Origin of the sequence: Massilia sp. X63, from assembly GCF_041023745.1 — a bacterium.
In the GTDB taxonomy this organism is placed as follows: domain Bacteria; phylum Pseudomonadota; class Gammaproteobacteria; order Burkholderiales; family Burkholderiaceae_D; genus Telluria.
In genome coordinates, this window is record NZ_JBFTEF010000007.1 from 168,875 (window position 1) to 223,992 (window position 55,118).

A 55,118-nucleotide genomic window follows, 5' to 3' on the forward strand; every position below is an offset into this window, starting at 1 on the left:
GTCTTTTTTAGCGCGCGATGGTGTTGGTGCGCTTGATCTTGTTCTGCAGCTGCATGATGCCGTACAGCAGGGCTTCCGCAGTCGGCGGGCAACCCGGCACGTAGACATCGACCGGCACGATGCGGTCGCAACCGCGCACCACCGAGTACGAGTAGTGGTAGTAGCCGCCGCCGTTGGCGCAGGAGCCCATCGAGATCACCCAGCGCGGTTCGGCCATCTGGTCGTACACCTTGCGCAGGGCGGGAGCCATCTTGTTGCACAGCGTGCCGGCGACGATCATCACGTCGGACTGGCGCGGCGAGGGGCGGAACACAATGCCAAAACGGTCGAGATCGTAGCGGGCAGCGCCCACATGCATCATCTCGACCGCGCAGCATGCCAGACCGAACGTCATCGGGAACATCGATCCCGTGCGCGCCCAGTTGATCAGCTTATCGGCTGTGGTGGTAATGAAACCTTCGTTTAATACGCCTTCAATTGCCATGGCTTATTCCCAATCAAGGGCACCTTTCTTCCAGATGTACCAGAAGCCCACGATGAATTCGGCGATGAACACCATCATCGTGATGAAACCGGTCCAGCCCAGTTCGCGCATCGAGACGCCCCATGGGAAGAAGAATGCCGTTTCCAGATCAAACAAAATAAACAGGATCGCCACCAGGTAGTAGCGAACGTCGAACTTCATGCGCGCGTCTTCGAAGGCTTCGAAGCCGCATTCATACGGGGACAGCTTGGCTGCGTCGGGACGGTGTGGACCGAGGAGGCGGCCGAGCACCTGGGGAGCGACGCCGACGCCGACGCCAATCAGGATAAAGAGAAGAACGGGGAAGTAATTTTCGAGGTTCACGATGAAGCCTATTTGAACGATCGGTTAATGAAACACTGCAGAGCTGCAGCGCCGACCCACCCGCCCCTGGCTGAGGACCTTCCACCAGGACCGCATGAGCCGTAAAAAAGCCAGCGCAGGCATGAGAGCGTATGCTCGTTGCGCCCTTGCTGGCTTCTTTGTATCTTGGTGCCGACGGCGAGACTCGAACTCGCACAGCTTGCGCCACTACCCCCTCAAGATAGCGTGTCTACCAATTTCACCACGTCGGCTGGAGACCAGTATTTTAACCTGCTTTAGCACTACTTTTCAATGCACAAATTGCGCTATCACAAGGAATTTTCGCAATTACTCAACATTTCTATTGAGACCAGCCAATCCTGCTCGCAGGCCTGTCTGCATCGAACGGGCTTTTACCCTTTTACCACCGGCGGCGCGTCCAGATGGCGTGCCGCATTCTACTCCTAATCCGGAACGGGCGTACGGCCCGCCCCGGATTTCGGCAGGAATTACTTGGTCGGAGCCGGTGCAGGAGCAGCCGGCGCCGCCGGCGCTGCGGTCGACGGCGCCGGGTTCGAGACGCCCGGGGTCTGCGGGACGTCGTTGACGGGCACTGCCGGGGCCGTTGCCGGGCCGGCGTTCGGGCCGGCGCCCGGCACGTCGTTCGGGATGCCCGTGGCCGGCGCCTTCGACGACGGCACGGTCACGCGCTCCATCACGCCGCCGTCGGCGCCCGGGGTGGCGCGGCTGTTGCCGAACCAGGCCAGCGCCAGGGTCGAAGCAAAGAACACGGCGGCCGCGACGGCGGTCGACTTCGACAGGAAGTTCGACGAGCCGGAGGCGCCGAACAGGCTGCCCGAGGCGCCGGAGCCGAAGGCCGCGCCCATGTCGGCGCCCTTGCCGTGCTGGACCAGCACCAGGCCGATGATGGCCAGGGCCGAAATAACCTGCACAACAATAATCAGATTGAACACGGTGTTCATTGCAATTCCATTCCCAAGTTGACGACGTTTTTAGATGCTTTAATACGCTGAGTACTACTGAAGCCTTGCTGCTGACGCTTTACTGCTGAAACTGTAAATCTCTCAATTCGCTGCGCGAATGATTCCGAGGAAGTCCGCCGCCTTCAGCGCCGCACCGCCGATCAGGCCGCCGTCGATGTCCGGCTGCGCCATCAGGTCCGCCGCATTATCCGGCTTCATGCTGCCGCCGTACAGCACCAGCGTGCGCTGCGCCGCTTCGGCGTTGCAGGCGCGCAGCTTTTCGCGCAGGGCGGCGTGCACTTCCTGGGCCATGGCCGGGGTCGCGGTCTTGCCGGTGCCGATCGCCCACACCGGCTCGTAGGCCAGCACGATCTTGTCCACGGCCTCGACGCCGACCGCTTCCAGCACGGCGTCGAGCTGGGCGCCCACCACTTCCATGGTCTGGCCCGCTTCGCGCTGCTCCAGGGTTTCGCCGACGCAGACGATCGGGGTCAGGCCGGCGTCCAGCGCCGCCTTCGCCTTCTTCGCCACCAGTTCGCTGCTCTCGCCATGGTAGGCGCGGCGCTCGGAGTGGCCGACGATCACGTAGCGGCAGCCGAAATCCTGCAGCATCGACATGCACACCTCACCGGTGTAGGCGCCGACCGGATGGCAGGAAACGTCCTGCGCGCCCCATGCGACCGGGGAGCCCTTCAGAAGTTCTTCGCACTGGAACAGGTAAGGTGCCGGCACGCACACGGCGACCTCGGCCTTGGCATTGTTCAAACCTTCCAGGATGCCGGTCAGGAGCGTGGCGTTGGCCGCGCGGCTGCCGTTCATTTTCCAGTTACCTACGACGAGTTTGGGACGCATAGAACCCCATCTTTAAATTAACCCGCTATTCTAGCGGCCGAATATGTGGCGGTCAAACAATGAAGAAGGCAGCGTTCGCCCGCCACTTCCCTTTTGATTCAATCTGTTAGCGCGTTACGCCGCGACTTCCAGCACGATCTTGCCGACATGGGTACTGGACTCCATCAGCGCATGCGCCTGCGCCGCCTCGGCCAGCGGGAAGCTGCGGTAGATGACCGGCTTGAGCTTGCCCTGTTCGAACAGCGGCCACACGCGCTCGCGCAAGCTGCGCGCGATCGCCGCCTTGAAGGCGACCGGGCGCGGGCGCAGCGTGGAACCGCTGATGTGCAGGCGGCGGCGCAGCACCTGGCCCAGGTCGATCTCGGCTTTTGCCCCGCCGAGCAGCGCGATCAGGGCGATGCGGCCGTCGTCGGCCAGGCAGTCGATCTCGCGCGGGATGTAGTCGCCGGCAACCATGTCGAGGATCACGTCGACGCCCTTCCCGCCCGTCAGTTCCTTGACCACGGCGGCAAAGTCCTCGCTGCGGTAGTTGATGCCGCGCTCGGCGCCGAGCTGCTCGCAGGCGCGGCATTTCTCGTCCGAACCGGCGGTGGCGAACACGCGGTGGCCCAGCGCCGTGGCGAGCTGGATCGCGGTCACGCCGATGCCCGAGCTGCCGCCCTGCACCAGCAGGGTTTCGCCCGGCGCCAGTTGCGCGCGGTCGAAAATATTTGACCAAACGGTAAAAAAAGTCTCGGGCAGCGAGGCTGCCTCCAGGGCGCTCAAGCCCTTGGGCAGCGGCAGGCACTGCTCGGCCGGCGCGGTGCAGTATTCGGCATAGCCGCCGCCCTGCACCAGTGCGCAGACCAGGTCGCCCTTGTCGAAGCCGGCTGCGGCGTAGTCGCCGTCGACGATCTCGCCGGCCACTTCCAGGCCCGGCAGATCGGAGGCGCCGGGCGGCACCGGATACTTGCCGAGGCGCTGCAGCACGTCGGGGCGGTTGATGCCTGCCGCGTGCACCTTGATCAAGACCTCGCCGGCCTTCGGCACCGGCACCGGCCGTTCGCACAACTGCAGGACGTCCGGCTTGCCCGGCTGCGTGATTTCGATGGCGCGCATGGAAGCTCCCGTGTTGAAAAAACCACAATTGTAAGGGAGAGCCGGAAAACTTGCGCGCCCCGCGTCACCGGAAACGCCGGTCAGGAGCGGATGTTGCGGTCGACCGTTTGTGTGGCGCTGACGCCCAGCAGGGTATCGCGGCGCAGGCGCAGCCGCGTATGCGGGGTGCGGATGCCGGCCGACATGCCCCAGGCCGCGGCCCAGCGCAGGGCCCGGTCCGTTTCCGGACCGAAGGGCCGCGCTGCCGAGGCCCGGTTCAGCGCGGCCGACATACGCTGCATTGCGTAAAGCTTCTTCATCGAAACGATCTTGGCCATGGGTCCAAGATACGGTTTCCGGGCGCGCCTGACCGTGCCCTGCTTAACGCAAAGACAACGCAGGGACCACTCAGGAAGCGAGCGCCTCGCGCGGGCTGAACAGCGGCGTGAGGCCGGCGTCCACGGCCTGCAAGGCCTGCTTGGCCATCGCATATGCGCCCTCGTAGGTCTTGGCGGCGGCGATGAAGCGGCCGTTGTGGCAGAACTTGGCGTCCGGCACCCCGGTGACGGCCGCCAGGTCGGCGTCGCGCAGGCCGGCCCAGCTCTCCGGCAGGTCGGCGCGCGCATCGAAGGTATCGACCGTGGCCGGCACCGTGTGCAGCATGTAGCGGTCTTCCGACAGGCTGTGGCTGAGCACGAACAGCACTTTCGGCATTTCCTTGCGCACCACCGAACTCCAGGGCAGCGCCGCGTTCTTCAGGAACAGCAGGCGGCCGTTTTCCAGCACGCTGGCCTGGCGCACCTGGGCCAGCGCCAGGATCGCGCCGACGCGGTACTTGACCGCGTTGACGATCACCTCGGTGAGGAAGGCCATCGCCTTGCGGAACTGCGCCAGGCGATAGGCTTCCGCCTCCAGCCCGTAGCCGAGGCGCTGCTCGTCCAGCCAGTTCGGGTTGAAGCCCGAGACCACGGCCGACATGCCGTAGCCGCCCGGCGCGTTCTTGGCCGCGCCCACGTCCGACAGGTCGAGGTACTGGACGATGTCGGCGTCGATCGCATAGGCCATCTGCTGGGCCGTATCGTCTTCCAGCCGGTGCCCGGTATGCGCCAGGGCCAGCGCGGCGACGCAGCGCGCGCCGTATTCGCGCCAGACCAGGCCGGCGCTGGCGTAGGGCACGCCGCTGGCGCGCGCGCCTTCGAAGCCTTTCTGGTGGTGGTCGAAGCGGCCGGCGGCCGGGTCCCAGATGCCGCCGACGTCGACCGCGAAGTCGGCGGCCTCGATGATGGCGGGTTCGCGCGTCCTGACGATCTCGGCGTCAGGGAAGAGGATGTGCAGGACGGCGACCGCCCATGCGTCGTCCGCATGGAACTTGCCGTTGTGGGTCACGATGACCATGAATGCTCCAGAATCTCGAAAATCAGGAGCGCATCATACCGGCTCTACTGCGCTCGTGGCGCAAGCCGCTGCGCATGGGTGTAGAGAACGTGGCGCCCTCCCCGCACGAAACCGGCCAGGGTCAGGCCGGCCTGCTGCGCCACCCGCACCGCCAGCGCGGTCGGCGCCGAGATCGCGGCCAGCATCGGGAAGCCCGCGCGCGCCGCCTTCTGCACCATCTCGTAGCTGGCGCGGCTGGTCACCACGGCAAAGCCGTCCGTCCTGTCCACCCCGGCGCGCGCCACGGCGCCGACCAGCTTGTCGAGCGCATTGTGGCGCCCGATATCCTCGCGCACGCACAGCAGTTCGCCGTCGCGGCCGGCCCAGCCGGCCGCGTGCACGGCCCCGGTCGCATGGTGCAGGTCCTGGCGCGCCGCCATCGCCGCCATCGCGCGGTGCAGGGCTTCGGGAGCGAAGCGCGCATCGGCCTGCGCCTGCACATCGGGAGCGAACGCATCCTCGTCGAAGCAGGCCAGGCTCTCGACTCCGCACAGGCCGCAGCCGGTCTTGCCCAGGCGCGCGCGGCGCGTCTCCTTCAGGCGCAGCATGGCGCCGCCGGCGATGCGCATGCCGACCGCGATGCCGTTCGGCGCCTGCTCGACCTCGATGTCGTAGATCTCGCGCGCCTCGAGCACGATGCGCTCGCCCAGCGAGAAGCCGAGCGCGAAGTCTTCCAGGTCCTGGGGCGAGGCGAGCATCACGGCATGGCTGATGCCGTTGTAAACCAGCGCCACCGGCACCTCGTCCGCCACCAGCTCGGTGGCGCTTTCCAGCCCGCCGTCGCGCCAGCGTCCGGCCGGCAGGCGGCAGGCGCCGGCCGGGGCGAAAAAATCCTGGCCCGCGTTCATACCCGGCTCCCGCGTTCGAGGATCACGTCGATCGCCTTGGCCGCCGGCACCTTGCTTTCCTTGGCGTGGTGCCACAGCGGGATCAGGGGATTCAGTTCCGGGAAGTAGCCGGCGATGCAGCCTTCCGGCACGTCGTAGGGCACCACGGCCAATCCGCCGACGCGGCGCTCGACGCCATCCTCGGCAGCGCAGCGCAAGGCCACCAGGTCGCCCTGCGCCAGCGCGTGTTTCGCCATGTCGGCACGCGCCATGAACAGCACCATGCGGCTGCCGTAGACGCCGCGGAAGCGGTCGTCGTGGCTGTAGATCGTGGTGTTGAACTGGCCGTCGCTGCGCACCGTGAACAGGCGCAGCGTCGCCGCCCCTCCCGGCATGTCGGGGTCGGCGTCGAGCGCCTCCGGCGCCGTGAAATTGGCCTTGCCGCTGTGGGTCTTCCAGACCCGGTGCGCCGCGCCCAGCGGCTTGCGAAAGCCGCCCGGTGTCCACATGCGCGCGTTGAAGTCGTGGAAGATCTCGGGATAGGTCGCGGCGATCGCGTCGCGGATGCTCGCATAGTCGGCCACCCAGCGGTCCCAGTCGACGCGCGGATTCGGGTCCAGCGTGGCCTTGGCGATGCCGGCCACGATGGCCGGTTCAGACAGCAGCGTGCCGGCCACCGGCTCGGCCATGCCGCGCGAGCCGTGCATGCAGGCGGTGCTGTCCTCGATGGTGACGGCCTGCGCGCCGCTGCGCTGGCGGTCGATCTCGATCCGCCCCAGGCAAGGCAGGATGTACGAGGCCTTGCCGTGCACGAGATGGTTGCGATTGAGCTTGGTCGACACCTGCACGGTCAAGGGAATCTCGCGCCAGGCCGCCTCCATCAGCGCGCGCTCGGGCACCGCGCGCACGAAGTTGCCGCCCAGGCCGATGAAGGCCTGCACCCGCCGCGCCAGGATGCCTTCGCAGGCCTCGACGGTGTTCATGCCCTTCTCGCGCGGCGGCGCGAAGCCGTACTGTTCCTGCAGCTTGTCGAGCGGCGCCAGCTCGGGCTTCTCGGTGATGCCGACCGTGCGCTGGCCCTGCACGTTGGAGTGGCCGCGCACCGGACACACGCCGGCCCCCGGCTTGCCGACGTTCCCGCGCAGGAGCAGCAGGTTGACCACCATGGCCACGTTCTGCACGCCGTTACGGTGCTGGGTCAGGCCCATGCCGTAGACCGCCATCACGGCGCTGGAGGCGCAATACACGGCCGCCGCGCTTTCCAGCGCACTGCGGCGCAAGCCGGATTCGCGCTCGATGTCGGCCCAGTCGCAGGCGCGCACCGCCGCTTCGAATTCCGCCAGGCCGTGGGTGTGCTCCTGCAGGAAGGCGGTGTCGAGCACCCGCTGCGCGCCCGCGCCGCGGGCCGCATCGTCGTGCGCGAAGATGGCCTTGCACAGGCCCATGATGGCGGCCGTGTCGCCGCCCGGTTTCACCTGGTGGTACTGGGTGCTGATCGCGGTTTCGGATCCGCTCAGCATCTCGGCCGGCGACTGCGGATTGGTGAAGCTGACCAACCCGCGCTCGCGCAAAGGATTGAAGGTGATGATCGGCACCCCGCGCCGGCGCGCTTCCTGCAGCTGGTGCAGCATGCGCGGGCTGTTCACGCCCACGTTCTGGCCGAAGAAGAAGATGCAGTCGGTTTGCTCGAAGTCCTCCAGCGCCACGGTCCCGACCGGCACGCCCAGCGTCTTCTGCAGGCCGACCGAGGTGCTTTCGTGGCACATGTTCGAGCTGTCCGGCAGGTTGTTGTTGCCGTACATGCGCGCGAGCAAGGAATACATATAGGAGGTCTCGAGCGAGGCGCGCCCGGAGCTGTAGAACACGACCTGCTGCGGGTCGAAGCCGCGCAGCGCCGCGCCGATCTCGGCGAACGCGTTGCCCCAGGCGATCTCGCGGTACTTGTCGGTGGCCGGATCGTAGCGCAGCGGCACCGTCAGGCGGCCCTGGTCTTCCAGGCGGTGGTCGTCCCAGGCCGCCAGTTCGGTGACGGTGTGGCGTTCGAAGAAATCGGCGCCGATCGCCTTGCTGGTGGTTTCCCAGGCGGTGGCCTTGGCGCCGCTTTCGCAGAATTCGAAAGGATGCGGATTGGCCGGCTTGGCCCAGGCGCAGCTGACGCAGGCAAAGCCGTCCGGCTTGTTCTGGTTCAGCAGCAGCCGGCTGTCCTTCAAGGGCACCCGCTGGTGCAGCAGGATGGTGGTCACTTCCTGTACCGACCCCCAGCCGCCGGCCGGCATGGTCGGGTTCTCGATCCGTAGGTCGCCTGAATGCTTGCTCATCGCCGCTCCTCGTCTGTGGAAGGGTCACGCTAGTCGTGTTCCGGATTCCACTCGGTGCGCCTGCGAACCGTCGACGCCAAGCAACGGGTCAATCGTCGGACAACATTTCTCTGACAAACACAGAAAATTCTTGCAGGAATATTAATCTTTTCAAGCTTCGACTTCGCGCAAGATCGGTGAGTGTTGCCTTCTTGTTCACACTCCCGTGGATCGCTACATTGTTCAGACGAGCTCATGCCTATCGCGTGGCCATTACCTCGAGGAGCAAACGATGAAACGCTTCCTTCCCCTCCTGCTCGATGCCGCCCGCCGCCTCAAGGACGGTTTCGCCTTCCCAGCCAACATGAATCCGCCGCGCCGGCGCCTGCTGCTGGGCAGCGCCATGCTGGCCGCCGTGATCGCGCTGCCGAGCCATCCGGCCGGCGCCCAGCCCTGGACCACGGAAAGCTGGACCGCCACCTGGGGCACGGCGCCGGCCGGTCCGCCCCCCGCCGCCAGCCTGCAGACCTTCACCGACCAGACGGTGCGCCTGATCGTCCACACCAGCATCGGCGGCAACCGCGTGCGCATTCGCCTGTCGAACGAGCTCGGCAGCACCCCGCTGACGATCGGCGCGGCGCGCATCGGCCTGCGTGCGGGCGGCTCCGACGTCGCTGCCGGCACCGACCGCGCCCTCAGCTTCGGCGGGCGCGCTTTCGTGACCATCGCGCCCGGCGCGCCGGCCGTGTCCGACCCGGTGGAGCTGAACGTGCCGCCGCTGTCCGACCTGGCCGTCAGCCTCTACCTGCCGGGCACGGTGCAGGCCACCACCGTGCACCAGCTGGCCCTGCAGACCAACTATGTCTCGCTGCCCGGTAACTTCACTGCCGCCGCGACCCTGCCGGTGCAGCGCACCATCCAGGTCTGGCCCTTCCTGACCGAGGTCGACGTGGACAGCGCCGGCCCGGCCATCGTCACGCTGGGCGACTCGATCACCGACGGCACCCGCAGCACGCCCGACACCAACAACCGCTGGCCCGACTGGCTGGCGCGCCGCCTGCAGACCGAGCGCGACCCGGTGCTGGGCCTGAACGCGCGCTTCGGCGTGGTCAACCGCGGCATCAGCGGCAACCGGCTGCTGAGCGATGCGCCGAATACGCTGGCCGGGCGCAGCGCCTCGGCGCGTTTCGACCGCGACGTGCTGGCCACCGCCGGCGTGCGCTACCTGGTGGTCATGATCGGCATCAACGACATCGGCAACAGCTCGCCCGCCAGTCCGGTCACGAGCGAAGACCTGATCGCCGCCTACCGCCAGCTGATCCTGCGCGCGCATGCCAAGGGCATCAGCGTGATCGGCGCCACCCTGACGCCGTTCGAGGGCGCGGCGTATTACTCGCCCGAGAAGGAAGTGGTGCGGCAGGCGCTCAACAACTGGATTCGCAACAACGACGAGTTCGACGGCGTGATCGACTTCGACCGCGCCACCCGCGATCCGGCCCACCCGCCCCGCTTCCTGCCCGCCTACGACAGCGGCGACCACCTGCACCCGAACGACCTGGGCTACGAGGCGATGGGCAATGCGGTGCCGCTGGCGCTGTTCCGCACCGCGGCCAGGGCGGCAGCGGCGGCGCCGGCCAAGTGACGTGCAAATGAAAAACCGCCGGTCGCGGCCGGCGGTTGTGTATCAGGAATTGGTCCCGGTCCGGGACGTGGTCGGCAGCGGCCGCCCCGGCTTCCACAAGCGCGACAGCGACTGCGCCTCCTCGATCTGCTCCTGCGTCATCTGGCGCGAGATCGCGGCGCGCTGGTCGACCGCATTGTGGTTGCCGCTGGCCGCGGCCAGGTTCCACAGCATGTAGGCCAGCACCAGGTCCTGCGGCATGCCGGCCTGGTGGTAGCGGTACATCAGGCCGAGGGCGTGCTGGGCCTCGGCATGGCCCTGCTCGGCCGCCTTGCGGAACCAGGTCACCGCATGGCGCTGGTCCTGCGGCACGGCGTTGCCGGTGTAGTACATGGCGCCCACCACGTATTGCGCATCGGCCTTGCCCTGCTGGGCCGCCTTGATGTGCCAGGCGAAGGCCTGCTTGTAGTCGCGCGTGACGCCGCGGCCCATGTAATACATCAGGCCCAGCAAATGCTGGGCATCCGCATGGCCGGCCTTGGCGAGCGGGACGATCTCTTTCAGTGCTGCCGCGTAGTTGCGCGCGTTGTAGGCGCTGGCCCCTTCCGCGAAGCCCGCATGGGCGCCCGCCTGCAGGCCGAGCGCACATACGATCGCTACGAATAGTTTTTTCATGTCTCGTACATGGAATCAGGATCTCTGCGTATCCCTGGTCCTCGTTATGGGCTCGTGTTGTTCTTGTTGGCGTTGCCTGTTCTTCTGGTCCTGCCGCCTGCTTATTTCCAGTTCACCTTGCCCAGGCCGTCGACGCTGGCCTTGCGGTTCTGGGGCTTGCCGTGCACCGTCACCGAGCCCAGGCCCGACAGGGTCAGGTTGGCGCTTTCCTTGGCGGTCACGGTGGCATTGCCCAGGCCGGACAGCTCGAGGGTGACGTTCTCGGCCGAGAATGCCTGCGCATCGAGCCCGCCCAGCCCGCCGAGTTCCGCCTTGAGCTGGCGGCTGCGGCCCGACAGGGTCACGTAGCCGGCGCCGCTCAGGTTCAGTTCCACGCTGTCGCTGTTAATGCCATGCACTTTCATGCTGCCGACGCCGCCCAGGTTCGCGCTCAGCACCCTGTAATTACATGATACATTCATCGAGCCGGCCCCATCGAGGTTGAGCTCGAGTTCGTCGCCGGAGAACCCGGTCACCGAGGTGCCGCCCACGCTTTCGGACGTCACTTCGCGCAGGTTCGGCAGGGTCAGCTCGGCGTGCAGGCCCATGCTGCGGCCGAGGTTGATGCTGACGCCCTTGGTCTCGGTGCCGATGCTCAGCGTGTCGCCGCTTTGCAGCGTGGTGGTCTTGGCGAGCAGGCGCGGATCGCCGGTCAGCACCAGCAGCGGGGTGTTGCCCTGGCGGATCTTCAGGTCCACCACGCCGTCGACCTTCACGCGCACCACGCGCGCATCGACCTGGCGGGTCTCGGTGGCCACCTCGGCCGCAGTCGCGCCGGTCACGGCAAGCAGCGTGCCGAACAGCGTGGCGCACAGGGCCACGAAAGCCAGGCCGAGCTTGGAAAGGTGTTTCATCAAATTCTCCGAATCATGTTCTTGGTTGTCCGTTGCCGCCAGCCTCGTGGGTTGGTTCTACCGCAACATTACCAGCAAGTAAGGTCCGCCGGTGAGCATCCTTACTCTGCCGTATTAGCATGTTGCAACTATATCGCTGCGCCGCCCCTGCGCCTACGGGTCTGCGATGAACTGCAAAAAACACGGCCCAGAGCGGAAAATCGGGGGATGGGCGAGCCTTGTGCGGCTTCGACATGGCGCCCATTTACCCCGAAAAAAAGATTACTTATTGGCATGCCATTGCGCTAAGATGCAGCGCATGACGGCCCCTGGCTGTCAGTACAGGCATTTCAAAACTCACCTTCCCGAGTTCATTTTTGAGGTCACCCATGCGCATGCGCCAATTACCTGTTTTGCTGGCCGGGCTCACGTTCTCGTTGTCGGCGTTCGCCGCCTCCGCGGACCAGTGGACCCTGCCGGTCGCTGTGAAGAAGCTCGACAACGGCCTGACGGTCATCGTCACCGAAGACCATAGTTCGCCGACCGTCGGCGTGTCGGTCGTCTACCACGTGGGCATGCGCCTGGAGCCGAAGAACCGTACCGGCTTCGCCCACCTGTTCGAACACCTGATGTTCCAGGGCACCCCGAACGCCAGGAAGGGCGTGTTCGACACCACCATCACCGCCGGCGGCGGCCGCAACAACGGCTCGACCCGCCCCGACTTCACCAACTACATCGAGACCGCACCCAGGTCGGCGCTCGAGCCGATCCTGTGGCTGGAGGCGGACCGCATGAAGACCCTGGACTTCAACCCGGCCACGCTGAAGAACCAGCAGGACGTGGTGAAGGAAGAGATCCGCGTGAACGTGAAGAACCAGCCCTACGGCGGCTTCTACTGGATCGACATCAGCCAGCACGCCTTCCAGAAATGGGAGAACAACCATGACGGCTACGGCAGCTTCGAAGACCTCGAGAACGCCAGCCTGGACGACGTGCGCGCCTTCCACCGCGACTACTACGGTCCCAACAATGCCGTGATCGCGATCGCCGGCGACGTCACCCCGGCCCAGGGCTTCGCGCTGGCCCAGAAATACTTCGGCGGCATCCCGGCCCGCCCGACCCCGAAGCCGACCGACTTCAGCGAAGGCCTGAACACGCAGGAGAAGCGCGTGGTGCAGAGCGACGCCCTGGCCCAGGTGCCGGCCATCGCCGCCGCCTGGAAGGTGCCGCCGCGCGGCCACCGCGACCAGGCCGCCATGGCCGTGCTGGGCGAACTGCTGGCCGGCGGCGACGCCTCGCTGTTCTACCAGGGCCTGGTGAAGGGCCGCGAGATCGCGCTCAACGTCGACACCCTGTTCGGCCTGACCGGCCCGTTCGAATACGACGGCCCGACCCTGATGACCGTGTTCGCGCTGTACAAGCCGAACAGCAACGCCGACGCCATGCTCAAGGCCATGGACGAGGAGATCGCCAAGGTCGCCCAGAACGGCGTCGACGCCGCCACGCTCAAGCGCGTCAAGACCCGCATGCTGGCCGATTGGAACAACAAGCTGGAAAGCTTCATCAACCGCGCCGACACCGTGGCCAAGATGCAGGTGCTGTGGGGCGACGCCAACGTGGTCAACAAGATCCCGGGCTGGATCGAAGCCGTGAGCTCGGAAGACATCCAGCGCGCCGTGCGCACCTACATGGTGCCGTCCAACCGTACCGTGATCGACCGCAAGCCGGCCGCGATGCTCGCGGCGCCTGCGGCCCCCGCTGCCACCCCTGCCGCCGCACCGGCCGGCGCCACCAAATAAGGAGCGCATCGATGAAAAAACTGATGCTCGCAATGGCCGTGAGCCTGGCGTTCGCGCCGGCAGCCTACGCCGCCCCCGCCGCCGTCAAGGACCTGCCGATGCCGGCCTACGGCAAGGACAAGCCGATCCCGGTGCCGAAGATCGCCAAGAAGACCCTGTCCAACGGCCTGACCGTCTGGGTCGTGCCGCGCCAGGGCCTGCCGCGCGTGGACTACGTGCTGGCGGTGCGCGGCGCCGGCTTCGCGGCCGACTCGCCGCAAACCCCGGCCTTTGCCAACATGCTGGCCGGCCTGCTCAACGAAGGCAGCGCCAAGCGCGATTCGCGCGCGATCGCCGAAGCGGCCCAGGGCATGGGCGGCGAAGTCGCCGCCGGCGCCTCGTCGGACGGCATCGTGGTCTCGGCCAACGCACTGGCCTCGCAGGCCGGCCCGATGATGCAGCTGCTGGCCGAAGTGGCCCGCACCCCATCCTTCCCGGAAAGCGAAGTGGCGCTGGCCAAGGCCAACGCGCTGCAGTCGCTGCGCGTGTCCGAGACCCAGCCGGGCTTCCGCGCCGAGCGCGCGATCAGCCGCGCGATCTACGGCAACCATCCTTATGCCCGCACCACCCCGACCGTCGAAGCGATCAACGCCGTGACCCAGGACATGCTGCGCGGCGAGCACGCCAAGCGCATGCGCCCGGACCGCGCCCTGCTGGTGATCACCGGCCCGGTCAAGGAAGCCGAGGCCATCAAGCTGGCCGAAGCGGCCTTCGGCGACTGGAAGGCCAGCGGCCCGGCCCTGCCCGACACCCCGGCGGCGGCAGGCGACGCCAAACCGTCGCGCATCCTGCTGCAGCGCGGCGGCAGCGTGCAGTCGGCCGTGCGCCTGGGCGGCCCGGGCATCGCCGCCAGCGCCGACGACCAGATCCCGCTGCGCCTGGCCAGCACCATCCTGGGCGGGGGCTTCTCGAGCCGCGTGAACATCAAGCTGCGCGAGGAAAAGGGCTATACCTACGGCGCCTCGGCCGGCGCGCGCATGAACCGCGCGGGCGGCGCGATCGTCGGCGGCGCCGACGTGCGCAATGAAGTGACCGGCGCGGCGCTGGACGAGTTCTTCTCCGAGTACAAGCGCATCGGCAGCGAGCTGGTGCCGGCCAAGGAAATGGAGATGAACAAGCGCTACGTCGCGGGCGGCTACATGATCAGCAACCAGCTGCAGCGCTCGGTCGCCTCGACCCTGGCGCAGAACTGGCTGGTCGGCCTGCCGGCCGAGTTCCTGGGCGAGTACGTGCCGCGCATCCAGAAGGTCACGCCGGAACAGGTGCGCGTGGTGGCCAAGAAGTACTTCGCGCCGGAGAACCAGTCGATCGTGGTGGTGGGCGACCCGAAGGCGGTGGGCGAGCAGCTCAAGGCGTTCGGGGAGTTTACGGTCACGGACAAGTGATCGTGTTTGCCTGATGTGGAAAGCCCCGCGGTTGCGGGGCTTTTTTCAAGGGCGGGCGGCGTATCTGGCTGCCGCCACCGGCATGCTAGGCGCCCTTGAGCGCGTTCTCCAGGTCCGGCAGCTCGGCCGGCTTGACCAGGTGGGCGTCGAAACCGGCGTCCATGGCGCGCTTGCGGTCTTCCGGCGAGCCGTAGCCGGTATGGGCCACCAGGCGGATCCCGGCCAGCGCCGGATTCTTCTTGATGCGGCGCGCCACCTCGTAGCCGTCGATGCCCGGCAGGCCGATGTCGAGCACGATGACCTGAGGGCGGTGGCGCAGCGCCAGTTCCTCGATCTGCGCGGCGTCGGAGGTGGTGCAGGTCTCGTAGCCCATCTCGGCCAGCAGGAAGCCCATCATCTCCATCGCGTCGACGTTGTCGTCCACCAGCAGCACGCGCATGCCGCTGCCGCCCGAGTCCGGCGTCTCGGCGTGTTCCGGGCTGGCATCCGCCGCGCTCACGCGCAGCAGCGGCAGCTCGACCGTGAAGGTGCTGCCCAGGCCGACGCCCGGGCTCTCGGCCGACAGGCGCCCGCCATGCAGCTCGAGCAGGTGCGACACCAGCGACAGGCCGATGCCCAGGCCTTCGGGAGCGCGGTCGGGCGGCGCGTCCACCTGCGCGAACATGGTGAAGATGCGCGCCAGGTTGTCCTCGGCGATGCCGATGCCGTTGTCGCGCACCGCGATTTGCACCCGCTCGTTCGCGGCCACGCTTACGCTCAGCTCGATCCGTCCGCCCTTGGGCGTGAACTTGGCCGCGTTGTGCAGCAGGTTTCCGACCGACTGCGCCAGCCGCACCGGATCGCCCATCACCCACACCTGCTGCTCGGGCAGCCGCACGTCCAGGTGGTGCTCGCGCGCCGCGATCAGGGGCGCGGCGGTCTCGATGGCCTGGGACACCACCGCGCCCAGGTCCACCTCTTCGGTGCGCAGCACGATCTTGCCCTCGGAGATGCGGGCGACGTCGAGCAGGTCGTCCACCAGGTGCGCCAGGTGGTCCACCTGGCGCGTGATGACTTCGCGCGCGCGCGCCTGGCGCTCGGCGCCGCTGCCCGCCGCGGGATCGCTCGCGCCCAGCAGCGCGGCCGCGTTGCGGATCGGGCTGAGCGGATTGCGCAGCTCGTGCGCCAGCGTGGCCAGGAACTGGTTCTTGTTGCGGTCGGCCGCGCGCAGCAGCGCTTCCATCTCCTTGCGTGCGGTGATGTCGCTGGTGACGCGCGCCACGCGGTACACCTCGCCGCGCGGATTGCGCACCGCGAACAGGCGGTCGCGCACCCAGCGCGTGCCGCCGTCCGCTGCCTGGATGCGGAACTCGTCGTCGTAGTGCGGCGCATTTGCCAGCTGGCGCCAGCGCCGGCCGATCCGCTCGCGGTCGTCGGGATGCACGGCGTCCAGCCAGGCGTCGGGCCGCTGGCGCAAGGCGTCGGGGCTGGCGCCCCAGATCTCGGCATAGGCCGGGCTGACGTAGACCAGGTCGCCCTCCGGTACGCCGAACATCCAGAACACGTCGTCTATGTTGTCGGTGATCTGGCGAAAGCGCTCCTCGCTGTCGCGCAGCTCGACCTGGGTCTGGCGCATGCGCAGCAGCGCGTTCACGTTGGCGATCAGCTCGTCGGCCTCGATCGGCGCCGCCAGGTAGTTGTCGGCGCCCCCTTCCAGGCCGCGGATCTTGTCGGCGCGGCCGGTCAGCGCGGCCGAGGTCTGCAGGACCAGCACCATGCTGCTGTCGGGATTGGCCTTGATCCGGCGGCACACCTCGATGCCGTTGATGTCCGGGAGCTTCACGTCCAGCAGCACCAGCGCGGGACTCAGGCGCTTGACCATCTCCAGCGCGTCGGTGCCATTGGTCGCTTCCACCACCTCGTAGCCCGCCCCTTGCAGGATACGGTTCTTGGCGTAGCGGGCGCCGTCGTTGTCGTCAACGTTGAGGATCAGGGTCGGATTGGATGTCATGGTTCGGTTCCGTCTTGGCTGGGCTGCCGGAGTTCCTGCGGCATGTTCCGCGGCAGGGTCAGCGTGAAGGTCGAACCTTCTCCGACCGTGCTGGTGACGTCGACGCTCCCGTGCAGCAGGTCGGCCAGCTTGCGGCACAGCGGCAGGCCCAGGCCGGTGCCCTTGCTGCGCCGCTGTAGCGGGTGCTCGATCTGGCTGAACTCTTCGAAAATCAGTTGCAGGTTGTCCCGGCTGATGCCGATCCCGGTGTCGGCGACCGCAAACGCAATCGTATCCTGCTGCGCGTCGTAAGTGGCGCTCACCCGCACGGCGCCGCGCTCGGTGAACTTGAGCGCATTGGAAATGAAATTGCGCAGGATCTGCGAGATCTTGCCCTCGTCGGAATCGAAAAATTCCGGTACCTCGCCGGACTCGAACACCAGTTCCACGCGGCCTTCGTCCACCAGCGGACGCATCATGCCCTTGAGCGCGCGGAACAGGTTGTCGACCACCACCGGCGCCAGGTGCACCTCGACCTTGCCGGCCTCGATCTTGGCCAGGTCGAGCAGGTCGTTGACCAGCTCCGACAGGTCGTTGGCGGCCTTGGCGATGAACTGCACCTGGCGCTCCTGCTCGACCGTCAGGTCGCCGTCCATGCGGTCCAGCAGCAGCTGGGCCAGGGCGCGGATCGAGGACAGCGGCGTACGCAGTTCGTGGCTGGTATTGGACAGGAAGCGCGACTTCATCTCGTCGGCGCGGCGCAGGCGCTCGGCCTTGTCCTCGATCTCGGCGTACAGGGCGACGATGCCGCGGTTGGTGTCTTCCAGCTCGCGCGTCAGCGACAACAGGTCTTCCTGGCGCTCGCGCAGCTCGGCCAGGGTCGACAGCAGCTCGTGGTTCTGCTGCTCCAGCTCCTGCAGGGTGTTCGAGACCGGGCTGCCGGCCAGGCGGGTGCTGATGTCGGCCAGGCGCGCGCTGTCGACCAGCACGTGCGGGGGGAGCGCCTTGCGCATGGTGACCGCCGTGACCATGCCCTGCTCCGGTTCGACCTCGCAGGAATCCATCAGGCGGTGCGCGCTGATCAGGGCCAGCTCCGGGAGCGTGCGGCTGATGCCCTCGTCCGGTCCGGCGCCCCTGGACGACAGGCGCTGCCCGCTGCCCGGATTGATCGCGACTTCCAGGTGCTGGCGCCCCAGGTTCCGTCCCAGCAGGAAGGCCGCGCGGCCGCCCGAACCCTGGTGGCAGGCGGCCCGGGCGATCTCGGACACGGCGGTGGCCACGCGCACCTGGTCCTGCGGCGAAAAGCCGAGCAGTTCGGAAATCTGGCGGGCGCGCTGGCGCACCACGACCACGTCCTGGTCGCTGTCCAGGGCTACGTTGAGGATACGGTGCAGGCTCATGTCAGCTTTCGAAACGGCGCACGACCAGCACCATGGCGTCGTCGCGGCGGCGGATGAAATCGCGCATCAGGACGGCGGCGACCAGCATCGGGCTGCGTCCCGCCAGGCCCGGATACTTGTCCAGGTCCCACTGCGTCTGGATGCCGTCGGAGTGCATGATGCACAGCGCGCCCGGCAGGAAGGGCACGGCGAACTCCTGCACCTTGCGCATGTTGTGGCCAACGATGCCGTTGTGCGACACCAGCGCCCGGCGGCCGCCGTCGATCACGCAGCCGGAGATGTTGCCCACGCCGGCGTAACGCAGCTCGTCGGCGGCAAAGTCGATCCGCGCCGTGGCCAGCGCCGCGCCGCGGGTCGGCCGCAGCGCGTCGTGGGCGGCGTGCATCAGTTCGCCCGCCCCCACGCCCTTGAGCGTCTCCAGGGCGCGCACCCCGGCGGCGGCGGCGCGCGCCGCTTCCGGTCCGTGGCCGAGCCCATCGGCCGCCAGCAGCGTGGCGCCGGCGCCGTCGCAGCGCACCGCCCAGCCGTCGCCGCATGCTTCCTCGCCGGCCATCGGCATCCACAGGGCGCCGATCTCGACGCCGCTGGCTCGTGGCGCCGGCAGGTCGCGCCACAGCCGCATGAAGAAGGCGGCGCCGGCGCCGCGCTGGGTATAGACGTCGAATTCGTCGGCCAGGCGCCTCAGCGCGCCCAGGCCGGTGCCCGCGGTGCCGGCGGTGGAGACGCCGTCGACCAGGCTGGCGGCCAGGTCGGCAATGCCGGGGCCGGCATCGACCGCCAGCACGTCGATGCCCACGCCGGCGCCTGACTGCGCCGGGCCGACGTGGATCTCGCCTTCGCCGGCGTGCTTGAGGATGTTGGTGGCGGCCTCGGTGATGATCAGCGCCAGCTGGCCGGCGCGGGTCTCGTTGAAACCAAGCGCGTCGGCCAGCTTCTGGCCGCCGCGCCGCACCGCCGCCACGTCGCTCGCATGGTTGATCGCGAACACCTCTTGCCGCGTGAGTGAACTGATCAGCGCTTCCATTTCACCACCAGCACGGCAGTGCCCTCTCCGGGACGGCTATCGATGTCGAACTCGTCGGCCAGGCGCTTCGAGCCTCCCAGGCCGAGGCCGAGGCCCCCGCCGGTGGTGAAGCCGTCGCGCAGTGCGCTGTCGATGTCCGGAATGCCGGGGCCGGCATCGACGAACAGCAGGCTGACGCCCTGGCGCAGCCCATCGGACAGGCTGTCGAGGTGGACCTCGCCGCCGCCGCCGTACTTGATCGTGTTACGTCCCAGTTCGCTCGCGGCCGTGACCAGCTTGGTCTGGTCGACCAGGGAAAGCGCGATGGCCACCGCCCGCTCGCGCACCTGCTTGCGCAGGCCTACAACATCCTCGTCCGACTGCAGGCGCAGGGTCACGCGTGCGGTGCGGTGCTGGCGGTGGCGGTCCAGCAGCGCGGTGTCGAACAGGACTGCATCGGTATGCGCGCCGTTCATCACTTATAGCTCTTTCCCAACAGGGCCATGCCCTTTTCGACGTTGAGTGCGGTTTTCACGCCGTGCAGCGTCAGGCCCAGCTCGACCAGGGTGATCGCAACCGCCGGCTGCATGCCGACCACCACGGTACGGGCATCGAGCACGCGCGCCATGGCGGCGGTGTTGCTGATCATGCGGCCGATGAAGGAATCGACCAGGTCGAGCGCCGAGATGTCGATCAGGACGCCCTTGGCGCCGTCGCTCACGATGCGCTCGGTCAGATCGTCCTGCAGTTGCATGGCAAGGCGGTCGTGCATGTCGACCTGGATCGTCACGAGAAGCAGGTCGCCCATGCGCAGGATAGGAATGCGTTCCATGGATTCTTTCGCTTAGGCCTTAGCCACGACCGCAGTGCCGGTGCGCTCGAGCGCAACCAGGAAGGCGTCGGCCAGGGTGGCCTTGGTGATCACGTCTTCCAGGTTCACGCCGAGGTGCACGATGGTCTGGGCGATCTGCGGGCGGATGCCGCTGATGATGCAGTCGGCGCCCATCAGGCGCGCGGCGGCGATGGTCTTCATCAGGTGCTGGGCCACCAGGGTGTCCACGGTGGGCACGCCGGTGATGTCGATGATGGCGATGATGGCGCCGGTGTCGACGATCTTCTGCAGGATGTTTTCCATCACCACCTGGGTGCGGGCCGAGTCCAGGGTGCCGATCAGCGGCAGCGCCAGGATGCCGTTCCACAGCTTGACGACCGGAGTCGACAGCTCGAGCAGCTCCTGCTGCTGGCGCACGATGATCTGGTCCTTGGTCTTCTGGAACACTTCGATGGTGTACAGGCCGAGCTTGTCGAGCAGGGTGCTGATGGTCCAGGACGCCGCCGCGATCGCTTCGGGGTCGCCCTCGAAGCCCTTTTGCAGCTGGACGAACAGCGGCTGCTTCAGCGAGAAGACGAAGGTGGCGGTTTCGCTCGGCGTCGAGCCCGAGCGGGCGCGGGTCGAGGATATCTCGGCCAGCAGGTCGCGCAGCTCGTCCCACGAACGGTGGTCAATGTTGTCCAGCTCGCCGCTGCGGGTGGCGCCGGCGAAGGTCGCCAGGAATTGCTGGCAATGATTGCGCAGCTGCTCCTTCGAGCTCGAGGTTCCGCGCACGACCAGCGCTTCCAGCTGTGCAATCCACTCCGCGCCGATTTCGGCCTGGTGTTCCTGGATGAGCTGGCTGATACGGGCGGCGTAATCCTTCGTGGTCATCTGTTTTTTCCCTGGTTTGGAAGGTTGAATTCGCGGGTCTTCACGCGGAACACTGGCGTGCGATCCCAGCCTTACGAAAATAAACAACTATAACACTTATTGCATTATGTTCACGACACAGTTGTGACGTGTGCGTCGTTTCTTGCACTACGTAAACGGGCATGCCGCACGAAGGTAACCCCCCTTCATGCACCCTGGGAGAATGCAACATTTATTACTGCTGGGTATCGCGTGGGCCCGCCATGCCCATCTCGGCTAAGATGCCGCCGCCCGGCAGCCCACAGCGCACTCCTGCCCCATTTCGTCGGGCGCAGCATCGTCGAATGAAGGTTGGTAGCGTGGCAGCACATGCAGTTGAAGAAATGTCCCCGGCGCCCCCGGGAAACCAGAAGCAGTTCGTCCTGATTAACCTGTCCAAAGGCCTCGCGGCACAGCTGATCGTGCTGCACCACCTGGCCTTCTACGGCCCCATGGCCGACCACGCGCGCGACATCCTGCCGTCCCTGATCGACTGGCTCGGCGACCATGCACGGATTGCCGTGCAGGTCTTCCTGGTGATCGGCGGCTTCCTCGCCGCCAAGTCGCTGGCGCCCGATGGCAATCCCCGTACCGGCAATCCCCTGCAGCGCATCTGGCGGCGCTACCTGAAGCTGGCGCCCCCCTTCGTGGTCGCGATGCTGCTGGCCGTGATCGCCTCCGGCTGGGCGGCCGGCTGGATGACGCACGCATCGATCTCGGCCCCGCCGACGGCGCTGCAACTGGGCGCCCATGCGCTGCTGCTGCATGACGTGCTCGGCTTCGAATCCCTGTCCGCCGGCGCCTGGTACGTGGCGATCGATTTCCAGTTGTATGCCGCGCTGACGCTGCTGGCTTGGCTGTCCGCCCGGCCCGGCGGCGGGCGTGCGCGCGGCTGGCTGCTGCCCGGCCTGGTCGCGGCCGGCATCGGCGCCTCGCTGCTGCACTTCAACCTGGATGGGGACTGGGACGCATGGGCGCCCTACTTCTTCGGCAGCTACGGACTGGGCGCGCTCGCCTGGTGGGCCAGCGATCCACAACGTCGGCCCGGCGCCGTGGCGCTGCTGCTGGCCGCGATGCTGCTGCTGCCCTTCCTGGCCCTGGTCCTGGAATTTCGCAGCCGCATTGCGCTGGCCCTGGTGATGGCCTGCGTCCTGTTCCTGTGCGGCCGCATCCGGCCGGTCTCCGGCGCCGGCGCCACGCTGGCGACGATCGAGTACGCGGGCAAGATCTCGTTCTCGGTCTTCCTGGTGCACTTTCCGGTCTGCCTGCTGGTGAACGCCGCCTTTGCGCGCTTCGCCGCGGAGCAGGCGCACGTGCAGGCTTTCGGCATGCTGGTCGCGTGGATCGCCAGCCTGCTGGCGGGGGCGGCATTCTGCCGCTGGGTGGAGACGCCGCTGGGCCAGGCGCTGGCGCACCCGCACCGCAGCGCTTCAAGCTACCGGCCGTTCAGCGCAGCGGCCGCAGCGCAACCTCGATTACCCGGCCGCTGATCCGGTCGATCCGGAACACCAGCAACTGCTCCCTGGCCGCGCCGCCCCCGCTCGCCGCCTGCGCGACCAGGTAGGCCGGGTCCTCGAAGTCGGCATAGTCGTTGGGCTCGCCCAGCCACAGCTTCAGCTCGACCACCGACATTCCCTGCGGCGGATGCTTGTCGAGGAAGGACGTCATCATGCAGCCGCGCCCGACGCGGTCCGCCTGCGCCCAGCGCTCGCGGTCGAAGTCGCAGGAGCCCCATTCGAAGAACAGGGCGACCGATGTGTTGCCGCCGCAGGCGTGCAGGCACAGGGACAGGCAGATGACGGAGAGGATGGAACGCATGCTTTGCCGCTGAAAGCTAGCCCTAAGCTGCGATTCTCGGACCTTGCTTTCCGGACTCATTGTGCTGCATCAAACCGGCATGCGTTTTCGTTCGAACGCCCCTTCCCCGCGCGCTACCGGGCAACACCCGGGCCGGCAATCGCCGCCCGCCTTGTTGGTCCACAACGATCACCGCATCCTCCTTCGCTACAGTGCTCCGATACCTCAGCGGCGTCATCGATCCGTTCATCAAGGACACATATGCAGCGTTACTACATTACGCTCGGCGCCCCCACCACGGCGGGCGGCAAGGTGATCTCGGCCACTCATTGCGACACGATCGACGGCCTGCCCATGGTGCTCGAAGGCGACACGTGCTGGTGCCCCGCCTGCGACGCCGAGGGGATCATCGTGCTGGACGGCCCGCGCCTGAGCGAAACCTTCGACGGCCGCGAGTTCGCGCTCAGCGACGACCTGTGCCTGTGCAAGTGCAATCCGCCGCCGCGCCTGGTGAGCGCACAGGCCTTCGCCTACCAGCTCATCGATAGTGACCGGCACGCGGCCCAGGCCGGTGCATCGGCGTACATCGCCGCGAGGCTGAATGCCTCCGCGGGCGGCGCACCTGCGTCCGACGGCATTCCCTTCGTGCTGCTCGATCCCAGGAGCCAGGAACCCTATCCGCACCGTCATTATCCGCCTCAACGACCCTGTTCATGGGTTCACGCTGCCCCCGACAAAATTCGCTGCACTGACCTATGAACACAACGTAGCTTCGATACTTTCTACTTCTCCAATGCTCGAGAAACTGCCCTTCGACGAAGCTGTGGCCATGCTCGAGAATCTCCAGGACCAGTTCAAGGCAGGCCATTGGGAACCGTATGCGCTTCACGAAAGCAAATGGTTCGACCTGACACCTGAGGGCAAGCAACGGTTGTACGCGGCCATGTTCAAGCCGCCGTATCGTCTGCAGCAAACACTGCACATTCCCAAGAAGTATGGAATGACTTTCCGTTTCAAGTGCGCAGAAGGCTGCTGGACCCGCGAACCGCCCTATCTGTTCCTCATCGACATAGGGATCAGCGATGACACGGAATGCCGGAAACCTGGAGATCCCTACGTCTGGGAGGAATCGCATCCGGTTCATCGAGCGTCCACCAAACCAGTGGCTCCCAAACCTGCAGAAGGCCACGCCCACTGATTCTTACCGGACAGCCGTAGCCGAGTAGACCCCCGAAAAAAAACCGCCAGGCTCACGCACTGGCGGTTTTTATTTCAAAGCGGCGAACCGCTCAGGCCAAGCGCAAATTACTGCGCCGCGCCTTCCACCGGATCGGCAGCCTTCATCGACAGCTTCAGGCGGCCGCGCTCGTCGGTCTCGAGGACCTTCACGCGCACTTGCTGGCCTTCCTTCAGGTAGTCGGCCACGGCGTTGACGCGCTCGTTGGCGATCTGCGAGATGTGCAGCAGGCCGTCCTTGCCCGGCATGACTTGCACGATCGCACCGAAGTCCAGCAGCTTGAGCACGGTGCCGTCGTAGGTCTTGCCCACTTCGACCGAGGCGGTCAGCTCTTCGATGCGGCGCTTGGCTTCCTGGCCGGCGGCGGCGTCGACCGAGGCGATGGTCACGATGCCTTCGTCGGTGATGTCGATCTGGGTGCCGGTTTCCTCGGTCAGCGCGCGGATGACGGCGCCGCCCTTGCCGATCACGTCACGGATCTTTTCCGGGTTGATGCGGATGGTGATCAGGCGCGGGGCGAAGTCCGACAGTTCGGTCTTCACGCTCGGCACGGCGCGCTGCATCTCGGCCAGGATGTGCTGGCGGGCTTCCTTGGCTTGCGCCAGCGCCACCTGCATGATTTCCTTGGTGATGCCCTGGATCTTGATGTCCATCTGCAGCGCGGTGATGCCTGCCGGGGTACCGGCGACCTTGAAGTCCATGTCGCCCAGGTGGTCTTCGTCACCCAGGATGTCGGTCAGGACCGCGAACTTGCCGCCTTCCTTGATCAGGCCCATGGCGATGCCGGCGACGTGCGCCTTCATCGGCACGCCGGCGTCCATCAGTGCCAGGCAGCCGCCGCACACCGATGCCATCGACGAGGAACCGTTCGACTCGGTGATTTCCGAGACCAGGCGCACCGAGTATGAAAATTCGTCCGCCGACGGCAGCGCAGCGACCAGCGCGCGCTTGGCCAGGCGGCCGTGGCCGACTTCGCGGCGCTTCGGCGTGCCCACGCGACCGGTTTCGCCGGTGGCGAACGGAGGCATGTTGTAGTGCATCATGAAGTCGTCGGTGTACTCGCCCATCAGCGCGTCGATCTTCTGGCTGTCGCGCGCGGTGCCGAGGGTGGCCACGACCAGCGCCTGGGTTTCGCCGCGGGTGAACAGGGCCGAACCGTGGGTACGCGGCAGCACGCTGGTGCGGATCGCGATCGGACGCACGGTGCGGGTGTCGCGGCCGTCGATACGCGGCTCGCCGTCCAGGATCTGCGAACGCACGACCTTGGCTTCCATGTCGAACAGGATGTTGCCGACTTCGGCGCTGTCTGCTTCGACGCCTTGCGCAGCCAGGGCGGCCATGACTTCGCCCGAGATCGACTTCAGCTTCTGCTGGCGTGCCGATTTCTCGCGGGTCTGGTAAGCGTCGCGCACGGCGGCGCCGGCCAGCTCGTTCACGCGGGCGATCAGTTCTTCGTTCTTCGGCGCCGGGCTCCACTCGACTTCCGGCTTGCCGCCTTCGGCCACCAGGTCATGGATGGCGTCGATGACGGCCTTCATCTGCTCGTGGCCGAACACGACCGCGCCCAGCATGATTTCTTCCGACAGTTGCTGCGCTTCCGATTCCACCATCAGCACGGCGGTTTCGGTGCCTGCCACGACCAGGTCCATCTGCGAGGTCTTGAGCTCGGTGGTGGTCGGGTTCAGGATGTACTGGCCGTTCGCGTAGCCGACGCGCGCTGCGCCGATCGGGCCGTTGAACGGGATGCCGGCGATGCACAGCGCAGCCGAGGCGCCGATCATGGCCGGGATGTCCGGGTCGATCTCAGGATTGACCGACAGGACGTGGATGATCACCTGGACTTCGTTCAGGTAGCCTTCCGGGAACAGCGGGCGGATCGGACGGTCGATCAGGCGCGAGGTCAGGGTTTCCTTTTCCGAAGGACGGCCTTCGCGCTTGAAGAAGCCGCCCGGGATCTTACCGGCTGCGTAGGTTTTCTCCATGTAGTCGACGGTCAGCGGGAAGAAATCCTGGCCCGGCTTGGCGTCCTTCTTGGCGACCACGGTGGCCAGGATGACGGTGTCTTCGACCGACACGACGACGGCGCCGCTTGCCTGGCGCGCGATTTCACCCGTCTCCAGGGTGACCGTGTGTTGACCGTACTGGAAGGTTTTCGTAACTTTGTTAAACATGGGTAATCCCTTTCTATTTGCCGACAGATTTTCAGGAGCTGTCGTTCACCTCACCACGGGCGGATGATGTTCACTTCCGCCATTTACTCAACAACAATTTGACGACTACAGCTGAACAAACAAAAAATGCCCGCGACAGGTATCTGGCGCAGGCATTTCGTGACTAAATCGTCTGGACCAACGATTACTTACGCAGGCCGAGCTTGGCGATCAGGTCGCGGTAACGGTTTGCGTCCTTGCGCTTCAGGTAGGCCAGCAGGCTCTTACGACGGTTAACCATCATGATCAGGCCACGACGCGAGTGGTGATCTTTCTGGTGTGCCTTGAAGTGGCCGTTCAGCTCGTTGATGCGTGCGGTCAGCAGTGCAACCTGGACTTCCGGCGAACCGGTATCGTTCTGGCCACGTGCGTTGTCCGCGATGATCGCGGCTTTGTTGATGTTTTCTACGGTCATGATGTTACCTTTCACATGCGGTGCATGAGTCGAAACCCAGCGCACCGTGATTGATGAATTACCTGCCCAAAACGGACAGACCCGCCAGTATAGGGGAAAACGAAGCGTGCGGCCACTGTTTGCATCGGCCAAAAGGTGGATCATGGGGGTTTTGGGGCGTTTGGAGGGCTGGATGATGTGGAAATTAATCAGATTTACAACATTCGTGGCGCTCGTGATGCTCGGCGGCTGCGCCGGGATGCTGCGCCAGGCGCCGTCCATCGGCGATTCGGAAGACATCGTGCAGCAGAAGATGGGCGCGCCCACCGCCATCTACGGCGCCGGCAACGACCGCATCTTCGAGTATGCGACCGGACCGATGGGGCAATTTACCTGGATGGCCCGCATCGGGCCGGACGGGCGGCTCGTATCCTACGAACAGGTGCTGACCGGGGAGAAGTTCGCGACCATCAAGATCGACCAGGCCACCAAGGAAGACGTATTGCGCACGCTCGGCCGGCCGGCCGAGAAATCGCACGTGGCGATGAAGGACTACGAGGTGTGGTCCTACCGCTACAAGGAAGCGGGCGTGTGGAATTCGATGATGCACGTGCACTTCGACCGGCAGGGTGTGGTGCGGCAGATGCTGAACGGGCCCGATCCGATGTATGAGCCGCGGGACCGGATGGGGTGGTGAGGACGTAGTGCTGCGTCATCCCGGCGCAGGCCGGGATCCAGTGTTGCGTGGAGACCGAAAGCCCCTTACACCCCCTGCGGATTGACCCGCTCCACCTTCGAGTGCAGCTTGTTCAACCCCGACAGGTAAGCCTTGGCCGAGGCCACGACGATGTCCGGATCCGCGCCCACGCCGTTCACGATGCGCCCGGCGTGCGACAGGCGGATGGTGACCTCGCCCTGCGATTGCGGTCCGTTGCTGATCGCATTGATCGAAAACAGTACCTGCTCGGCGCCACTCTTGACCACGCTCTCGATCGCGCTCACCACCGCGTCCACCGGCCCGTCGCCCGTGGACTCGGCCGACACCTCCCTGCCGTCCACCGCGAACACGACTTTCGCGTGCGGCAGCGCGCCGGTTTCCGAGCGCTGCGCCAGCGACACCAGGCGGTAGGTCTCGCCTTCCTGGGCATGGTCCTCGGCCGATACCAGAGCCATGATGTCCTCGTCGAAGATCTCGGCCTTGCGGTCCGCCAGCTCCTTGAAGCGGGCGAAGGCCGCGTTTACTTCGGCTTCCGACTCCAGCTCGATCCCCAGCTCCTGCAGGCGCGACTTGAAGGCATTGCGACCCGACAGCTTGCCCAGCACGATCTTGTTGGCGGTCCAGCCCACGTCTTCGGCGCGCATGATCTCGTAGGTCTCGCGCGCCTTCAGGATGCCGTCCTGGTGGATGCCCGAGGCGTGGGCAAAGGCGTTCGCGCCCACCACCGCCTTGTTCGGCTGCACCGCGAAACCGGTGATCTGCGAGACCATCTTCGAGGCCGGCACGATCTGGGTGGTGTCGATGCCCACCGTCAGCTTGAAATAGTCGTGGCGGGTGCGCAGCGCCATCACCACCTCTTCCAGCGAAGTGTTGCCGGCGCGCTCGCCCAGGCCGTTGATGGTGCACTCGATCTGGCGCGCGCCACCGATGGCAACGCCGGCCAGCGAATTGGCCACCGCCAGGCCCAGGTCGTTGTGGCAGTGCACCGACCAGATCGCCTTGTCCGAATTCGGCACGCGCTCGCGCAGGCGGCGGATGCGCTCGCCGAACTGCTGGGGCACCGCGTAGCCCACCGTATCGGGGAAGTTGATGGTGGTGGCGCCTTCCGCGATCACGGCTTCCAGCACGCGACACAGGAAATCCTCGTCGGAACGGCTGCCATCCTCGGGCGAGAACTCGATGTCGTCGGTATGCTGACGCGCGTAGCGGATCGCCAGTTTCGCCTGTTCCAGCACCTGCTCGGGCTCCATGCGCAGCTTCATCTGCATGTGCAGGGGCGAGGTGGCGATGAAGGTGTGGATGCGCTTGCGCGCGGCGGGCGCCAGCGCCTCGGCGGCGCGGGCGATATCGCGGTCGTTGGCGCGCGACAGCGAGCAGATGGTGGATTCGCGCACCGCGCTTGCAATGGCGCGGATGGCGTCGAAGTCGCCCGGCGAGGCGGCGGCAAAGCCGGCTTCGATGACGTCCACCCGCAGGCGCTCGAGCTGGCGCGCGATGCGCACCTTCTCGTCCTTGGTCATGGAGGCGCCCGGCGACTGTTCGCCGTCGCGCAGGGTGGTGTCGAAAATGATGAGGCGCGAAGTATCGGGCCCCGGTTCGGGCTTCAGGTCGGGCATGCTGGGCTCCATTGCTAACTAGGTTCAATCCAAGTCAGCGGGCGCCCTGCCCGGCCCGAAGGTCCGCGCTAGCGGCGCACGCTGTCGTCCGGCTCGTCGTCGAGCGGGATGATGCTCACCGGCTTGCCCTTGGCTGCGCGCCAGGCAAACACGGCATACCCCGACAAGCCGTAAATCACAAAAATCGGCCACAGGACCTTGGGCGGATCGATCGCCAGCAGCGCCAGGCCGAGGGCAATCAGGAACACCACGATGAACGGCACCGACTTGCGGAAGTTCACGTCCTTGAAGCTGTAAAACGGTACGTTCGACACCATCGTCAGGCCCGCGAACACCGCGATGCCCCAGCTCACCCAGTCCACCTGGCGCGAGCTGACGTTGATGTCGGGATCGGTCATCATCATGATGAAGCCGACCACCAGGGCCGCCGCCGCCGGGCTCGGCAAGCCCTGGAAGAAGCGCTTGTCCACCACCTCGATGTTGGTGTTGAAGCGCGCCAGGCGCAGCGCGGCGCCGGCGCAGTACACGAAGGCCGCGATCCAGCCCAGCTTGCCCAGGCCGCGCAGCGACCATTCATAGATCACCAGCGCCGGCGCCGCGCCGAAGGACACCATGTCCGACAGCGAGTCGTACTGCGCGCCGAACTCCGACTGGGTATTGGTCAGGCGCGCAATGCGCCCGTCCAGTCCGTCCAGGATCATCGCGATGAACACCGCCCAGCATGCATGCTCGAAGCGCTGGTTCATCGCCATGACGATGGCGTAGAAGCCGCAGAACAGCGCGCCGGTCGTGAACGCGTTCGGCAGCAGGTAGATGCCGCGGCCGCGCTCGCCCTGGACACGGTCTTCCGCCCTGCGCCCGAAGCGTTTTTTCAGGCGGGAAAAACGTGGCGCCTTGGGCGCCGCGCCAGGGGTCCTGCGTCGTGGAAAAGTGGGCATAGTGATCCGTATTCAAGTATTACTGTTCCCAGCATTATAGAGGCGGGAACCCCTTGTTAGCGAATGATCACTGTTGTGCGGTCATTTGAACCTTATTTAAATCGCACTTTTCCCACCAGACGCATCTGGAGCGTGGTTTCTCCCGGCTCGAAGCTCGGCTCCGGCATCTCGTCGGCCATCTCGCGCTTGGCGCTGGCACGCATCATCATCGGCGCTGCCGCTGCCTGGGCATCGCCCGCGTAGTTGCCGGAACCCTCGAAATCGACCGTGTCCAGCACGGCATCGAGCGGCTTGCGTCCCATCGCATTGGCGATCGAGGCAATGCGTTCGTTCAGGTTGCGGTAGGTCGCGGCGATGCGCTGGTCGTCGAGGCGCTTTTCCAGTTCCGGGCTGAGTCCGAAGCTCACGTTGTTGATCTGCAGAACTTTCTGGGCCGCGGCCGCGGTTTTCGGCAGCTCGGCCAGGTTGGTCGTCTTCACTTCCAGGTACTGTCCCACGCGCCAGGCGATCGGCACCGGCTTCACCGGCGTGCGCAGCGCCGGTTGCGGCATCGGCGGCACTTCGGGGTAGACCGGGTAGGTGTAATAGCCCATGGTCTTCAGCTCGGCCTTCGGATCGGCGCGGCGCACGATCTCGGTTCCCTCCTTCATCTTGCGGTTCACGCGTGCCGCAGCGGCATTCTTGTCCTTGTCGTGCTCTTCGACGGCAAAGGTGACGGTGGCCTGGTCGTTGGCATGCTTCACTTCGCCGAAAGCCGGCACCACGACCAGCGTGCCGGCGGTGGACGGCGTCGCCACGGTCTGTGCATGGGCCTGGAAGGCCAGCACCAGGGCGGCGGCAGCGAGCGATTTGGAAAGTTTCATTGTTGTTCTCCAGTAGTTAAGACGGATGTCCGCGTCACTTATACGATACTCAAGCTGTAACTTCCTTCATAACTTTGTAATGGAAAGTTGCAACTGAGTTGCTGGAGAAACACCTGTATTCAATTGTAGGGTGGGCGGCTATGCCGCCCACGCGGTCAACTATTGCCAGCTCAGTCGCGACATATCAACCTTTATCTTTCACCGCGTGGGCGGGAGACCCGCCCACCCTACCAAAACAACGGCAATGCTTAGTTCTTCGACTGATCGACCAGCTTGTTCTTCGCAATCCACGGCATCATCGCGCGCAGCTTGGCGCCGACTTCTTCGATCTGGTGCTCCGAAGTCAGGCGGCGGCGCGAGATCAGGGTCGGGGCGCCGGCCTTGTTCTCGAGGATGAAGCTCTTCGCGTACTCGCCGGTCTGGATATCCTTCAGGCACTGGCGCATCGCATCCTTGGTCGCCGAGGTGACGACTTTCGGGCCGGTGACGTACTCGCCGTACTCGGCATTGTTCGAGATCGAGTAGTTCATGTTGGCGATGCCGCCTTCGTAGATCAGGTCGACGATCAGCTTCAGTTCGTGCAGGCACTCGAAATAAGCCATTTCCGGCGCGTAGCCCGCTTCCACCAGGGTCTCGAAGCCGGCCTTGATCAGCTCGACGGTACCGCCGCACAGCACGGCCTGCTCGCCGAACAGGTCGGTCTCGGTCTCTTCGCGGAAGTTGGTCTCGATGATGCCGGCACGGCCGCCGCCGTTGGCCATGGCGTAGGACAGCGCGATGTCGCGCGCCGCGCCCGACTTGTCCTGGTAGACCGCGATCAGGTGCGGCACGCCGCCACCCTGGCGGTAGGTGCCGCGCACGGTGTGGCCCGGGGCCTTCGGCGCGATCATGATCACGTCGAGGTCGGCGCGCGGCACCACTTGGCCATAATGCACGTTGAAGCCGTGGGCGAAGGCCAGCACGGCGCCCTGCTTGGCGTTCGGCTCGACGTTGTTCTTGTAGACCTCGGCGATGTTCTCGTCCGGCAGCAGGATCATGATGACGTCGGCGTTCTTGACCGCGTCATCGACCTCGGCGACCTGCAGGCCGGCCGCTTCGACCTTGTTCCACGAAGCGCCGCCGCGGCGCAGGCCGACGGTGACGTTCACGCCGGATTCGCTCAGGTTCTGGGCGTGCGCGTGGCCCTGCGAGCCATAGCCGATGATGGCGACGTTCTTGCCTTTGATGAGGGAGAGGTCGCAGTCTTTGTCGTAGAAAACTTTCATGGTCATTCCTTTTAAATTTTTGATGTATTTGTATGCGGGCGTGATTTGGACGCGTGGGCGGCGGAGCCGCCCACCCTACACTTTCAGGATGCGTTCGCCGCGGCCGATGCCCGAGCCGCCGGTACGGACGGTTTCCAGGATCGAGGCGCGGTCGATGGCGTCGATGAAGGCGTCGAGCTTGCTCTTGGCGCCGGTCAGTTCGATCGTGTAGGTCTTCTCGGTCACGTCGATGATGCGGCCGCGGAAGATGTCGGCGGTGCGCTTCATCTCTTCGCGCTCCTTGCCGACCGCGCGCACCTTAATCAACATCAGCTCGCGCTCGATGTGCTGGCCTTCGGTGAGATCGACCACCTTCACCACTTCGATCAGGCGGTTCAGGTGCTTGGTGATCTGCTCGATGATGTCGTCCGAGCCGCTGGTGACGATGGTCATGCGCGACAGGGTCGCGTCTTCGGTCGGCGCCACGGTCAGGGTTTCGATGTTGTAGCCGCGTGCCGAGAACAGCCCGACCACGCGCGACAGCGCGCCGGCTTCGTTCTCGAGGAGGACGGAAATGATGTGTCGCATTACAGGTCCTCCGAGCCGAGCAGCATTTCGTTCAGGCCCTTGCCGGCCTTGACCATCGGCCAGACGTTCTCGCTCTGGTCGGTGATGAAGTTCATGAACACCAGGCGGTCCTTCATGGCGAAGGCTTCACGCAGCGAGCCTTCGACGTCGGACGGCTTTTCGATGCGCATGCCCACGTGGCCGTAGGCCTCGGCCAGCTTCTCGAAGTCCGGCAACGAGTCCATGTAGGACTCGGAATAGCGCGAACCGTAGTCGATCTGCTGCCACTGGCGCACCATGCCCAGGAAGCGGTTGTTCAGCAGGATGATCTTCGGCGTCAGGTGGTATTGCTTGCAGGTGGCAAGCTCCTGGATGCACATCTGGATCGAGCCTTCGCCGGTGACGCAGGCCACGGTCGCATCCGGGTTCGCCATCTGCACGCCCATCGCGTACGGCAAGCCGACGCCCATGGTGCCCAGGCCGCCCGAGTTGATCCAGCGGCGCGGCTTGTCGAAGCCGTAGTATTGCGCGGCCCACATCTGGTGCTGGCCGACGTCCGAGGTGATGAAGGCGTCGCCGTCCGTCACCTTGTGCAGCTGCTCGATGACCGATTGCGGCTTGATCAGTTCGCTCGAGGGCGCATACGCCAGGCAGTCCTTGCCGCGCCACTCGTTGATCTGCTTCCACCAGGCGGCCAGCGCGTTCGCGTTCGGCTGCGCCGGGCTGGCTTCGAGTTGCGACAGCAGTTCGACCAGCACGTCCTTGACATTGCCGACGATCGGGATGTCGACCTTGACGCGCTTCGAGATCGACGAGGGGTCGATGTCGATATGGATGATCTTGCGCGGATTGGTGGCGAAGTGCTTGGGGTTGCCGATCACGCGGTCGTCGAAGCGGGCGCCGATGGCGATCAGGACGTCGCAGTGCTGCATCGCCATGTTCGCTTCGTAAGTGCCGTGCATGCCGGGCATGCCCACGAAGTGCGGGCTCGAGGAGCGCGAGCCGCCCAGGCCCATCAGGGTGTTCGTCACCGGGAAGCCGGTCCTGTCCACCATGCGGTTCAGCTCGTTCGAGGCATTGGCCAGGATCACGCCGCCGCCGGCGTAGATCATCGGGCGCTCGGCGCCCTGCAGCAGCTGCACGGCCTTGCGGATCTGGCCGGCGTGGCCCTTGTCCACCGGCTTGTAGGAACGCATCTCGATCTCGCGCGGATAATCGAATGCGCACTTCTGCATGGTGATGTCCTTCGGGATATCGACCAGCACGGGGCCGGGGCGGCCGGTGCGGGCGATGAAGAAGGCTTTCTTGATGGTCGACGCCAGTTCGCGGACATCCTTGACCAGGAAGTTGTGCTTGACCACGGGGCGGGTGATGCCGACGGTGTCGCATTCCTGGAAGGCATCCTGGCCGATCGCATGGCTCGGCACCTGGCCGGAGATCACGACCATCGGGATGGAATCCATATAGGCCGTCGAGAGGCCGGTGACGGCATTGGTCACGCCCGGACCGGAGGTCACGAGGGCGACGCCGACGGTGTTGGAGCTGCGCGAATAGGCGTCTGCGGCATGGACCGCGGCCTGTTCGTGACGGACCAGGACGTGCTGGAACTTGTCCTGCTTGAAGATGGCGTCGTAGATGTAGAGGACTGCCCCGCCGGGATAACCGAAGACGTGCTTGACGCCCTCTTCCGCGAGACAACGCACCACGATTTCAGCACCGGTGATCGGCGCTGATGTTTCGTTACTCATGTTCATTCCTTTCAATACCCAATGGGAGTTTGATCGGATGCCCGTTCCTAACGAAATACGCAATGCGCGACAGTGCTCAATGCTTCCCTTCTCTCTGCGTGCACGCGGGTGGTTCAGGACACCGTAGGGTCCTTACGCACGGGCGCTGGGCGCAACTCGTTCGGCTTGAGTGTCTGTAGCGTTTATACGCATCTCTCGCGCTTGTGGCGCGGGTCGGAGCAAACTGCCTACAAATGAAAGCGCGTCAATCCGGAGATGGCTTGTGGGCCTTAACCGGATGACCGGAGAGCTTCGGGGGTGCAAAGCATTGAAACACATTACTGCGTTGCACCATTTTGGTCAAGCCAAAAGCGTGATTATTTTTGCTCGACCAGAATGGTGCACTTGCATGGTGCATTGCGGGTGCGTTTAACGCTGCATGCCCCAGCGGCGGATGGTGAGTCGCTCGAGTGTCTGGAACACCAGGTGCTCCACGACCAGTCCGATGAGGATGACGGCGGCCAGGCCGGCGAAGACCTTGTCGGTGAATAGTTCGTTGCGGCTCTGGAAGATGTACCAGCCCAGTCCGCCCTGCCCCGAGGTGCTGCCGAACACCAGCTCGGCAGCGATCAGGGTGCGCCATGCAAAAGCCCAGCCGATCTTCAGGCCGGACAGGATGGCGGGCAGAGCGGCCGGGATCAGGATCTGCAGCACCATGCGCAAGCCGCCCAGGCCGTAGTTGCGGCCGGCCATGCGCAGCGTGTCCGGCACCGAGCGAAAGCCCGCGGTGGCGCTCAGGGTCAGCGGCCACAGCACGGAATGGACCAGCACCATCAAGAGGCTGCCCTTGCCCAGGCCGAACCACAGCAGCGCCAGCGGCAGCAGCGCGATCGCCGGCAGCGGATTGAACATCGACGCCAACGTATCGATCAGCTCGCGCCCCACCTTGCTCGACACCGCGAGCCAGGTCAGCAGGAAGGCGCCGAAGACGCCGAGGGTGAAGCCCTGGGTCAGCACCTGCAGCGAGACGCTCACATAGCCCCACAGTTCGCCCGAGGCCAGGCCGTGGGCGAAGGCTTTACTGGTCTGGATGGCGCCGGGCAGCAGCAGGTCGTTGTCGAACCAGCGCGCCAGGGCTTCCCAGATCAGGGCGATGACCAGCAGCATGCCGATTTTGCGTAGCCAGCCGAGGTCTGGCAGTGAAAATTTTACCGATTGGTCAAAAACCGGCGTGGAGACAGCCGGCAAGGCTTCAAGAACGTACTCAGGGCGGATCGGAGGTGTGACCATGATTCAAGACGTATTAATTAGCGTGGACTGTAGGGTGGACGGCTTTGCCGTCCGCGCGTTCAACCGGCTCCTGCGCACCGAATAACAAACCATGAATCCGCTGCGTCGCCGCCTGAAATTCGCTGCTGCCCGCGCTGGCCAGACTGAACTGATGACTGTTCAATTCCGCCCTCACCCGCCCCGGGTGCGGCGACAGCAGCAGGATGCGGTTGCCCACCACCAGCGCCTCTTCGATCGAGTGCGTCACAAACAGCATCGTAAAACCGATCTCGTCCCACAGCGCCTGCAGCTCTTCCTGCATGGTCCGGCGCGTGAGCGCATCGAGCGCCGCAAAAGGCTCGTCCATCAGCAGGATGGCCGGCTGCATCGCCAGCGCCCGCGCGATCGCCACGCGCGCCTTCATCCCGCCCGACAGCGTGTGCGGATAGGCATCGGCAAAGCGCGCCAGCCCGACCTTGCCGAGCCAGTGCCGCGCACGCAAGTCTGCTTCCTTGCGCTTCACGCCGTTGGCGAGCAGCGGGAACATCACGTTCTCGCGCACCGTCTTCCAGGGCGGCAGCTGGTCGAATTCCTGGAACACCACGATGCGGTCCGGCCCCGGTCCGGTGATCGCCCTGCCCGCCAGGGTCAGGCTGCCCGCCTGCGGCGCGATGAAGCCGCCCACCGCCTTCAGCAGGGTCGACTTGCCGCAGCCCGATGGTCCCAGCAGCACGAAACGATCGCCCCGGTGGACGTCGAAGCTGACATTTTCGGTGGCGCGCACGATGCCGCGCTCGCCCCGGTATTCCAGCGTGACGCGTTCGGCGCGCAGCAAGGGCTCGGGTGGCGGGACCAGCACGAGCGGATTGAAATTCGGCGGGCTCATGTCAGCTCCCTTTATCCAGCGCGGGGTGCACGAAGAAGTAGTCGCGCCAGCTCGCCGGCCTGGTCTTGATGGCGCCAACGCCGTGCAGGAACTGGGCAAGGCCAAGCGTATTCTGCGGCGCCACCTTGAACTCTACCAGCGGATTCTTGATCACCTTCAGCAGCAGGCCCCGGTCGATGTTGCCCTTGTTGACGCGCAGGTAGGCGTCGGCCGCCGCTTCCGGATTGGTGGAAGTCAGCTGCGCCGCCTCCACCAGCGCATCGATGAAGGCGCGGTAGGTCTTCGGGTTCTCCTTGACGTAGTTTTCGGTCGCATACAGCACGGTGGCCGAGCTCGGCCCGCCCAGCACGTCGTAGGAATTCAGCACGACGTGCGCCTGCGGATTGCCGGCCAGTTCCTGGTCCTGGAAGGGCGGATTGGCGAAGTGGGCGTTCAGTTCCGTCTTGCCGGCGATGATGGCGGCGGCGGCATCCGGGTGCGGTACCGTCTGCGTGATCGGGTCGAGCTTCCTGAACTCGCCCTTTCCCCACTGCCTGGCGGCCCCCATCTGCAGGATGCGCGCCTGCACCGATACCGTCACCGCCGGCAGCGCGATCCGGTCCTTCTGGCTGAAGTCGGCGATGGTCTTGACCGCCGGGTTGGTGCTGACCAGGTAATAGGGAAAATTGCCAAGCGAGGCGACCGCGCGCACGTTCTGGCGGCCGGCGGTGCGGTCCCAGATGGTGAACAGCGGGCCCAGGCCGGCGCCGGCCACGTCGATGGAGCCGGACAGCAGCGCATCGTTGACGGCCGCGCCGCCCGACAGCTTGACCCAGTCGACGTCGATATCGACGCCCTGCTTCTTGCCGTGCTTCTCGATCAGCTTCTGGTCCTGGGCCACGTTCAGCAGCAGGTACACGATGCCGAACTGCTCGGCGATGCGGATCCTGCCTTCGGCACGGGCGTGTGCGGACACGCCGAGGGACAAGGCGACGGCCGTGGCCGCGAGTTTCATCTTGAATGTCATGTTGCTCCTTCGGATCAGAATGGGACGTCGCCCTCGATAGTGGTGCGATAGAGCTTGCGGCGCTGGTCCTGCGGGAAAGGCGTGGCCAGGTGCTGCAGCGAGCGGTTGTCCCAGAACACCAGGTCATTCGGCCGCCACTGGTGGCGGTAGACAAATTCGGGGCGCGTACTGTGTTCGAACAGCTGCTCGAGCAGCGCGCGGCTGCGCTGCTCCGGGATGCCGAGGATGCGCGTGGTGAAGTGCTCGCTGACGAACAGCGCGCGGCGCGCCGTTTCCGGATGGGTACGCACCACCGGGTGCACGGCCGGCACCACTTCGTCGATCTGGGCCTGGGTCAGCGCGGGGCGCCACGGGTTACGCCGGCGCAGCTCCTCGTAGCGGGCAAGGTAGCTGTGCTCGGCGCGCAGGCCGGCGATCTCGCGCTTGAGCTTCCCCGGCAGCGCGTCATAGGCGGCATGCTGGTTGGCGAACAGGGTGTCGCCGCCCTCCTGCGGCAGCTCCTGCGCATGCAGCATCGAACCCAGGCTCGGCACGCGCTTGTACGACAGGTCGGAATGCCAGAAGTGACCAGCGTCGCCCAGGCCGACCGGTTGATCGTTCTCGCGGATGTTCGAGATCACCAGCACTTCCGGGTGCCCGCTGAGTGCGAACTGGCGCAGCACGTGGGTCTGCAGGCGGCCGAAGCGGCGGCTGAAATCCACCTGCTCCTGCGGAGTAAAGGTCTGGTCGCGGAACACCAGTACGTGGTGCTCCAGGTGGGCGCGGTGCAGGCGGTCGAAATCGTCCTCGCTCAGCGCGCGGGCAAGGTCGAGGCCGAGCACTTCCGCGCCGAGCGGCTGGTTGACGAGAGGGCGGATATCGAAATCCTGGCGGGTCGAGTCGAGCGGCATGATGGACACCAAGTCGGTAGTGTTGAGAGAGGCTGATTCCAGAATAAACACGCACTCCAGGCTCAACAACGAATCATTTCGACTAAGTTCATGCACTTTTTGTAAGCACCGAGGACATCCACTAAGCCGCCGCTGCGCGATTTCGATGCGTGAAACAGGGTTTTTTGCTAGGATTCGATAGTTTTCCTCACGGCATTCGCACCAATCGCCCTTTCAAGCACGCATGGCCACAGACAAAGAACTCAACGACTTCCTCGAGAATGTCGAACGGCGTGCGTTCAAGCAGGCGGTATATGCGGTGCGCAAGGACGAATCGGCGCTCGACATCGTGCAGGACGCGATGATCAAGCTGGCCGAGAAATACGGCGACAAGCCGGCGGCCGAGCTGCCGATGCTGTTCCAGCGCATCCTGCAGACCACAATCCTCGATTACTTCCGCCGCGAAAAGGTGCGCAACACCTGGGTCAGCCTCTTTTCCGGCTTCAGCCGCCCGGACGGGGACGATGAGGAATTTGATATACTTTCTTCCTACGAAGCGGAGGCAGGGACGGCCGCCGCGGAGTCGAGCGCCGACCAGTTCGAGCGTGCCCAAACCTTGCGCCTGATCGAACAGGAAGTAGAAAAGCTCCCACCGCGTCAACGGGAAGCCTTCCTCATGCGTTACTGGCAGGATATGGACGTGGCCGAGACGGCCGAAGCGATGGGTTGTTCCGAGGGAAGCGTCAAGACGCACTGTTCCCGTGCAACCCACGCCCTCGCCGAGGCACTCAAGGCCAAGGGAATCAAGCTATGAACACCGACGACATCAACCTGGCGTACAAGGTACGCCACGCCCTGAACGAGAACCTCGACGCGCTGCCGGTTTCGACGACCGAGCGGCTGGCCGCGGCACGCGCGCTTGCCATGGCGCGCAAGAAGCCCGACGCACCGCGCCAGGCCCTCGGCGCCAAGCGCCCGCTGTTCGACTTCAAGAGCCTGTTCACCGGCCCCGTCCTGGCGCGCATCGCCGTGGTGGCCCCGATGCTGGCGCTGGTCGTCGGCATGGGCGGCGTCTACCAGTACGAACAGCAGCAGCGCCTGGCCGCGATGGCCGAGATCGACGCCGCCGTGCTGGCCGACGAGCTGCCGCTGACCGCCTACCTCGACCATGGTTTCAACGCTTACGTGGAGTCGCAACAGCGCCAGCAATGACGAAAACCGCGCCGAAGCCCCGCGTCGCCGTTGTCATCGCTGCGGCAGCGGTCTTGATTGCCGGGGCCGCGACCTGGGCGGTCTACAACCGGTCCGAATCCACCGCCCCGGCCGCGCGCGGCGCCGGCGCACCCATGACCACCGCGGCCGGCGCCAAGCCGCCCGCCAAGACCCTCGACAAACCGCTCTGGCGTGAGCTGACGCGCAGCCAGCAAGCCGCCCTCAAGCCGCTGCAGCCCGAATGGGACGGCATGGACGGCATGCGCAAGCGTCGCTGGCTCGAGATGTCGCACCGTTTCGCTTCGATGACGCCGGCCGAGCAGCAGCGCGTGCACGAACGCATGCGCCAGTGGATGCGCCTCACGCCGGCCCAGCGCAACCTGGCGCGCGAAAACTTCAACAAGACGCGCAAGCTCGACCCCGGCCAGAAGGCCGCCACCTGGGAAAGCTACAAGCAGCTGTCCGAAGAAGAAAAGCGCCGGCTGGCGCGCTCGGGCGCCAAGCCGCAGGGTACGCCCGCGCTGCCGCATTCGCCGATCATCGACACCCCGACCAGCTGCCCGTCCGGCGCCATCCGGCGCGGCACCTCGTGCATCGTGCCGACGCCGAGCGCGCCTGCCGTCGTCCCCGGCGCCGCGCCCACCGCACCGGCCACGATCACCTCTGCCCCGCCTGCCGCCGCGCCCGTCCCGGCGCCGGCGCCGATCGCCCCCTCACCCGCCGCCACGTCCGCACAGAATGCCAGCAACGCAAGCACCCCAGGCAACGCCAGCAATGCAAGCAACTAAGCCCGCGCCGGTCGCCACCCCGACCATCCTGCGCCGCGTCACCGTCATGCTGTACGAAGCGCTGCTGCTGTTCTCGGTCGAGATGCTGGCGATCGCCTTCTACATGCTGGTCACCCTGAACAGCCAGCATCCGCTGGCCAGGGAGGGCATGAAGGTCTGGTTGTTCCTGGTGACGGCCGCCTACTTCATGTGGTGCTGGATCGACAGCGGCCACACGCTGGCCATGAAGACCTGGCGCATCAAGGTGGTCAAGCTCGGCCACCACAAGCTGCCGCTCGGGACGGCCGCGCTGCGTTTCCTGCTGGCCTGGGGCTGGTTCGCTCCCGCCCTGCTGGTGTGCTGGACCTTCGGCCTGCACGGCAAGGCGCAGATCGGCATTGCGCTGGCCATCGGGATCGTCGCCTGGGCGCTGACGGCGCTGCTGGACAAGGACCGGCAGTTCCTGCACGACCGCCTGGCCGGCACGCGCCTGATCGCGCTGCCGAAAACTGCGCGCAAGAGCGCCTGAGTCCCGGCTCGCGACCGATCCGAACGGACGGGAAGGCAGCGTCCGCACTGGACGCCGGGCGGCTGCCCGCGTCGCTCGTGCCCCGGTCCCGGCTCAGTCTGGCGCCGGACCGGCCCGTCTCCGTGCGAACGCTGCCGCAGGCCGGCGCGTGCGCAAGGCGCAGCATGCGGCACATTCTTCCCCTTGCTTCCAGCCCTGCTGCAAGGCTGCCTTCATCTCATCCCATGTCGACGGCTTGCCCTCCTTGCATCCGCGTTCCCACTCGATGCGCAGTTCGCCTTCGACATCGTTCCAGTCCCGGCCACGAAATGCAGCCCGCTCGCGCACGTGACTGCCATAGCGGTAGACGGGAGCCAGGTCGTTGTAATCGGTGTCCGGATAGTGATCGGCATGGTGGATGCGGTAATCGGCCTCGTCGCAGTCCATCCCGGCCGACATCCTGCACCAGCCATGTCGCACGGCGTCGATGAAGCGTTCCCATGGCGGGAGTTCGCCGGGATGGCGCCGCTTCCACGCGGCGTCCGGATCGCTGGCGGCATCGATCTCGGGATGGGCGCTGTCCCAGCCCAGATGCACTGCAGCGCTGGATTCCTCCTAGTCGTTCGCGTATCCAGCGCGTAGCGCATCCGGCGCTTGCTGGGCCGTATCCCGGTCATTGGAGACCGCATTCAAGGTGTATCGCATGATGTCCTCCTGCTGCCACGACGGAAACTGGGCTTGTGCACGAAGCCAGCAAGCATCCCATGCTAGTATGGGATGCTGCACGATACATGCCGGGGCGGCCACAGCAAGTTCTCCGGCACGCCGTGCACTCGGTAGCGGCCGCTTTGCGCATGCCCTCGAGCATGCGACGAATAAAGGAGGCAAGGTGGCAATCCGGATCCTCGTCATTTCTCCTGTCGCAAGCGACATCCGCGCGCTCGAACATGCTTTGCAGGATGCGCACGACGGCCCCTTCGAAGTCCAGAGCGCATCGACCCTGGCGCGAGGCCTGGAACGTATCCGCACTGGCGGCATCGACGCGATCCTCATCGATCTGCACTTGCCCGACAGTGAGGGACTCGCATCCTTCGATCGATGCCATCAGGCGGCACGTCATACGCCGATACTCACCCTTTGCACACTGGACAATGAACATGAGGCCAAGGCGGCGGTCCAGCGCGGCGCCCAGGCCTGGCTGTCCAAGGGTTATTTCGACAATAACCTGGTGCCGCAGGCGCTGCGCAACATCATCGAACGCATGAAGGTGGAACAGGGCCTGTACCTTGCCCAGAAGCGTGCCGCGATCACGCTGAACTCGATCGGCGACGCCGTCATCTCGGTCGACATGCATGGCAGCGTCGACTACCTCAATGTGGCAGCCGAACTGATCACCGGCTGGGCGCGCGACGAAGCCTGCGGCATGCCGATCGGGGAAGTGCTCCACATCGTCGATGGCGCCACGGACAGTCCACTCGTCAATCCGGTCGAATACATCCTGCGCGACGACCATTCGAGGGCATTGGCCGGAGACGTCGTCCTCCTGAGCAGGGATGGCAGGCGGATTCCGATCGAAGACTCGGCTGCTCCCATTCACGACTGGGACGAGCAGCTGGTTGGCGCCGTCGTGGTGTTCCGGGATATTTCACACACGGTGGCGCTGACGTCGAAGATGCGCCATCTGGCGCAACATGATTTCCTGACCAGTCTGCCCAACCGGGTGCTGCTCAACGACCGCATCGCCCGCGCGATCGCATCGGCACAGCGTACCGGCCTGACGCCGGCCTTGCTGTTCCTGGACCTGGACAAGTTCAAGCATGTCAACGATTCGCTCGGCCACGCGGTCGGCGACCAGCTTCTGCAGGCGGTGTCGAACCGTCTGGTACAGTGCGTGCGCAGCTCCGATACCGTCAGCCGGCATGGCGGAGACGAGTTCGTGATCCTGCTTGCCAACGAGAAACGGCCGCAAGACGCCGCGCTCGCCGCGGAAAAAGTGCTGCTCGCACTGTCGACACCTTTTCTGATCGACGGCCAGCACCTGCATACGTCGACCAGTATCGGCATCAGTGTCTCTCCCCTCGACGGCGCGGATGCTGCCGCCCTGATCAAGAATGCCGATACCGCGATGTATCACGCAAAGGAGCGCGGGCGTAACAATTACCAGTTCTTTCGCCAGGATATGAACACACGCGCCATCGAGCGGCAGCTGGTCGAAAGCAGCCTTCGACTGGCGCTCGAACGGGACGAGTTCAAGCTGTACTACCAGCCCAAGTTCGACCTGGAAAGCATGCAAATGACCGGCGTCGAAGCCCTGCTGCGCTGGGAGCATCCGGAATGGGGCATGGTACTGCCCCAGCGTTTCATCCTGATTGCCGAGGAATGCGGCCTGATCATCCCGATCGGACGCTGGGTATTGGCGGAAGCCTGCGCCCAGGCGGTTCGTTGGCGCGACAGCGGCCTGGCGCCGGTGTCGATCGCAGTCAATGTGTCGGCATTGGAATTTCGCCACCGCGATTTCTTCTCGCATGCACTGGCGGTCTTCGATGCCAGCGGCGTCGACCCAGCCTGTCTCCAGCTCGAACTGACCGAAACCGTGTTGATGCGCGATGTCGCCACCAGTGCCTGCTTGCTGGCGAAGTTCAAGGCATTGGGCGTACAGATCGCCGTCGACGACTTCGGCACCGGCTATTCCAGCCTGAGCTACCTGAACCAGTTCCCGATCGACGTGCTGAAGATCGACCAGTCGTTTGTCAGGGCGATCGGCGCCAGCCAGGAGAGCAATGGCGCCATCGTCAGCGCCGTGATCGGGATGGGGCGGAGCCTGCACCAGCGTGTCATTGCGGAAGGCATTGAAGAAGAAGCACAGTTCGATTTTCTCCGGGCCCTGGGATGCAGCGAGGGACAGGGCGAGTATTTCAGCATGCCGGTGGATGCGGCCGGCATGCGCGCCATGCTCGACGGGCGCCCCCGCGACCCGGCCCTGTGACGCGCAGAGCATCGGCGGCATGTTCGCGAACCGTGGATTCCATCGCGCGAAAGACGCGCAGCGTGATCGTCCGGAGGGCCGGATTTCCTCCTCGCCCGCGGGATCCTGCACACCGGACGTTCCCCCCACACGCAGTTGGCCCGCAGCGTGCGGGCACGCTTCGGTCCCTGGACAAGGCTGCTTGCGCTGACCCGACCTGCGCTGCGTCCTGTTAACGCGACGACGGCCGGAAAGCCCGGCCGTCGAATGACAAGCAAGGGATCATGCCGCCGGCAATCGCAAGCAGCAAGACTCCCGCTGAGCAAGCTCAGCCTGGTTTGCGCGGCGGCTTGTTGCCCGCTGCCTGGACCGACGGCCCCTGTACGTGTCCTTGCACGGAACCGTTATTCGCCAGGCCATCGAACTGCATGCTGGCGCCGCTACCCACGCCTGCACTGCTGCGTTCCGTGCGGGCGGCCTGTCCTTCGGGGGCCTGGCCGTTGGCGCGCTGCGCATCGGTCGGTTGGAACGGATCGCGGAATTTCTTGAGGACGTCCTGCTGCTGCTGCATGCTGCGCGCGCTTTCTTCGCTGGCGGCGCGCGTCACTTCGTCCACCAGGGCATGGGCGGTACGCGCCGTTTCCGGACCATGCTGCTCGTTCACGCGGGCCAGCTCGACCTGGGTCTCGGCCGCCAGGCGCGACAGATGCTGCTGGTAGGCGCGCAGCTTGTCGGAAGCCGGCTGGGCGTGGACCGCGGCCGCGCCCAGGGCGTCGACCCCACGCTCGCTCGACAGCATGCGTTGGCCGGCGCTCATGGTTTCCTCGATCATGGTCTGGCCGAGCTTGAGGTTGGCTTCGCAGACGGCCTGGAATGATCCGGCCAGGACCTGATTCAAGTCGTTGAAATAGGCAAGCTGCGAATCCACGTGCGATCGCAGGGCGGGGTTGCTGGAAGGGGAATAGGAGAACATGGGAATCCTTGTGGGTGTCGAGCCGCGCTGCAACGCGACCACGGGGTGATCGGAAGCGGCAAACTCATGGCGGATCGATGGGAGGTGCAGCGATGTGCTGCGGAAGATGCGGGATCGGTTCAGGACCCGGCGAACAAGGACACTATGCGCCTGTTTCGGCACGCACGGGACGATTTGGCACTTATATTTACATGTGGTGGTGCGTAGCAAGATTGCCGATGCCGCCTGTTGTTCCGGCCGTGCCGGCCGCCGCCAGCGCATGATCCTGGATGCGTGGGCGCAGCGGACCGATCCGGCGTCCGATACGCGCGGTGCGCTCTACGCGCCGCAGCGCGGGGCCAGCGGGATTCACAGTGGAGAGCGCAAGCCGGCCCTCATGCTGGGCGCAGTGGCGCTAGGGGTGGCGGTGGGCGCGCAGTTGTTGCGGCGGCGTCGTTAATGCACTGCCGCCGGCGGATCAGAAGCGCTCGTAGTCGAGCAGGTAGCGCCACTGCCCCGGCTGCAGGCCCGCCATCGGCACCCGCCCGATGCGGATCCGGCGCATCTCGACGATCTCCAGCCCGACCTCGCGGCACATGTGGTCGATCAGTCCCGGGCGCACGTCCTTGAGCGCGAAGCGCAGCCGGTGCTCGCTCTGCCAGCTCACCTTCATCGGCGCGATCGGCTTGCCGCTGAACGTCAATCCGTGGTTCAGCAGCGCAAGGCCGCCTTCCTTGATGCTGCCGCTGACGTCGACGATGTACTCCTGCTCGACGCGCGCGGCGTCGTCCACCAGCTTGCGCGCCACGCGGAAGTCCTGGGTGTAGACCACCAGCCCGCTCGCATCGGTCTCCAGCGGGGACGTCAAGGTCAGTTTCTGCAGGTGGCGCTTGAGGAAGCGCGGCTGTCCGTGCCCTTGCGCGAGCATCTCGGGCGCCAGGCAGGCCAGCGCCGGTTCGCCGCGCGCGCCGACGCCGGAATTGAAGCCGGCCGGCTTGTGCAGCAGGATGGTGACCGGCGGCGCTTCCTCGGCTGAAGCGCCGGGCAGCACGCGCACGTCCTGCGAAGGCAGCACACGGCTGGCCGGATCTTCCACCACGGCGCCGTCGACGCTGACGCCGCCGCCGGCGATGTAGCGCTCGGCCTCGGCGCGCGAGCAGCCGAGTTGCGCCGCGACGCGCTTGGCCAGGCGAATGCCCTCCGCAGTCATCTCGTCGCTCATTGGTCCCGCCAGTCGGCGAAGAAGGCCTGGAACACCTCGACCGTGCGCGCCACATCGTGCGCACTCACGTCCAGGTGCGTCACCAGGCGGGTGCGCGGGCCGATCGAGGCGCGGATATGGGCGCGCGCCAGGTACTGGCGCAGCGGCTCGCAGGCAGCTGCCGGAATGTCCAGCCAGAAGATATTGGTCTGCGGCGCGCCCACCTTCAGCTGCCCGATCTGCGACAGGCCCTGCGCCAGCGCGGCGGCGTTGGCGTGATCCTGCGCCAGGCGCCCCACGTTGTGCTCGAGCGCGTAGTGCGCGGCCGCGGCGATGACGCCGGCCTGGCGCATGCCGCCGCCCAGCATCTTGCGCCAGCGCTTGCCCTGCTCGATGAAGGCCTTGGGGCCCAGCAGCACGGAGCCGACCGGCGCGCCCAGGCCCTTGGACAGGCAGACCGAGACGGTATCGAAGCCCTGTACGACCTCGCGCAGGCTGATGCCCTGCTTGACGGCCGCGTTGGCGATGCGGGCGCCGTCCAGGTGGGTGGCCAGGCCCTTGCCGTGCGCCAGGCCGGTGGCTGCCTTCACATACTCCTGCGGCAGCACGCGGCCGCCGATGGTGTTTTCCAGCGCCAGCAGGCGGGTGCGCGCGAAGTGCATGTCGTCGGGCTTGATGTAGGCCTCGATATCGGCCAGGGAGATCGAACCGTCCGGCTGGTTGGCGATCGGCTGCGGCTGGATCGAGCCCAGCACCGCGGCGCCGCCGCCTTCGTACTTGTAGGTGTGCGCTTCCTGGCCGACCAGGTACTCGTCGCCACGGCCGCAGTGGGTCATCAGGGCGATCAGGTTGGTCTGGGTGCCCGAGGGGGCGAACATGCCGGCTTCGTAGCCGAACAGCTCGGCAGCATAGTCCTGCAGGCGGTTGACCGAGGGGTCGTCGCCGTACACGTCGTCGCCGACGTCCGCCGCCGCCATCGCGGCGCGCATGGCTTCCGACGGCTGGGTGACGGTGTCGCTGCGCAGGTCGATCCACTTGTGCTTGGTGTCGCTCATCTCGTTCTCAGTCTGCTGTGACAGGTGTATAAAAGCGCTGCTTCATTTCGTCGAGGCCCAGCTCGGCCATCACTTCCTGCAGGCGTTCGGTCGGGCGGCGGCGCGGCAGGTTCTTGTAGGTCGCGACGATGAGCTCGTTCTTCATCGAGTGTTCCCAGCCCACCAGTTCGGTCACGGTCACCTGGTAGCCGTGCGCTTCCAGCTGCAGGCAGCGCAGCACGTTAGTCACCTGGCTGCCGAACTCGCGGGTGTGGATCGGGTGGCGCCAGATTTCGGTGAGCGCGCTGCGGCCCAGGTCCTTGCCCTTGTTCTTGCGCAACACGGTGGCCACCTCGGCCTGGCAGCACGGCACCAGCACCATGTGCCTGGCCTGCTTCTTGAGCGCGAAGTCGATGGCGTCGTCGGTGGCCGTGTTACAGGCGTGCAGCGCGGTGACGATGTCGATGGTGGGCGGCAGCTCCGTCGAGGTGGTCGATTCCGCCACCGACAGCGGCAGGAAGGACATGCCGGCAAAGCCCAGGCGCGCGGCCAGATCAAGCGACTTGCTGACCAGCTCTTCGCGGGTCTCGATGCCGTAGATGTGCGAGCCCGCTTCCAGTCCCTTGAAGAACAGGTCGTACAGGATGAAGCCGAGGTAGGACTTGCCGGCGCCGTGGTCGACCAGCGAGACGCTGCCCTTCTCCTGCAGCACGTCTTTCAGCAGCGGCTCGATGAAGTTGTACAGGTGGTAGACCTGCTTGAGCTTGCGGCGGCTGTCCTGGTTCAGTTTGCCGTCGCGCGTGAGGATGTGCAGTTCCTTCAGCAGCTCGATCGACTGGCCGGGGCGGACTTCGGGCGGCAGCTCGGGCGCTGCCGTTGGTTTGGGGGTGTGCTTAGCGTGCTTCATCGATCCATGCTGCCTGAATGGCTTCCAGTACCCGTTCGCCGCCGCGCGTGCGGTCGTCGCTGAAGCCCTCGAGCGCGAGGACCCAGTTGTGCAGGTCGACGAAGCGCACGGTGGCGGGGTCGACGTCCGGGTGTTTCTCGTACAGGGCCTCGGCGATGGCCGAGACATCGGTCCACTTCATGGCAGCCTCCTGTCTGGTGGGCCTCAGTGATTCTTCTCTGCTGCGTGGTTGATGGTGTACTTCGGGATCTCGACGACCAGGTCTTCGTCGGCGACGATGGCCTGGCAGGACAGGCGCGAGTTCGGCTCCAGGCCCCATGCCTTGTCGAGCATGTCTTCTTCTTTTTCTTCCTGCTCGTTCAGCGAGTCGAAGCCTTCGCGCACGATCACGTGGCAGGTGGTGCAGGCGCAGACGCGGTCGCAGGCGTGTTCGATCTCGATGTCGTTTTCCAGCAGGACGTCGCAGATCGACTTGCCGGCCGGGGATTCCAGCACGGCGCCGTCAGGGCAGAACACCGGATGGGGGAGGATGACGATTTGTGGCACTTGGGTTACCTCGAAATGTTTTGTTTTTCGTAGGGTGGGCGGGTCTCCCGCCCACGCGGTGATCGTTTCGATCGGAACAGCCGCACAGGCTATGACACCGTCATTTGAACGCGTGGGCGGCAGAGCCGCCCACCCTACGTATAGATGATGCTCAGACCTCGTCCAGCGACTTGCCCGCCAGGACCTTGCGCACGCTCTTGTCCATCCGGCGCGCCGCGAATTCTTCGGTGCCCCTGGCCAGCGCCTGCACCGCCGCGTGCAGGCCGTCCTGGCGCTGCCCTGCGTCGAGCGCGGCGTCGTTGGAGCGGTGGATCGCATCGCGCACACCAGTCACCAGCCTGGCCACTTCTTCCTGCTCGGCATCGTCGAGGAGTTCGGAATCGGCGTCCAGCGCCGACTGCGTCGCCAGCAGGATGCGCTCGGCCTCGACCTGCTCTTCGCGCAGCGCGCGCATCTGCATGTCGCCTTGTGCCGAGCTGTACGAATCCTGCAGCATGCGCGCCACTTCGTCGTCGCCGAGGCCGTAGGACGGCTTGACGGTGATCGCGGCTTCCACGCCCGAGCGGGTTTCGCGGGCCGATACCGACAGCAGGCCGTCCGCGTCCACCTGGTAGGTGACGCGGATGCGCGCGGCGCCGGCCGCCATCGGCGGGATGCCGCGCAGCTCGAAGCGCGCCAGCGAGCGGCAGTCGGAGACCAGCTCGCGCTCGCCCTGCACCACGTGCACCGCCAGTGCGGTCTGGCCATCCTTGAAGGTCGTGAATTCCTGGGCGCGGGCGCACGGGATGGTCGAGTTGCGCGGGATGATCTTCTCGACCAGGCCGCCCATGGTCTCGATGCCGAGCGAGAGCGGGGTCACGTCCAGCAGCAGCCAGTCGTCGCCTTCGGCGCGGTTACCGGCCAGCAGGTTGGCCTGCACGGCGGCGCCCAGCGCCACCACCTTGTCCGGGTCGATGTTCGCGTGCGGGATGGTGTGGAAAAAGTCGCCCACGGCCCGGCGCACGTGCGGCATGCGGGTCGCGCCGCCGACCATCACGACGCCGTCGACGTCCTCGACGCTCACGTCGGCGTCGCGCATCGCCTTGCGGATCGCGTTCATGGTCTTGGCGACCAGGTGCTTGGTGATCTCGGCGAAGGTCTGGGCGGTGATCGTCACCTGCACGATCTCGCCCGATTTCAGGATCGCCTCGACGCTCGTCTCGTCGTTGGTCGACAGCAGTTCCTTGGCCTGGCGCGCCTTGACCATCAGGGTGGCGGTGTCTTGCTCGGACAGCGGCGCCAGCTTGGCCTGCTCGACGATCCAGCAGAACAGGCGGTGGTCGAAGTCGTCGCCGCCCAGGGCCGAGTCGCCGCCGGTGGACAGTACTTCGAACACGCCTTTCGACAGCTTCAGGATCGAGATGTCGAAGGTGCCGCCGCCCAGGTCGTACACGGCGTAGACGCCTTCCTTGCCGTGGTCGAGGCCATAGGCGATGGCGGCCGCGGTCGGCTCCGACAGCAGGCGCAGCACGTTGATGCCGGCCAGCTGGGCCGCATCCTTGGTGGCCTGGCGCTGGGCGTCGTCGAAATAGGCCGGCACGGTGATCACGGCGCCCACCAGCTCGTCGCCGAGCGAATCCTCGGCGCGCTGGCGCAGCGTGGCCAGGATCTGGGCCGAGGTCTCGACCGGGCTCTTCACGCCGGCGACGGTCCTGATCTGGACCATGCCGTGACCGCCTTCGCGGTCACCATCCACGAAATCGTAGGGCATGTTCTCGGCGTGGGCGATGTCCTTCAGGCCGCGGCCCATGAAGCGCTTGACCGAGACGATGGTGTTCTTCGGATCGACCGTCTGGCAGGCCTGGGCCTTGTAGCCGATGTTGGCGTGGCCGTTCGGCAGGTAACGCACGACCGATGGCAGCAGCGAACGGCCGTCCTCGTCGCTCAGCACTTCCGGGCTGCCGCTGCGCACGGTGGCAACCAGCGAGTTGGTGGTGCCCAGGTCGATGCCGACCGCCAGGCGGTGCTGGTGCGGGGCGGTGGACATGCCGGGTTCGGCGATTTGGAGTAGTGCCATTGTCGTGTTACCTGTTTTCTTGTTATATGCGACGACGTATCGTCATTGTAGGGTGGGCGGGTTCCCCGCCCACGCGTTCAACAGATGCATGCGTTGCCACGGTGCACATTTGAGTTGGACGCGTGGGCGTTCGGAGATCAGGCCACTGGCCTGATCTCCCCCGCCCACCCTACGAAAACCATTCGTTGTTACGCGTCCAATGCCTCGAACGCGTACTGTACCTCTTCCCCGAACTTATCGAGGAACATCATCGCGCGCACGCCCTGGGCGGCGGCGTGATAGTCGCCCGCGTCGAGCTGCTTGCCGACCTGTTCCAGCATGCCCTTGCGCTCGCGCCGCACCTGCGCATCCAGCGCGTCCAGGGCCGCCGCATCTTTCGAAGCACGCGCATCGTCGAGCGCTTCGCGCCATTCCATCTGCTGCATCAGGAAGCTGGCCGGCATTGCCGTGTTCGACTCGGTCTGCAGGTCGACGCCGTTGATCTCGCACAGGTACTGCGCGCGCTTCTGCGGATTACGCAGGATTGCATAGGCCTCGTTGGCGCGGGTCGCCCACTGCATCGCGACGCGTTTTTCGGCGTCGGTGGCGTTCACGAAGCGGTCCGGGTGCACGCGGCCCTGGATTTCGCGGTAGGCCGCGTCCAGGGCATCCTGGTCGACCGCGAAGGTCGCAGGGAGCTGGAACAACTCGAAGTGGTTTTGCTTCATCCTTAGATGCGGAAGCTTTCGCCGCAGCCGCAGTTGTCCTTGACGTTCGGGTTGTTGAAGCGGAAGCCTTCGTTCAGGCCTTCGCGCGCGAAGTCCAGTTCGGTGCCGTCGATGTAGGGCAGGCTCTTCGGGTCGACGAAGACTTTCACGCCGTGCGATTCGAAGACATTGTCTTCGTTCGAGGCTTCGTCGACGTACTCGAGCTTGTAGGCCAGGCCGGAGCAGCCGGTCGTGCGCACACCGAAGCGCAAGCCGATGCCCTTGCCCCGGCGTTCGAGGTAACGGTTGACGTGCTTCGCGGCTTTTTCAGTCAGGGTGATTGCCATAACGCTTCGCTCCAATCTCGCTTACTCGTTACGCCTTGGCGGCGTGCTTGCTCTTGTAGTCGGCCACGGCGGCCTTGATCGCGTCTTCCGCCAGGATCGAGCAGTGGATCTTCACCGGCGGCAGCGCCAGTTCTTCGGCGATCTGGGTATTCTTGATCGACAGCGCTTCGTCCAGCGACTTGCCCTTGACCCACTCGGTCACGAGCGAGCTCGAGGCGATGGCCGAACCGCAGCCGTAGGTCTTGAACTTCGCGTCTTCGATCAGGCCCTGCTCGTTGACCTTGATCTGCAGCTTCATCACGTCGCCGCAGGCCGGTGCGCCGACCATGCCGGTGCCGACAGCGTCGTCGCCCTTGTCGAAGGCGCCGACGTTGCGCGGGTTTTCGTAGTGGTCGAGTACTTTGTCCGAATATGCCATGGTGTTACTCCTTGAATTCTGAAACTGTAATTAGTGGGCTGCCCATTGGATCGAGTTGAGATCGATCCCTTCCTTGAACATGTCCCACAGCGGCGACAGTTCGCGCAGTTTACCGACCTTTGCTTTCAGCAGGTTGACGGCGAAGTCGATGTCTTCCTCGGTCGTGAAGCGGCCGATGGTGAAGCGGATCGAGCTGTGCGCCAGCTCGTCGCTGCGGCCCAGGGCGCGCAGCACGTAGGACGGCTCCAGCGAGGCCGAGGTGCAGGCCGAACCGGACGACACGGCGATGTCCTTGATCGCCATGATCAGCGACTCGCCCTCGACGTAGTTGAACGACACGTTGAGGTTGTGCGGCACGCGGTGCTCCATGTCGCCGTTGATGTAGACCTCTTCGATCTCCAGCAGGCCCTTGGCCAGGCGGTCGCGCAGCGCCTTCACGCGCTCGAGTTCCGACGCCATTTCTTCCTTGGCGATGCGGAAGGCTTCGCCCATGCCGACGATCTGGTGGGTCGGCAGCGTGCCCGAACGCAGGCCGCGCTCGTGGCCGCCGCCGTGCATCTGCGCTTCCAGGCGCACGCGCGGCTTGCGGCGCACGTACAGGGCGCCCACGCCCTTCGGGCCATAGGTCTTGTGCGCGGTGAAGGTCATCAGGTCGCACTTGGTTTTGTTCAGGTCGATCTCGACCTTGCCGGTCGCCTGGGCGGCGTCGCAGTGGAAGATGATGCCCTTCGAGCGGCACAGTTCGCCGATCTCGTCGATCGGCTGGATGACGCCGATCTCGTTATTCACCAGCATGACCGAAACCAGGATGGTGTCCGGACGGATCGCGGCTTCCAGCTGGGCGACGGTGATCAGGCCATTGTCTTGCGGCTCGAGGTAGGTCGCGTCGAAGCCCTGGCGCTCGAGTTCGCGCACGGTGTCCAGCACGGCCTTGTGCTCGGTCTTGACGGTGATGATGTGCTTGCCCTTGGTCTTGTAGAAGTGGGCGGCACCCTTCAGGGCCAGGTTGTTCGATTCGGTCGCGCCCGAGGTCCAGATGATCTCGCGCGGATCGGCGCCGACCAGGGCGGCGACGTTGGCGCGCGCTTCCTCGACCGCCGCTTCGGCGCTCCAGCCGTACATGTGGCTGCGCGATGCCGGATTGCCGAACTGCTCGCGCAGGTAGGGGATCATCTTGTCGGCCACGCGCGGATCGATCGGAGTGGTCGCCGAGTAATCCATGTAGATCGGGAAATGCGGCGCAGTCACGAAGCTCTGCTCGGTTTTTTTGTCCAAAGGCGCGTTCATCAGTTCACTCCGGTTTCAACTTGGTTTTGTACGGCAGCGGCACGGTGCACCACCACGACGTTCTGTTCTTTCTGCTTCTGCTGGTCGACCAGGTCTTGCAGCGAGACCGAATCGAGGTAGTCGACCATCTTGGCGTTCAGCGTGGTCCACAGCTCGTGGGTCATGCAACGGGTGCCGGAAGCAGCGTCGGCGCCGTGACAATTTTCTTTGCCGCCACACTGGGTGGCATCGAGCGGCTCGTCGACCGCGATGATGATGTCGGCCACCGTCACCTTGTCGGCGGACCGGGCCAGGCTGTAGCCGCCGCCGGGGCCGCGGATCGACTCGACGATCTGGTGGCGGCGCAGCTTGCCAAACAATTGCTCCAGGTACGAGAGCGAAATGGCCTGGCGCTGGCTGATGCCCGACAGCGTGACCGGACCATTGCCCTGGCGCAGCGCGAGGTCGATCATCGCAGTAACAGCAAAACGGCCTTTGGTGGTCAGACGCATCACAACCCCGGTTAATGGTAAAATGTTTCTTCTTTTCAACCCATCGGTGCAGCGCAACAATCAAATCTGTTGAGAGAGCCTGCCGAATAACCCGATTAGTTGATCGATTTAGTCAAGTATAGCAAATCCTGACTCCCTTGTCTTGGAGGCCCCCAAAACCACGGGGGCCAACTCTCTCTCCCCCTGCTCCGCTTTGACGCTTATTGCAAGCGCAACAATTCCATGGGTCCGAACAGCGCCTGCATCCCCTTGTGCCGGATGAAGGACAGGTTGTAGGGATGCTCGGCGTGGATCTGCGGCAGGCGCGCCGCTTCGGGCAATTTTTTCAATTGCTCGGCAATCTTTCCCCACAAAACCAGGGTCGGCGGCTGCGCCTGCCCGGCCAGGGCGGCCAGCACCGTCTGCAGGAAGGGTTGCCAGGCGCGCGCATCGATTGCCGGCGGCACGTGCTTGCGAAACACCAGCGCCGCATTCAGCAGCAGGAAGCCGTGACCCAGCAGATTGTCCTGCAGCTGGGCCAGGGTCTGGATCGTGCCCGCGCCCGCGCTGCGCGCCCTTTGCGCCACCGGCAGCATCGCGCTGCCGCCGGTGTCGTTTTCCTGCAATTGGCCTTCCGCCACCAGCAGCATCTTCATGAAGTTGCGCAGCGAGGTGGCGCGGTTGACCGCCTTCGATAGCCCGGTTTCCGACCACAGGTCGCCCACCGCCCCATCCATGAAGCACACCCCGGTCGCGCTCTCGGCGCGCGGGTAAGGCCCTTCTCCCACCAGTACGTGGCTCACCCGGTCCAGTAGCTGGACGAAGGCGGCGAACAGGCGTCCCTCGGTAGGCAGGTAGTCGTCCACCGCCAGCGCCGGCAGGTAGGCCGGATCGGCGGCGGCGACGGCCTGCAGGCCGGCCTCCAGGACCGGGCGCCAGGAGGCATCGGCAAGGTCGAGGGCGGCGAGGATCGGGGCCGGAATGGGATGCTTGGACATGGCGAGATAGCAAGGCGGAACGAGGCGGCATTGTAGCCCAGGGGCCGGCGCATTCCCACCGTCAATCTAGCGTCCGCTTTTGGCAAATCAAGGCATGATTTTCCCGCTGCCCGCCCCGTCGGGAACGGGCTTTCCACCAACCACGCAGGAGCCTGGTGGGGATCGTGTCGCTGGGCGACATCGCAACCAAGACGGCCGGGTCGGCGGACCAGGCGCTGGATGAGACTTCGTCGCCGTCGGAGCCGGATCGGTCGGCGACCAGGCACTGAAAGACACCCGTAGGGTGGGCGGCTCCACCCGCAAGGTGAATGGCCTGCCCTCGGGACGCCGCCCACGCGGTCAAGCCACGGTGCCGCAGCCTGCGCGGCCGGACACCCGCCGCTTGAACGCGTGGGCGGCGCCATCGCTACCGTCGACCAGCAACCCGGGTGGAGCCGCCCACCCTACGGGTCAGCTCAAGCCCGGGCACGACACCTCACTCCGCATCCGGCTGCTGGCCCGGATGCGCCGCCTTGAACGCCGGCAGGTCCACGCACAAGGCATTGATGCGCGCGATGGTCGGATAGGCATCGACGTCGATATCGAAGCGCTTCGCATTGAACACCTGCGGAATCAGGAAGCAGTCGGCCATGGTGGGCGTA

Annotated in this window: 57 protein-coding genes and 1 tRNA gene (1 of these 58 cut by a window edge); 12 read left to right on the plus strand and 46 right to left on the minus strand. The window is 65.6% G+C overall.

What is annotated here, in order from left to right:
* Positions 1–7 precede the first annotated feature (7 nt).
* From AB3347_RS15705 to AB3347_RS15750, 10 genes are all read right to left on the minus strand, one after another.
* A complete protein-coding gene (locus AB3347_RS15705; RefSeq protein WP_020654624.1) occupies positions 8–484 on the minus strand; it encodes an NADH-quinone oxidoreductase subunit B family protein in 477 nt (158 codons plus the stop codon).
* A 3-nt stretch (positions 485–487) separates the two neighbouring features.
* Positions 488–847 carry an NADH-quinone oxidoreductase subunit A gene (locus AB3347_RS15710; protein WP_288381368.1) on the minus strand — a complete coding sequence of 120 codons (360 nt, stop codon included), beginning with the start codon at positions 845–847 and terminating at the stop codon, positions 488–490.
* Between the two features lie 166 nt (positions 848–1,013).
* Positions 1,014–1,098: transfer RNA gene (locus tag AB3347_RS15715), tRNA-Leu, on the minus strand.
* Positions 1,099–1,335: 237 nt separating this feature from the next.
* On the minus strand, positions 1,336–1,809 hold the full coding sequence (gene secG, locus AB3347_RS15720; RefSeq protein ID WP_369092738.1) for a preprotein translocase subunit SecG: 474 nt from the start codon (positions 1,807–1,809) through the stop codon (positions 1,336–1,338).
* A gap of 102 nt (positions 1,810–1,911) precedes the next feature.
* Entirely contained in the window at positions 1,912–2,661 is a 750-nt protein-coding gene (tpiA, locus tag AB3347_RS15725) for a triose-phosphate isomerase (protein WP_369092739.1), read from the minus strand.
* A 114-nt stretch (positions 2,662–2,775) separates the two neighbouring features.
* Positions 2,776–3,759, minus strand: a complete 984-nt coding sequence (locus AB3347_RS15730) for an NAD(P)H-quinone oxidoreductase (protein ID WP_369092740.1) — start codon at positions 3,757–3,759, stop codon at positions 2,776–2,778.
* An 80-nt stretch (positions 3,760–3,839) separates the two neighbouring features.
* Positions 3,840–4,040, minus strand: a complete 201-nt coding sequence (locus tag AB3347_RS15735; RefSeq protein WP_369092741.1) for a hypothetical protein — start codon at positions 4,038–4,040, stop codon at positions 3,840–3,842.
* A gap of 106 nt (positions 4,041–4,146) precedes the next feature.
* Positions 4,147–5,133: an MYG1 family protein gene (locus AB3347_RS15740; protein WP_369092742.1), complete on the minus strand. Its 987-nt coding sequence runs from the start codon at positions 5,131–5,133 to the stop codon at positions 4,147–4,149.
* Between the two features lie 44 nt (positions 5,134–5,177).
* Positions 5,178–6,020, minus strand: a complete 843-nt coding sequence (gene fdhD, locus AB3347_RS15745; RefSeq protein WP_369092743.1) for a formate dehydrogenase accessory sulfurtransferase FdhD — start codon at positions 6,018–6,020, stop codon at positions 5,178–5,180.
* Positions 6,017–8,317, minus strand: coding sequence for an FdhF/YdeP family oxidoreductase (locus AB3347_RS15750; protein ID WP_369092744.1), 2,301 nt, complete (start codon positions 8,315–8,317; stop codon positions 6,017–6,019). The genes fdhD and AB3347_RS15750 overlap by 4 nt, the downstream gene beginning before the upstream one ends.
* Positions 8,318–8,588: 271 nt before the next feature.
* Between AB3347_RS15750 and AB3347_RS15755 the strand changes: the two genes are divergently transcribed.
* Entirely contained in the window at positions 8,589–9,938 is a 1,350-nt protein-coding gene (locus AB3347_RS15755) for an SGNH/GDSL hydrolase family protein (RefSeq protein WP_369092745.1), read from the plus strand.
* Positions 9,939–9,980: 42 nt separating this feature from the next.
* Here the strand turns inward: AB3347_RS15755 and AB3347_RS15760 are convergent, their stop codons facing one another.
* Both AB3347_RS15760 and AB3347_RS15765 read right to left on the minus strand, forming a co-directional pair.
* Positions 9,981–10,592 carry a tetratricopeptide repeat protein gene (locus tag AB3347_RS15760; protein ID WP_369092746.1) on the minus strand — a complete coding sequence of 204 codons (612 nt, stop codon included), beginning with the start codon at positions 10,590–10,592 and terminating at the stop codon, positions 9,981–9,983.
* Positions 10,593–10,693: 101 nt separating this feature from the next.
* Positions 10,694–11,485: a DUF2807 domain-containing protein gene (locus AB3347_RS15765; protein WP_369092747.1), complete on the minus strand. Its 792-nt coding sequence runs from the start codon at positions 11,483–11,485 to the stop codon at positions 10,694–10,696.
* Between the two features lie 368 nt (positions 11,486–11,853).
* On the opposite strand from AB3347_RS15765, the gene AB3347_RS15770 reads away from it, so the two are divergent.
* Complete coding sequence (locus AB3347_RS15770; RefSeq protein WP_369092748.1) at positions 11,854–13,263, plus strand: M16 family metallopeptidase; 1,410 nt, start codon at positions 11,854–11,856, stop codon at positions 13,261–13,263.
* 11 nt (positions 13,264–13,274) lie between these two features.
* Positions 13,275–14,687 (plus strand): M16 family metallopeptidase, encoded by a 1,413-nt coding sequence (locus tag AB3347_RS15775; protein WP_369092749.1) that lies wholly within the window; start codon positions 13,275–13,277, stop codon positions 14,685–14,687.
* Positions 14,688–14,772: 85 nt separating this feature from the next.
* Here AB3347_RS15775 and AB3347_RS15780 read toward each other — a convergent pair whose 3' ends face one another.
* From AB3347_RS15780 to AB3347_RS15805, 6 genes are read right to left on the minus strand one after another with little or no spacing between them, the layout of a single operon-like run.
* Positions 14,773–16,677: a response regulator gene (locus AB3347_RS15780; RefSeq protein WP_369092750.1), complete on the minus strand. Its 1,905-nt coding sequence runs from the start codon at positions 16,675–16,677 to the stop codon at positions 14,773–14,775.
* Positions 16,674–18,056, minus strand: coding sequence for a sensor histidine kinase (locus AB3347_RS15785; protein WP_369092751.1), 1,383 nt, complete (start codon positions 18,054–18,056; stop codon positions 16,674–16,676). The genes AB3347_RS15780 and AB3347_RS15785 overlap by 4 nt, the downstream gene beginning before the upstream one ends.
* 1 nt (position 18,057) lies before the next feature.
* On the minus strand, positions 18,058–19,080 hold the full coding sequence (locus AB3347_RS15790; protein ID WP_369092752.1) for an ATP-binding protein: 1,023 nt from the start codon (positions 19,078–19,080) through the stop codon (positions 18,058–18,060).
* Positions 19,068–19,535 carry an anti-sigma regulatory factor gene (locus AB3347_RS15795; protein WP_369092753.1) on the minus strand — a complete coding sequence of 156 codons (468 nt, stop codon included), beginning with the start codon at positions 19,533–19,535 and terminating at the stop codon, positions 19,068–19,070. The genes AB3347_RS15790 and AB3347_RS15795 overlap by 13 nt, the downstream gene beginning before the upstream one ends.
* A complete protein-coding gene (locus tag AB3347_RS15800) occupies positions 19,535–19,891 on the minus strand; it encodes an STAS domain-containing protein (RefSeq protein WP_027867697.1) in 357 nt (118 codons plus the stop codon). Before AB3347_RS15800 ends, AB3347_RS15795 begins: the two co-directional genes overlap by 1 nt.
* Before the next feature lie 12 nt (positions 19,892–19,903).
* Positions 19,904–20,764: an STAS domain-containing protein gene (locus AB3347_RS15805; RefSeq protein WP_369092754.1), complete on the minus strand. Its 861-nt coding sequence runs from the start codon at positions 20,762–20,764 to the stop codon at positions 19,904–19,906.
* Between the two features lie 362 nt (positions 20,765–21,126).
* Between AB3347_RS15805 and AB3347_RS15810 the strand changes: the two genes are divergently transcribed.
* Positions 21,127–22,272: an acyltransferase family protein gene (locus AB3347_RS15810; protein ID WP_369092755.1), complete on the plus strand. Its 1,146-nt coding sequence runs from the start codon at positions 21,127–21,129 to the stop codon at positions 22,270–22,272.
* On the opposite strand, the gene AB3347_RS15815 is transcribed toward AB3347_RS15810, so the two are convergent.
* Entirely contained in the window at positions 22,229–22,600 is a 372-nt protein-coding gene (locus AB3347_RS15815) for a hypothetical protein (RefSeq protein ID WP_369092756.1), read from the minus strand. The two genes, AB3347_RS15810 and AB3347_RS15815, sit on opposite strands and share 44 nt — an antisense overlap.
* Positions 22,601–22,840: 240 nt before the next feature.
* On the opposite strand from AB3347_RS15815, the gene AB3347_RS15820 reads away from it, so the two are divergent.
* Positions 22,841–23,338, plus strand: a complete 498-nt coding sequence (locus AB3347_RS15820; protein ID WP_369092757.1) for a PAAR domain-containing protein — start codon at positions 22,841–22,843, stop codon at positions 23,336–23,338.
* 34 nt (positions 23,339–23,372) lie between these two features.
* Positions 23,373–23,777: a hypothetical protein gene (locus tag AB3347_RS15825; RefSeq protein WP_369092758.1), complete on the plus strand. Its 405-nt coding sequence runs from the start codon at positions 23,373–23,375 to the stop codon at positions 23,775–23,777.
* 107 nt (positions 23,778–23,884) lie between these two features.
* Here the strand turns inward: AB3347_RS15825 and pnp are convergent, their stop codons facing one another.
* Positions 23,885–25,987 (minus strand): polyribonucleotide nucleotidyltransferase, encoded by a 2,103-nt coding sequence (gene pnp / locus AB3347_RS15830; RefSeq protein WP_369092759.1) that lies wholly within the window; start codon positions 25,985–25,987, stop codon positions 23,885–23,887.
* A 184-nt stretch (positions 25,988–26,171) separates the two neighbouring features.
* The gene (rpsO, locus tag AB3347_RS15835; RefSeq protein WP_027867691.1) at positions 26,172–26,441 is read right to left on the minus strand and encodes a 30S ribosomal protein S15; all 270 of its coding nucleotides are present in this window, start codon (positions 26,439–26,441) and stop codon (positions 26,172–26,174) included.
* A 175-nt stretch (positions 26,442–26,616) separates the two neighbouring features.
* Here rpsO and AB3347_RS15840 point away from each other — a divergent pair, with 175 nt between their 5' ends.
* Positions 26,617–27,117, plus strand: a complete 501-nt coding sequence (locus tag AB3347_RS15840; protein ID WP_369092862.1) for a hypothetical protein — start codon at positions 26,617–26,619, stop codon at positions 27,115–27,117.
* A 65-nt stretch (positions 27,118–27,182) separates the two neighbouring features.
* On the opposite strand, the gene AB3347_RS15845 is transcribed toward AB3347_RS15840, so the two are convergent.
* The 10 genes from AB3347_RS15845 to AB3347_RS15890 form a co-directional block, all read right to left on the minus strand.
* Positions 27,183–28,754 (minus strand): 2-isopropylmalate synthase, encoded by a 1,572-nt coding sequence (locus AB3347_RS15845; RefSeq protein ID WP_369092760.1) that lies wholly within the window; start codon positions 28,752–28,754, stop codon positions 27,183–27,185.
* A 68-nt stretch (positions 28,755–28,822) separates the two neighbouring features.
* Positions 28,823–29,692: a CDP-diacylglycerol--serine O-phosphatidyltransferase gene (gene pssA / locus AB3347_RS15850; RefSeq protein WP_369092761.1), complete on the minus strand. Its 870-nt coding sequence runs from the start codon at positions 29,690–29,692 to the stop codon at positions 28,823–28,825.
* 92 nt (positions 29,693–29,784) lie between these two features.
* Positions 29,785–30,555 (minus strand): SIMPL domain-containing protein, encoded by a 771-nt coding sequence (locus tag AB3347_RS15855; RefSeq protein WP_369092762.1) that lies wholly within the window; start codon positions 30,553–30,555, stop codon positions 29,785–29,787.
* A 248-nt stretch (positions 30,556–30,803) separates the two neighbouring features.
* Positions 30,804–31,820: a ketol-acid reductoisomerase gene (gene ilvC, locus AB3347_RS15860; protein WP_369092763.1), complete on the minus strand. Its 1,017-nt coding sequence runs from the start codon at positions 31,818–31,820 to the stop codon at positions 30,804–30,806.
* A 75-nt stretch (positions 31,821–31,895) separates the two neighbouring features.
* Positions 31,896–32,387, minus strand: coding sequence for an acetolactate synthase small subunit (ilvN, locus tag AB3347_RS15865; RefSeq protein ID WP_027867685.1), 492 nt, complete (start codon positions 32,385–32,387; stop codon positions 31,896–31,898).
* Positions 32,387–34,114 carry an acetolactate synthase 3 catalytic subunit gene (locus AB3347_RS15870; RefSeq protein ID WP_369092764.1) on the minus strand — a complete coding sequence of 576 codons (1,728 nt, stop codon included), beginning with the start codon at positions 34,112–34,114 and terminating at the stop codon, positions 32,387–32,389. The genes ilvN and AB3347_RS15870 overlap by 1 nt, the downstream gene beginning before the upstream one ends.
* Before the next feature lie 408 nt (positions 34,115–34,522).
* Positions 34,523–35,383 carry an ABC transporter permease gene (locus tag AB3347_RS15875; RefSeq protein ID WP_369092765.1) on the minus strand — a complete coding sequence of 287 codons (861 nt, stop codon included), beginning with the start codon at positions 35,381–35,383 and terminating at the stop codon, positions 34,523–34,525.
* A gap of 13 nt (positions 35,384–35,396) precedes the next feature.
* Positions 35,397–36,248: an ABC transporter ATP-binding protein gene (locus AB3347_RS15880; protein ID WP_369092766.1), complete on the minus strand. Its 852-nt coding sequence runs from the start codon at positions 36,246–36,248 to the stop codon at positions 35,397–35,399.
* A gap of 1 nt (position 36,249) precedes the next feature.
* Complete coding sequence (locus AB3347_RS15885; RefSeq protein WP_369092767.1) at positions 36,250–37,254, minus strand: ABC transporter substrate-binding protein; 1,005 nt, start codon at positions 37,252–37,254, stop codon at positions 36,250–36,252.
* 14 nt (positions 37,255–37,268) lie between these two features.
* The gene (locus AB3347_RS15890; protein WP_369092768.1) at positions 37,269–38,144 is read right to left on the minus strand and encodes a TauD/TfdA dioxygenase family protein; all 876 of its coding nucleotides are present in this window, start codon (positions 38,142–38,144) and stop codon (positions 37,269–37,271) included.
* A gap of 223 nt (positions 38,145–38,367) precedes the next feature.
* Between AB3347_RS15890 and AB3347_RS15895 the strand changes: the two genes are divergently transcribed.
* The 4 genes from AB3347_RS15895 to AB3347_RS15910 are packed head-to-tail and all read left to right on the plus strand — an operon-like array spanning position 38,368 to position 40,631.
* Complete coding sequence (locus tag AB3347_RS15895) at positions 38,368–38,937, plus strand: RNA polymerase sigma factor (protein WP_369092769.1); 570 nt, start codon at positions 38,368–38,370, stop codon at positions 38,935–38,937.
* Positions 38,934–39,335 (plus strand): DUF3619 family protein, encoded by a 402-nt coding sequence (locus AB3347_RS15900; RefSeq protein ID WP_369092770.1) that lies wholly within the window; start codon positions 38,934–38,936, stop codon positions 39,333–39,335. The genes AB3347_RS15895 and AB3347_RS15900 overlap by 4 nt, the downstream gene beginning before the upstream one ends.
* The gene (locus tag AB3347_RS15905) at positions 39,332–40,123 is read left to right on the plus strand and encodes a DUF3106 domain-containing protein (RefSeq protein WP_369092771.1); all 792 of its coding nucleotides are present in this window, start codon (positions 39,332–39,334) and stop codon (positions 40,121–40,123) included. Before AB3347_RS15900 ends, AB3347_RS15905 begins: the two co-directional genes overlap by 4 nt.
* Entirely contained in the window at positions 40,110–40,631 is a 522-nt protein-coding gene (locus AB3347_RS15910; protein WP_369092772.1) for an RDD family protein, read from the plus strand. Before AB3347_RS15905 ends, AB3347_RS15910 begins: the two co-directional genes overlap by 14 nt.
* A 93-nt stretch (positions 40,632–40,724) precedes the next feature.
* On the opposite strand, the gene AB3347_RS15915 is transcribed toward AB3347_RS15910, so the two are convergent.
* Positions 40,725–41,207 (minus strand): hypothetical protein, encoded by a 483-nt coding sequence (locus tag AB3347_RS15915; RefSeq protein WP_369092773.1) that lies wholly within the window; start codon positions 41,205–41,207, stop codon positions 40,725–40,727.
* 292 nt (positions 41,208–41,499) lie between these two features.
* Here AB3347_RS15915 and AB3347_RS15920 point away from each other — a divergent pair, with 292 nt between their 5' ends.
* Positions 41,500–43,596: a putative bifunctional diguanylate cyclase/phosphodiesterase gene (locus AB3347_RS15920; RefSeq protein ID WP_369092774.1), complete on the plus strand. Its 2,097-nt coding sequence runs from the start codon at positions 41,500–41,502 to the stop codon at positions 43,594–43,596.
* Between the two features lie 307 nt (positions 43,597–43,903).
* On the opposite strand, the gene phaP is transcribed toward AB3347_RS15920, so the two are convergent.
* From phaP to maiA, 14 genes are all read right to left on the minus strand, one after another.
* Positions 43,904–44,548 (minus strand): TIGR01841 family phasin, encoded by a 645-nt coding sequence (gene phaP, locus AB3347_RS15925; RefSeq protein ID WP_369092775.1) that lies wholly within the window; start codon positions 44,546–44,548, stop codon positions 43,904–43,906.
* A 457-nt stretch (positions 44,549–45,005) separates the two neighbouring features.
* Positions 45,006–45,749, minus strand: coding sequence for an rRNA pseudouridine synthase (locus AB3347_RS15930; RefSeq protein ID WP_369092776.1), 744 nt, complete (start codon positions 45,747–45,749; stop codon positions 45,006–45,008).
* The gene (gene ltaE / locus AB3347_RS15935; RefSeq protein ID WP_369092777.1) at positions 45,746–46,783 is read right to left on the minus strand and encodes a low-specificity L-threonine aldolase; all 1,038 of its coding nucleotides are present in this window, start codon (positions 46,781–46,783) and stop codon (positions 45,746–45,748) included. Before ltaE ends, AB3347_RS15930 begins: the two co-directional genes overlap by 4 nt.
* A gap of 7 nt (positions 46,784–46,790) precedes the next feature.
* A complete protein-coding gene (locus tag AB3347_RS15940; RefSeq protein ID WP_369092778.1) occupies positions 46,791–47,669 on the minus strand; it encodes an SAM-dependent methyltransferase in 879 nt (292 codons plus the stop codon).
* Complete coding sequence (gene iscX / locus AB3347_RS15945) at positions 47,656–47,850, minus strand: Fe-S cluster assembly protein IscX (RefSeq protein ID WP_369092779.1); 195 nt, start codon at positions 47,848–47,850, stop codon at positions 47,656–47,658. Before iscX ends, AB3347_RS15940 begins: the two co-directional genes overlap by 14 nt.
* 23 nt (positions 47,851–47,873) lie before the next feature.
* Positions 47,874–48,215: an ISC system 2Fe-2S type ferredoxin gene (gene fdx / locus AB3347_RS15950; RefSeq protein ID WP_036249155.1), complete on the minus strand. Its 342-nt coding sequence runs from the start codon at positions 48,213–48,215 to the stop codon at positions 47,874–47,876.
* Positions 48,216–48,366: 151 nt separating this feature from the next.
* Positions 48,367–50,271, minus strand: coding sequence for a Fe-S protein assembly chaperone HscA (hscA, locus tag AB3347_RS15955; RefSeq protein WP_369092780.1), 1,905 nt, complete (start codon positions 50,269–50,271; stop codon positions 48,367–48,369).
* A gap of 188 nt (positions 50,272–50,459) precedes the next feature.
* Positions 50,460–50,978, minus strand: a complete 519-nt coding sequence (gene hscB / locus AB3347_RS15960; RefSeq protein ID WP_369092781.1) for a Fe-S protein assembly co-chaperone HscB — start codon at positions 50,976–50,978, stop codon at positions 50,460–50,462.
* Positions 50,979–50,980: 2 nt separating this feature from the next.
* Positions 50,981–51,304, minus strand: a complete 324-nt coding sequence (gene iscA, locus AB3347_RS15965) for an iron-sulfur cluster assembly protein IscA (protein ID WP_036249162.1) — start codon at positions 51,302–51,304, stop codon at positions 50,981–50,983.
* Positions 51,305–51,332: 28 nt separating this feature from the next.
* Entirely contained in the window at positions 51,333–51,722 is a 390-nt protein-coding gene (gene iscU, locus AB3347_RS15970) for a Fe-S cluster assembly scaffold IscU (protein WP_369092782.1), read from the minus strand.
* A 30-nt stretch (positions 51,723–51,752) separates the two neighbouring features.
* Entirely contained in the window at positions 51,753–53,009 is a 1,257-nt protein-coding gene (locus AB3347_RS15975; protein WP_369092783.1) for an IscS subfamily cysteine desulfurase, read from the minus strand.
* Positions 53,009–53,500, minus strand: a complete 492-nt coding sequence (gene iscR, locus AB3347_RS15980; RefSeq protein WP_369092784.1) for a Fe-S cluster assembly transcriptional regulator IscR — start codon at positions 53,498–53,500, stop codon at positions 53,009–53,011. The genes AB3347_RS15975 and iscR overlap by 1 nt, the downstream gene beginning before the upstream one ends.
* 200 nt (positions 53,501–53,700) lie before the next feature.
* Complete coding sequence (locus tag AB3347_RS15985) at positions 53,701–54,477, minus strand: uracil-DNA glycosylase (protein ID WP_369092785.1); 777 nt, start codon at positions 54,475–54,477, stop codon at positions 53,701–53,703.
* Positions 54,478–54,952: 475 nt separating this feature from the next.
* On the minus strand, positions 54,953–55,118 hold the 3' end of the coding sequence (maiA, locus tag AB3347_RS15990) for a maleylacetoacetate isomerase (protein ID WP_369092786.1). It continues 479 nt past the right edge of the window; 166 of the gene's 645 nt are visible here — the last part of the coding sequence; its start codon lies beyond the right edge, outside the window — the gene reads right to left on this strand; its stop codon occupies positions 54,953–54,955.

Bases quoted from the DNA above. Each gene is read 5' to 3' on its own strand.
- AB3347_RS15705 (WP_020654624.1), bottom strand. From the start codon at position 484: ATGGCAATTGAAGGCGTATTAAACGAAGGTTTCATTACCACCACAGCC.
- secG (WP_369092738.1), bottom strand. From the start codon at position 1,809: ATGAACACCGTGTTCAATCTGATTATTGTTGTGCAGGTTATTTCGGCC.
- tpiA (WP_369092739.1), bottom strand. From the start codon at position 2,661: ATGCGTCCCAAACTCGTCGTAGGTAACTGGAAAATGAACGGCAGCCGC.
- AB3347_RS15730 (WP_369092740.1), bottom strand. From the start codon at position 3,759: ATGCGCGCCATCGAAATCACGCAGCCGGGCAAGCCGGACGTCCTGCAG.
- AB3347_RS15735 (WP_369092741.1), bottom strand. From the start codon at position 4,040: ATGCAGCGTATGTCGGCCGCGCTGAACCGGGCCTCGGCAGCGCGGCCC.
- AB3347_RS15740 (WP_369092742.1), bottom strand. From the start codon at position 5,133: ATGGTCATCGTGACCCACAACGGCAAGTTCCATGCGGACGACGCATGG.
- fdhD (WP_369092743.1), bottom strand. From the start codon at position 6,020: ATGAACGCGGGCCAGGATTTTTTCGCCCCGGCCGGCGCCTGCCGCCTG.
- AB3347_RS15750 (WP_369092744.1), bottom strand. From the start codon at position 8,317: ATGAGCAAGCATTCAGGCGACCTACGGATCGAGAACCCGACCATGCCG.
- AB3347_RS15755 (WP_369092745.1), top strand. From the start codon at position 8,589: ATGAAACGCTTCCTTCCCCTCCTGCTCGATGCCGCCCGCCGCCTCAAG.
- AB3347_RS15760 (WP_369092746.1), bottom strand. From the start codon at position 10,592: ATGAAAAAACTATTCGTAGCGATCGTATGTGCGCTCGGCCTGCAGGCG.
- AB3347_RS15765 (WP_369092747.1), bottom strand. From the start codon at position 11,485: ATGAAACACCTTTCCAAGCTCGGCCTGGCTTTCGTGGCCCTGTGCGCC.
- AB3347_RS15770 (WP_369092748.1), top strand. From the start codon at position 11,854: ATGCGCATGCGCCAATTACCTGTTTTGCTGGCCGGGCTCACGTTCTCG.
- AB3347_RS15775 (WP_369092749.1), top strand. From the start codon at position 13,275: ATGAAAAAACTGATGCTCGCAATGGCCGTGAGCCTGGCGTTCGCGCCG.
- AB3347_RS15780 (WP_369092750.1), bottom strand. From the start codon at position 16,677: ATGACATCCAATCCGACCCTGATCCTCAACGTTGACGACAACGACGGC.
- AB3347_RS15785 (WP_369092751.1), bottom strand. From the start codon at position 18,056: ATGAGCCTGCACCGTATCCTCAACGTAGCCCTGGACAGCGACCAGGAC.
- AB3347_RS15790 (WP_369092752.1), bottom strand. From the start codon at position 19,080: ATGGAAGCGCTGATCAGTTCACTCACGCGGCAAGAGGTGTTCGCGATC.
- AB3347_RS15795 (WP_369092753.1), bottom strand. From the start codon at position 19,535: ATGAACGGCGCGCATACCGATGCAGTCCTGTTCGACACCGCGCTGCTG.
- AB3347_RS15800 (WP_027867697.1), bottom strand. From the start codon at position 19,891: ATGGAACGCATTCCTATCCTGCGCATGGGCGACCTGCTTCTCGTGACG.
- AB3347_RS15805 (WP_369092754.1), bottom strand. From the start codon at position 20,764: ATGACCACGAAGGATTACGCCGCCCGTATCAGCCAGCTCATCCAGGAA.
- AB3347_RS15810 (WP_369092755.1), top strand. From the start codon at position 21,127: ATGTCCCCGGCGCCCCCGGGAAACCAGAAGCAGTTCGTCCTGATTAAC.
- AB3347_RS15815 (WP_369092756.1), bottom strand. From the start codon at position 22,600: ATGCGTTCCATCCTCTCCGTCATCTGCCTGTCCCTGTGCCTGCACGCC.
- AB3347_RS15820 (WP_369092757.1), top strand. From the start codon at position 22,841: ATGCAGCGTTACTACATTACGCTCGGCGCCCCCACCACGGCGGGCGGC.
- AB3347_RS15825 (WP_369092758.1), top strand. From the start codon at position 23,373: ATGCTCGAGAAACTGCCCTTCGACGAAGCTGTGGCCATGCTCGAGAAT.
- pnp (WP_369092759.1), bottom strand. From the start codon at position 25,987: ATGTTTAACAAAGTTACGAAAACCTTCCAGTACGGTCAACACACGGTC.
- rpsO (WP_027867691.1), bottom strand. From the start codon at position 26,441: ATGACCGTAGAAAACATCAACAAAGCCGCGATCATCGCGGACAACGCA.
- AB3347_RS15840 (WP_369092862.1), top strand. From the start codon at position 26,617: ATGTGGAAATTAATCAGATTTACAACATTCGTGGCGCTCGTGATGCTC.
- AB3347_RS15845 (WP_369092760.1), bottom strand. From the start codon at position 28,754: ATGCCCGACCTGAAGCCCGAACCGGGGCCCGATACTTCGCGCCTCATC.
- pssA (WP_369092761.1), bottom strand. From the start codon at position 29,692: ATGCCCACTTTTCCACGACGCAGGACCCCTGGCGCGGCGCCCAAGGCG.
- AB3347_RS15855 (WP_369092762.1), bottom strand. From the start codon at position 30,555: ATGAAACTTTCCAAATCGCTCGCTGCCGCCGCCCTGGTGCTGGCCTTC.
- ilvC (WP_369092763.1), bottom strand. From the start codon at position 31,820: ATGAAAGTTTTCTACGACAAAGACTGCGACCTCTCCCTCATCAAAGGC.
- ilvN (WP_027867685.1), bottom strand. From the start codon at position 32,387: ATGCGACACATCATTTCCGTCCTCCTCGAGAACGAAGCCGGCGCGCTG.
- AB3347_RS15870 (WP_369092764.1), bottom strand. From the start codon at position 34,114: ATGAGTAACGAAACATCAGCGCCGATCACCGGTGCTGAAATCGTGGTG.
- AB3347_RS15875 (WP_369092765.1), bottom strand. From the start codon at position 35,383: ATGGTCACACCTCCGATCCGCCCTGAGTACGTTCTTGAAGCCTTGCCG.
- AB3347_RS15880 (WP_369092766.1), bottom strand. From the start codon at position 36,248: ATGAGCCCGCCGAATTTCAATCCGCTCGTGCTGGTCCCGCCACCCGAG.
- AB3347_RS15885 (WP_369092767.1), bottom strand. From the start codon at position 37,254: ATGACATTCAAGATGAAACTCGCGGCCACGGCCGTCGCCTTGTCCCTC.
- AB3347_RS15890 (WP_369092768.1), bottom strand. From the start codon at position 38,144: ATGCCGCTCGACTCGACCCGCCAGGATTTCGATATCCGCCCTCTCGTC.
- AB3347_RS15895 (WP_369092769.1), top strand. From the start codon at position 38,368: ATGGCCACAGACAAAGAACTCAACGACTTCCTCGAGAATGTCGAACGG.
- AB3347_RS15900 (WP_369092770.1), top strand. From the start codon at position 38,934: ATGAACACCGACGACATCAACCTGGCGTACAAGGTACGCCACGCCCTG.
- AB3347_RS15905 (WP_369092771.1), top strand. From the start codon at position 39,332: ATGACGAAAACCGCGCCGAAGCCCCGCGTCGCCGTTGTCATCGCTGCG.
- AB3347_RS15910 (WP_369092772.1), top strand. From the start codon at position 40,110: ATGCAAGCAACTAAGCCCGCGCCGGTCGCCACCCCGACCATCCTGCGC.
- phaP (WP_369092775.1), bottom strand. From the start codon at position 44,548: ATGTTCTCCTATTCCCCTTCCAGCAACCCCGCCCTGCGATCGCACGTG.
- AB3347_RS15930 (WP_369092776.1), bottom strand. From the start codon at position 45,749: ATGAGCGACGAGATGACTGCGGAGGGCATTCGCCTGGCCAAGCGCGTC.
- ltaE (WP_369092777.1), bottom strand. From the start codon at position 46,783: ATGAGCGACACCAAGCACAAGTGGATCGACCTGCGCAGCGACACCGTC.
- AB3347_RS15940 (WP_369092778.1), bottom strand. From the start codon at position 47,669: ATGAAGCACGCTAAGCACACCCCCAAACCAACGGCAGCGCCCGAGCTG.
- iscX (WP_369092779.1), bottom strand. From the start codon at position 47,850: ATGAAGTGGACCGATGTCTCGGCCATCGCCGAGGCCCTGTACGAGAAA.
- hscA (WP_369092780.1), bottom strand. From the start codon at position 50,271: ATGGCACTACTCCAAATCGCCGAACCCGGCATGTCCACCGCCCCGCAC.
- hscB (WP_369092781.1), bottom strand. From the start codon at position 50,978: ATGAAGCAAAACCACTTCGAGTTGTTCCAGCTCCCTGCGACCTTCGCG.
- iscA (WP_036249162.1), bottom strand. From the start codon at position 51,304: ATGGCAATCACCCTGACTGAAAAAGCCGCGAAGCACGTCAACCGTTAC.
- iscU (WP_369092782.1), bottom strand. From the start codon at position 51,722: ATGGCATATTCGGACAAAGTACTCGACCACTACGAAAACCCGCGCAAC.
- AB3347_RS15975 (WP_369092783.1), bottom strand. From the start codon at position 53,009: ATGAACGCGCCTTTGGACAAAAAAACCGAGCAGAGCTTCGTGACTGCG.
- iscR (WP_369092784.1), bottom strand. From the start codon at position 53,500: ATGCGTCTGACCACCAAAGGCCGTTTTGCTGTTACTGCGATGATCGAC.
- AB3347_RS15985 (WP_369092785.1), bottom strand. From the start codon at position 54,477: ATGTCCAAGCATCCCATTCCGGCCCCGATCCTCGCCGCCCTCGACCTT.